Below are 57,500 nucleotides of genomic sequence, written 5' to 3'. Positions count from 1 at the left end.
GGTATCGAGCGTTACGAAGAAATTCAATTTTTGCGTCGTGAAGGTATTGAATACGGTCAGGGTTACGCACTTGGAAGGCCAGACACCGTATTAAAGCCGTCTCCCTTATCTTTTCCCAAGGGTAATTAAAGATTTAAAAAAGTAGATGGTATAGCTATGCATAGAGGAGGCGAATGGTATATTTACGCAAATAGGTGAGATAGCCGATACGATTCCTGTAGTAGCGCCAGAAACAAAATGTGATATCGTCTATAATCTTTTTAAGTCCAATCCCAATCTGGAAGGTGTCGCGATTATGGGAGAACAGGGCGTGTCATTAATGATGCGAGCTCGTTTCTTCCAGCAGATTGGGACACAATACGGCTATAATTTGTACATGGGACGCCCGGTGGAACTGGTTATGAACGTTCGGGCACTGGTCGTCGATTACGCTGAACAGATTACGGATGTAAGCGTGCTGGCAATGAATCGATCTGAAGAAGAACTATACGATCTGGTGCTTATAACGGCTGAAGGCGTTTTGTATGGAGCGGTTAGTATCCGACGTTTGCTGCTTGCAGTTGCGGATGTTCGAGCCGAGATGGCGATTTTCATGAATCCCTTGACAGGGCTTCCGGGTAACCGAATCATAGATGAACGATTAGATCAGTTACTCCAGCTTGATTATTTTAGTGTTCTATACATAGATTTGGATCACTTTAAATCCTACAATGATAGCTATGGGTTCAAAATGGGGGATCAGCTTATTCAAGCTACTGCTAATCTGCTCCGGAAGCTTTTTGTTTTTCCAGAAGCTTTTCTGGGCCATATCGGCGGCGACGATTTTATTGGAATATTAAATCATCATGACTTTAGAGATGTTTGTGAAGAGGTGATAGCAGGTTTTGAGAAGATCAGGCGAATGTTCTACAATCAGGATGACTTGGATAATGAATATGTTTTGGGCGAAGGACGTTCTGGACTGAATCGACCTATACCACTCGTGTCGGTATCAATCGCTGTGGTTACGAACCGTGGACAACAGTATGAAAATATTGATCAAATTGTGAGTGAGGCGACCCGGATTAAAAAAGTATGTAAATCGGTGAATGGCAGCATCATTTGCGGAAATGAGGAAGCTGTATAACGATAATTGTGGGAGAGATTCATCGGATGTGGAAAAACCGTTATTTATCAGGGGAAATTGACCTGTAAATAACGGTTTTTTACTGAAAATACAATCCTTATATGTAATTGGTTAAACCCGAATGTCAAGTGAAACATAGGAAGGGGCAGAGGATGCATTTGATTGCGTTTCTTGAATTTTTCCTAGGTCTTTATCATTCTGTGTACCATTGGAAATCTTCGATTTATTTTCTGCCTTATTTTCTTTATTCACTTCCTGAACTTCATTTGCATGAGATGGTGGAATCGAATCGGCAACTTCTGTTGGTACCGGTTGGTTTATTTCTTTTAATTTTTCTCCAATTGACTCATCAACCTTGCGAATTTGAGAATCAATCTCTTGGACCATTTCACGCTTCATTTGAAAAACAGTTTGTTCTGCGTTTTCCAACATCATTGACTTGCCCATGTCATTTCCCGAGTCGCTATCGAGAACGATCCGATCGAATCTGGTTTCACCCTCTAATGTTTGAATAGACCCGTGCATGCGATCACGCAAACCGACAAGTTTACCTAACTGATCATAAGTCTGGCTATTTTTGATTAGATGACCCATTGCCGGAGCGTGATTTTCGTCGGTGACCTCAGACGGTTGAGGCTGTTGTTGCTTAGGTTGATCAGACTGTTTTAATTTATTTTTTTCTTGAAGCTCCTCGCTTTTGATTTGGGCAATTTGATTATCGACCTGTTGGATGAAACTCGTTATAGATTTAACTCGTTCAGCCTTAATTTTGGAGTCCAATTGATCATTGGATTTGACAGATTGCAGTTCTTCATTAAGCCTGATTTTTTGTTTCATAAGTCCTTGAATTTCCTTATCTCTGCTGGAGACTTGGCTACCGGAGGTGGAGCTGCTTTTGGCGGCAGGTGAAATTGAGTTCATGATCTTTTCCCCTTCTTCGTTATATCGTGGATCTACTTACATATATCGGATGTTACAAGAAGCAAATGAAGATACGCTGGCTAATAAGTTCGCTTTCACTTGTGTGTTGCTTACTTACTGATAATAATTGATAATGGTTATCAATGAGTGAGGAATAGTTTCGTCACAATCTATTTAGACGGGGTTGGGTTAGTGAAATGTGGAATAATTATTACATACTCTGGAACTATGCTGCTGTGAGTATTGCGGATATACGTTATATGGAGTTAAGCCCCTATGAGGAGCTAACATATACATTTCCTGCGAGCACGTTTGTATTCACCATCCAGGGTAAGGCCTATGTGACAATGAATGACCAGAAGCATGAGGTGAGTCGTTTTTATGTTCTCCATGGTGGAAAAGGAAGTATGCTGCATATTGAGGCTGGACAATCTGGATTGGACCTGTTTTACCTTATGTACAGAGCAAGCTTGCCAAGTGGAGGAAGAACCGATCTGGGGAAAATGATGGAGCACATGAATCCATTTCAGCTAACTTATGGTTATGCTCCAAAGTCACCAGCTGTGCTTTATGAGCAAGTGAAACAGATGCACTCTTTGTGGGATCAAAAGAACCCTATTCATCATTTCCAGGCAAAAAGCCTGTTCTATCCCTTCGTAGAACAAATATCAGCACATATTCCGCAATCTGCGAATCGCTATTCATATACGAATCAAGTCAGCCATGTCATTGAAATTGTGGAATCCTCCTATGCCGAGCCTCTAACGCTGCACGTTTTGGCAGAGAAGATCGGCAGCAGTTCCAGAAGTCTGTCTCGCAAGTTCAAGCAAGCGACGGGTTATAGTCCAATCGACTACTTGACCCAGTTTCGCTTGTTCAAGGCCAAGGAGATGCTGCTGCACACCGACGCTACTTTGGATGAGATTGCAGCTGGCATCGGTTATCCGGACGGATATTATCTGGGACGCATGTTCAAAAAACATACAGGCGTTTCTCCCCTTCAATACAAGGAAAAGACGTCTGGACCGCTAAAATGGCCTGATCTGACATCGGCCCTGGCGCGAAATGACATTTCCAGCGGCAGAGCCGAAAGGTATGTTTATAACGATGATGATAATCATTATCAATATAAACACGGAGGGTCAATGTACATGAATAGACAGACAAGAACGGGAATGCTGCTTACTATTTTATTAAGTCTTACTCTACTGCTTAGTGCCTGCTCGCCAGGGACAACTAGTCATTCTGGGGGAGAAGCAGCTGGAGGCAAAGGGACTTCGAGTGCCACCAGCACAGTAACGGCAGATAGCCAATCGAACACTTCCGAGCCTCGTACCATCGCGACGGTCAAGGGAGATATCACGGTCCCGGCTGAACCCAAACGAATTGTGGTTGATTTATATTTGGGCAGCCTGATTGCTTTGGGCATCAAGCCAGTAGGTACACCGGAGATGAACCTGAAGAATCCCTACTTTATCGAATCACTTGAGGGCGTAGAGAATATTGGGGAATACGAAACGATTTCTCTTGAAAAGGTGTTGGAACTGCAACCAGATCTGATTGTCACCGGTGATCCGGATTTGTTTGATTCTTTTAGCAAAATTGCTCCGACTCTGGTTGTTCCTTATGGAGAGTTGAAAAATACCCATGAGGAGATTGCTTATTTTGGTAAAGCACTGAATAAAGAAAAGGAGGCTGAGGCATGGTTAGCCAACTATGACTCACGAATTGCAGACGCAAAGAAGCAAGTTCATGATGCCATTGATGTGGATGCAGAAGTTTCGATCATGCAGTTTTATGATAAAGGACCCTTGGCTTTTGGTGATAATTTTGGTCGGGGAGGTCAGGCCGTATACAGTGCACTTGGATTGAATCCCCCGGCAGATAAAAAAGAGCTATTAATGAAGGATCAGCTTGTTGAAGTGTCTTCCGAGGCGATTCCTGAATTTGCTGGGGATTACATTATTCTGACAGCAGATAATCTAACTGTGGATGAGTTGAAAACAAAACCGGTGTGGAGTTCGCTTGAGGCTGTCAAGAATGATCGAGTGTATATATGGAGTCCAGATCGTTCATGGTACTTTGACCCGATTGCAACGTTGGATCAGACCGAAGAATTGGCAGCTTGGTTCACAAAAATTTCGAATAAAAAATAATGGATCGATGTGGATTGTAATTTGGCGAAATCTAATCCTGGTTAAAAACCAGTTGATAATGAAAATTATTATCATCTATAATGAAGGCATAATAGTGAACCTCTGCTAACGCTTTGGTTAGAGGATGGTTTACATTTACAGAACGATGGCCTGTACATGGTCTTTGTTCCGGGTGAGACTGGGATTGGAGAGTAATCGATGCAATTAAATGAACAGATGCAATGCTGGAATCAAGCGGCTGTTAAAATTCTGGATATACGCCGGATCGTCATGGAGGCAGGGGAAATACAGGAGTCATATTTGCTTCCGGCAAACGCTTTTATATACAGCGTTCGTGGTGCAGCTCTACTTAAATTGGATGGAAAAACACAAGAAGCACAGCGATTCTGTATTCTGCATGGTGGTAAAGGTTCATCACTGGATATTCGGGTGAGCGAAAAGTTTGAATATTATTTGCTGTTCTACAGGGCATTCCTTGTGTTTCCAAGTCATCGTAAAACATGGCGGTTGTCACAACCGCAGGTTGCTCCGTTTTCTTTGCAATACGGATTTACGCCGAGTGATCCTCTTACTTTAATGCGCTATATTGGTGCGCTGGAGAAAGCTTGGGATCAGGCAGACAGCCTGGACTTACTTCAAGTGAAAAGTTTGTTCTACCAATTTATTCATGAATTATCGTTTCAATTGGCACAGCAGGAGATCAGAACGGTGCTTCCAGACCCTATTGAGCAAACACTCCGCTACATACAGCAGCATTATAGGGAACAGGTCACTTTGGATTTTCTGGCTGAACAATTCAATTACAGCTCCCGTCATTTATCCATGCAATTTAAACGAAAGACAGGACACAGTCCGATTGATTATCTCATTCAAACAAGACTGGCCGCGGCCCGGAATCTGCTTATGCGATCGGATGCAACCCTGCGTGAAATCGCGGCAGAAGTGGGATACGCGGATGTGTATTATTTCAGCCGTATTTTCAAAAAACATGTAGGCCTTTCTCCCACGCTCTATCAGCGAAAAATAAGAGATCAGAGTCTGGCAGAGGATCGTCCATTACAATTCTCCGAATCGTCCATTGGCTGGAGATGGATGCGAGGATATATTGATTATGAGAATCATTATCAATATATAGACGGAGGGTCTACATTAATGAAAAGAAGAAAAACAAGCTCCAGCATGATTATGGTTGCACTTTTGAGCATCACATTGCTTTTATCAGCCTGTTCAGCAGGTTCCGCAACAACGCCGACAACGGGAGAAGGCACCAATGCGAACTCATCCAGCAGCACAGCGGCATCCTCGTCATCAGAATCAGGTAGCCAAACGAATAATGAAAATGGAACGCGCACGGTTCCCACGGTTAAGGGTGATGTTGTTGTTCCGGCAAATCCTAAACGGGTTGTTGTACTCTATCTCCAGGGAGACGTCGTTGCACTTGGAATTAAGCCCATTGCTACATCGGACGTATACGACGGGGCTGCATATAAGAATGAGCTTGAAGGTGTAAATTCACTGGGCACCTGGTTTGAACCAAATCCTGAAGCTGTCATTGATCTGGACCCAGATTTGATTATTGTTCCTTCAGAAGAGACTTACACGTTATTAAAAGATATTGCACCAACGGTGTATGTCCCATATGAGAAAATGACAACAGAAGAAAGACTCCACAGTATAGCTAGCATTTTTGGCAAAGAGCAGGAAGCTGACGTTTTAATTAATAATCTCAACAGCAAAGTAGAGGAAAGCAAACAAAAGCTGGCAGATGCTGGCATATTGGACAAAACGGTTTCCATTGTCGAGGGTGGTCTCAAAAGCATGTCGATTGCAGAAAGCAAGCAATATGGACGAGGCTCACAAGCCATTTATGAGTACTTGGAAATGAAAGCACCCGAAAAGGTTCAACAAAAAATAGATAAAGTATCAGAAGCTGCAGCTTCAACGGTATCCATGGAAGTTCTTCCCCAATACTTGGGCGACTACGTGTTTCGTTCGGTATATGAAGGGGCGGACAATCTGACGGATAACCCGGTATGGAGCAGTGTACCTGCTGTCAAAGAAGGTCGTTTAATTGAAATTGATTTTGATTTTTTCTATTATTCGGATGTATATTCAATCAACAAACAGCTCGATTTTGTCGTCGAACATTTACTGGCAGCTCCCAAAGTGAAATAGCGGGCCAACGGGATGGCAGTTTTGTATAAGAAATGTTTGAATTTTAGCCATTGTAATTTGATAAGTTTCCCATTAGACTAGAAAAATAGTGATAATGAGAATCGATATCAAATAGTCGAGCGCTTTGGATCGAACTGATGGAGGTAACGAAATGGATCAGCATTTGGAATTATATGATGTAACCATTATCGGCGGGGGACCTGCCGGCATGTATTCTGCATTTTACAGCGGGATGCGTGATATGAAGACCAAATTGATTGAGGCGCGGGATAAATTGGGTGGTCGCATGCTCTTTTATCCAGAGAAAATGATCTGGGATGTTGGCGGTGTTACTCCCATTCTGTGTGAAAATTTGATCAAACAGCTGGAAGAACAGGCGAGAACATTTGAGCCAACGATTGTGTTTGAACAGCAAATTGAAGGATTTGAGCGTCAGCCAGATGGCACGATTCTGCTGACATCGGCTACAGGAGAACAACACTGGACACGTACCGTCATATTGGCGATCGGGTATGGTATATATAAAATGGCCAAGCTGGAGCTTGAAGGCGCTGACCGTTATGAGGTTACCAATCTTTACTATACGGTACAGGAGCTGGAACCCTTCCGTGGCAAACGTGTGCTGATTTCTGGTGGAGGTGACTCCGCTGTGGATTGGGCGAATGAGCTTGAAGCACTGGCAGAACAAGTAACGGTTGTGCATCGTCGTGACCGCTTTGGCGGATTGGAGCGCAATGTACTGCGGATGAGAGAATCCTCAGTGGATATTCGTACACCGTATGCCGTTGATACTTTGCACAGTCAAAGTGGTGAAAGCATCGAACAAGTGACAATATCCCATGTGGAGACAGGTGATAGCGAAATTCTTGATGTGGATGCGATTATCGTCAACCATGGCATGAAGAGTGATTTTGGTCCGATCCGTGATTGGGGACTTGATCTTGGTGAATGGCATGTCAGCACAACAGAGAAGCTGCAAACGAATATCCCAGGTGTCTTCGCCGCAGGAGACTTTGTCGATTACGGAAGTAAACTGTATCTGATAGCCGGTACTTTCACGGATGCAGCACTCGCGGTAAACAGCGCCAAACTGTATATGGATCCTGAAGCGGAGAAAGTTGCTTATGTGTCTTCCCATAACAGCCGTTTTAAGGAGAAAAATAAAGCGCTTGGTGTTGTGGAAGAATAGAATTTCTTCATACTAAGTTTAACTCAAACGAAGTAGTTTCGGCTAATGCCGGAACTGCTTTTTTTAGCATCGGTTCGGGTATGAACTTCCCCTAATAGCACAACATAGAATAGGCACCGGAATTGAACACGTATCATCAACTGTCTATAATAAGCCATAGAAGTGAGAAAAAAACATCAAAAAATGTAAAACAGATTAGAGTGGAGTGCAGAATATGAAAAAAGAATTTCAACGTATATTCACATTGATTCATCGTTGGTTCAAAGATCCTGAGAAAAAACGAATCAAATGGTCTGAAATTTATCTCGCTGTTGCTGGGAAAATGCACCGACTGTTAGTCGAAGGACGTCGCACACGTTCAGCGGCGAGAAGGATGCATCAGGATTTGCCAATTACCGCTTTGGGCCAAATGAAGCTGGAGCCGGGGGATATTGTGTATACGCCAAGTTCGGAATCGACCTATTACGCCGGGCATATGGGGATTATTGGACTCGATGGTAAAGTGTATCACGTTCACCCTTACGGGCCTGTATTTGCCGATTCGATGGACTGGTACATTACCCGCTTTTATGAAGGGGATCGTTTTATTGTATTTCGCTCCAGATTGAATCAGGCGGGGGTAAAGGCTGCGGAGTGGGTACAGGAACATTACAAACAGGTGAAATACTACCGTCTGCAGACGAATCTGCATAGTATTGAACGCAATTATTGTTCCAAGTTTGTCTATCAGGCGTACCAATTTACATCTGGACTTGACCTGTGGAGTCGCAAGTTTGCCAAGCTGAATCTGGGATATATCTATCCATTTCGAATCGAGCGTTCCCCTGAGCTTGAAGTTCTTGGGACGTTTTATAAATAAAGTTCCACCGATGAGGCCTGCTCTATTCTTTATTAAGAAGCTGGAGCAGGTTCTGTCGTTTTTTTTTATATGCCTAGTGATTAAAAACAGGAAAAAGGCTCAAAACGTCGAATAGATTATGAGATAGACATGCAACTTGGAATCGTATACATAACCCATTGTAGGATCAATTATTGCCCAAGCATAAGCAGTTCTCCCCTTAGAAGGCAATCAAGGAAGAGAGAGAAAGAGATGAAATGGCTGAACTTCGTGCGTAGATTCAAATCAAACTCAAATGTAGTAAAACTATCCGATTATACTCCCAAGAAGGAAAGGAGGTACCATTGTTCCATTTGTAATAAAAAAGTGAAGTCCATCGTGCATTATGCGACTTCCCAGGGAAATGTTACAGGTGTATGCAGTTCTTGTAAATCATTGGCGGAACATCGAGGAATGTTACCCATTTAATAAGGAAGAGATACGCTCAGGAAATAACATTGCTTTGATTTATGAGCGTTTTTGTAGTACATTAGCAAATGTATTCGAAGGAGGATTCTAATGTACTCAGGTAGACAAGACGATACTTTATACATCATGACCTACACCTTAAACAGCGGTATCAAGGGTACGGTTCCACTGTCAAATAAGCAGATCATTGAGTGGCTGGATTGCTACAGAAATGAGAAGCGCTTCGTGACCGAAATCGGCAAGGAGTTTTTTGGATTGAATGCAGGATTGGTAGCAGATTTTAAAGTTCAGAATCATTTATCGGATTATCAGCAGACGATTATGCCTACACAGCAGCAGGATAACATGGAACGCTTGTCTAGTGCATATAAATCAACCGAGTTATTAATGAAGATTGATTGCAAATGTGGCACGGCATATGTTACGGAATCTCCATATAAGCGCACCAAATGGTACTGCACCAAGTGCAAAGAAATTGTATTTTTGGATGCCAAAAAAGGAATGGTAGAAACGTCGCGTGGCGACGCTTACTACATGACCAACAAATATTTTGTTTCCCGGGACTAGCGGGAGATGACGGATGGGAAGCATCGCTGCGAGGCGGTGCTTTTTTGTGTTCAGAAAGAATTAACAATCGAGATAAGTAGAGGTATATTAAGGGTATGCTGGTAAAATAGGAGCAATAGCAAAAAAAGCCCTTAGGGGCTTTTTTAAAATCTCAAGGAAAACTGTAGCAGCAAATACCGCTGATCAGAATCTATAGACGAATCATTGTAAGCTAAATCTGCTCAGCATTCAACTTTGTGAGGAGGGATGAAGCAGCAGCGGCAGCGTGGCTCGTAAGCCTCTGAATCGCCAATCATGACAACCGGGCCAAGCGTCACAGGCTCTCCATTAACGATACGCTGGGTAAAAGCCGCATCCGGGCTTCCACATACGGCACAGAATGCCGACAGCTTCTCGATGTCATCTGCCATGGCGAGTAAACCGCCCACATATCCGAATTCCTTGCCACGGTAATCCATATTCAGTCCATCCACGATGACATGTTTGCCACAGTAAGCAAGCTCGGAGACCAGTTCCATGATAGCACTGCTGAAAAATTGCACTTCATCAAATGCGACAACATCAGCATCTTTGGTCTGAGTCAGGATCATCTCCACAGATTCCGGGGTCAATTGCCGGGGAATGGAATGGGCAGGCAGACGATAGCCGATACGGCTAACGATCTCGTCTTGGGCAAATCGATCATCTTCAGCAGGTTTGTAGGCAACGACCTTTTTACGGCCAAATTGAATTAATTTTTGACAACGGCGAATGAGTTCACCGGATTTTTCACTAAACATAGGTCCTGTAATTACGGTAATTCGTCCTGTTTGCACAGTTCTGCTACTCCTCTCACATACGGGATTCAACAAAAAAAAGCGACCATTACAGAGTACCACAAAATCTTTAGTAAGAGCCAGAACTAATCTGAGCAGCTTTGTGTTACTATATGGATTGTTAAGCTGTTGGTTACGGCAGTGTAGTGCATGAACCAGGAGCGATTGAAAAGAGGTGTTAACGATGAGTGAAGCATTATCCGAATTGCAGGAGCGATATGAACGTTTGAAAGGGCAGTCGGCCCTTGACGAAGCTGCGCAGACGTTGTTTGCAGATTTATTCGCTGAAGCGGAGCGGCTGCAAGCCAGTAATCTGACGTTGCGCAGAACGATTCTGAAGTCCTCTTCCAAAGAGTCACGCATGTCCACCAAGCTGCGGGATGCATTATACGAATAACCCGGAGACTGCTCCGGGTTCTCTTCTGTCTGCAATTTACGGGGAAATAGAATACCTGCTGTAATTTTGGAAATCATGGCGAAGGTAAGGTGCAGAAGTAGAGGGCATCCATCCAGTGCAGCCCTTCAATATGGGTGTGAAGTAAGATGCCCGAAAGCAGTGGCATGCATAGTTAATTTAATACAAAGAACCGGAAAAAATGACAAAAAGCCCGGACTCAGGAAGTCGTACCGGGCGTATCTGCTTTATCGGCTGCGGGTGCGCTTTTGGACCGAAAACGGGGTCCTACATAATTACGCTTGCGGTCACGGAATAGAATCCAGCCTCCCAGAAAGCTCATGCCTGCGGCAAACAGGACAAGTCCTCCACCGAAGGAGAGCCATTGAAAACCTGGGGAGATCTGCTCGTTCCCATGCTCGGCATAATACAGGAAAAGGGCGTCTTTCATCATCAGAAATCCCTTCATGGCCATTAACCCGGGAATGACCAGAACAAGAATCGCCACAAAGCGTGCAAAGACAAGTCTAGTATTCATCACCATTAAACTCCTTCTGGTTGAAGTTGACGTAAAATAAAGGTTGCGCTTACAGGTCATACCTGATTCCATCATAGCTTGGTTTCCAGAAGCTGTCCATGCGTTTCAGAGTCAAATTTTGAGTTGGCTGCTCAAGGGGAGTACAATGGAATACAGATCATGTCTATGAAACAGAGAATCATCCGAATCATCATCTTACAAATTCATCGAAATTATAGGAGAACATAAGAGATGCCAATTACATGTGATGTTGCCATTCTTGGAGGAGGAACCGGAGGGTACGTTGCTGCCATCCGTGCTGCACAGTTAGGGAAACAGGTCGTTATTATCGAGAAGGATAAGCTGGGGGGCACCTGTCTGCATCGTGGCTGTATTCCGAGCAAGGCATTGCTGCGAAGTGCGGAAGTGTATGCGGAGATTCAAGAGAGTGAAGCTTACGGTATTGAGACAGCTGGGGCAACACTTGTATTTCCGAAAGTGCAGGCGCGCAAGGATGCGATTGTAGAGCAGCTTCATCAAGGTGTGCAGTATTTAATGAAAAAAAATAAAATTCAGGTCGTTCACGCCAATGGGCGCGTCATCGGACCTTCCATTTTCTCTCCTCAGAGCGGTGCAGTGGCTGTCGAGTTTGAAGATGGCGAGATGGATACAGTGGTGCCAACCAATCTCATTATTGCTACTGGTTCTCGCCCGCGGGTGCTGCCAGGTCTTGAGCCAGACGGCAGGTACATCATGAGCAGTGATGAGGCTCTTCGAATGGACGAACTTCCTGCATCTCTGATCATTGTAGGTGGTGGTGTGATTGGTCTCGAATGGGCCTCCATGCTGAATGATTTTGGGGTTGAAGTTACAGTTGTTGAAGCCGCCGCTCATGTATTGCCAGCAGAGGATGAAGATGTAGCGAAGGAAATGCAGAGACTGCTTGGCAAACGCGGTGTTCATTTCCTGACAGGGGCCAGCGTCCTGACGGAGACATATAGCGTGGAGAAAGACGGTATTCAGATTGATATCAAGCTGGGAGACGAGAAGCAAGAGACCCTGAGAGCAGACAAGATGCTGGTGTCAGTTGGTCGTCAGGCCAATGTCGAAAATATCGGACTCGAAAATACGGATATCAAGCTTGACCGTGGCTTCATTGCTGTGAACAACCATTTGCAAACCGGTGAGGGACATATTTATGCCATCGGCGATGTCATCGGCGGATTACAGCTTGCACATGCAGCGAGTCATGAAGGTATTCTGGCTGTGAATCATCTGGCGGGTGAAACGGTACATGCTGTCGAATCGCATCGAATCCCGCGTTGTGTTTATACACGTCCGGAAGCAGCGAGTATCGGATTCACGGAGCGTGAAGCCAAAGAGCGCGGTTATGAAGTCAAAACAGGCAAGTTCCCGTTCCAGGCGATTGGAAAATCCTTGGTTCATGGAAGCCGGGATGGATTCGTGAAGGTAATCGCCGATGCCAAGACGAATGATATATTGGGTGTACATATGATCGGTACCCATGTGACGGAACTGATCGCTGAGGCCTCTCTGGCTCAGATGCTGGATGCCACACCTTGGGAAGTGGGACAGACGATTCATCCTCACCCTTCTTTATCGGAAATCATGGGTGAAGCTATGTTGGCAGTTGACGGAAAAGCGATTGGAATGTAAGCCTGACAGGCTTATGAGAAAGGTCCTTTCCTTTTTTGGGCAAATGGGATTATAATAAGGTTAAGCCAAGTCTTAGTACCAGGTTATAAGATCGGGTAGTAAGACGGGCACAGGCTCTGATTAAAAGGAGGTACCTCATATGAGTTCACAAGGTACTGCAGACGCGGTCCATCGGCATGAACAGCTGGGACTTAGCGATGGTGAAGTATTGGATATGTACAAATACATGCTGCTCGCACGTAAGTTTGACGAGCGCTGCTTGCTCTTGCAACGGGCCGGCAAAATTAACTTTCACGTGTCCGGTGTAGGACAGGAAGCTGCGCAAGTAGGGGCTGCCTTCGGTCTTGACCGGGATCACGATTATTATTTACCATATTACCGGGATTATGGCTTTGTACTGGCAGTGGGCATGACTCCACGTGAGCTGATGCTGTCTGCTTTTGCAAAGGCGGAAGATCCGAATAGTGGCGGACGGCAAATGCCGGGTCACTTTGGGCACAAAAAGCTGCGGATTGTTACGGGCTCCAGCCCGGTTACCACACAGGTTCCGCACGCTGTAGGGTTTGCACTTGCTGCCAAAATGAAGAAGAAAGAATTCGTTTCTTTTGTAACGTTTGGCGAAGGGTCAAGCAACCAGGGCGATTTCCACGAAGGTGCCAATTTCGCAGGGGTTCATAAACTTCCTGTGATTATTATGTGTGAGAACAATCAGTATGCCATCTCGGTTCCGATCCACAAGCAGCTTAGTGGTAAAATATCGGATCGTGCACTTGGCTACGGGTTCCCCGGACTTCGTGTAGACGGAAACGATGCGCTGGAAGTATACGGTGCAGTCAAAGAAGCTCGCCGACGCGCAATCGCTGGTGAAGGACCTACGCTTATTGAAGCGATGATGTATCGTTTGTCTCCGCATTCCACTTCCGACAATGATCTGGCTTACCGGACGAAGGAAGAGGTTGAAGAGAACTGGAAGAAGGACGGCGTCCTTCGCATGAAGAACTATCTGATCGACTGCGGCATCTGGGACGAAGCCCGGGATGCGGATCTGGCTTCCCAGCTTGCGTTGGAAATGAAAGAAGCGACTGAATATGCAGACAACGCGCCATATCCAAAACCTGAGGACACTCTGACGCACGTTTATGCGGACAGCGAAGAAGGGGGACGGTAAGCATGGCGGTTATGGAATATATTGATGCAATCCGTCTCGCGATGAAAGAAGAGATGGAGCGGGATGAAAATGTCTTTATCCTTGGTGAGGATGTAGGGGTCAAAGGCGGCGTTTTCACTACAACCAAAGGGTTACAGGATCAGTTTGGTGAAATGCGTGTCATGGACACACCTTTGTCCGAATCAGCCATTGCAGGTGTAGCCATTGGTGCTGCGATGTATGGCATGAAACCTATTGCTGAAATGCAATATTCGGATTTCATGCTGCCTGCAACGAATCAGATTATTAGTGAAGCGGCCAAAATCCGCTATCGCTCCAACAATGACTGGAGTTGTCCGATCGTTATTCGTGCGCCGATTGGCGGCGGTATTTTCGGTGGGTTGTATCATTCCCAATGTCCGGAATCGATCTTCTTTGGCACACCGGGTCTGAAAATTATAGCTCCTTACTCGGCATACGATGCGAAGGGACTGCTCAAGGCAGCTATTCGCGACCCGGATCCGGTACTCTTTTTTGAGAACAAAAAATGCTACAAGCTGATCAAGGAAGATGTGCCTGAGGATGATTACATCGTTCCGATTGGTAAAGCCAACGTGCTTCGTGAAGGAGCAGATATTACAGTTATCGGTTACAGCCAGCCACTTCATTTTGTCATGCAGGCTGCCGAGGAGCTGGAGCGTGAAGAAGGCATTACTGCTCACGTTCTGGATCTGCGCACATTACAGCCGCTTGATCGCGAAGCCATCATTGCATCCGCTCGTCTGACAGGCAAAGTGTTGATTGTGCACGAAGATAATAAAACAGGTGGTGTAGGAGCTGAAGTGGCAGCTATCATTAGTGAAGAATGCCTGTTCGAACTGGATGCGCCGATTCAGCGTCTCTGCGGACCGGATGTACCGGCAATGCCGATTAGCCCAACATTGGAGAAATTTTATATGCTGAGCAAGGATAAAGCCAAGGAAGCGATGCGTACGCTTGCCGAGTATTAATTCGTGTAGTGAGATCGTTTAAAAGCAAAGTTTGGAGTGATAAAACCAATGAGTATGAAATGGATCGAGGTCATTATGCCGCAGCTGGCGGAATCGCTGGTCTCGGCTACCATTGCCAAATGGTTGAAAAAACCGGGTGACCGGGTTGAACAATACGAGCCAATCTGTGAAGTCATTACGGATAAAGTCAACGCAGAAATTCCGTCAACCGTGGATGGAATTATGGGTGACCTGTTGGTCGAAGAAGGCACGACCATTGCTGTTGGAGAAGCGATCTGCCGTATGCAGGTTGCTGCTTCCGATGAGGAAGCCTCGGAGCAGGTAACACCAACCACGCAGCAACATAATGAGGCCCAAGGCCATGTACAACAACGTGCGAGTTACACACCTGCGGCAGGTGCAGCGAGTACGGCAGTTCATGATCCCAATCAGCCAATGCGTAACCGGTATTCCCCTGCGGTGCAGACACTCGCAGCCGAACATGGCTTGAACTTGCAGAATATTCAGGGTTCTGGAGCAGGTGGTCGGATTACCCGTAAGGATGTGCTGGCTTACGTTGCACAAGGAGGTAACACAAGTGCTGTGCCTGCAGAGTCTGCTGTTTCAGGACAGCATGCACCTTCAGGAGCGCCTTCTTCTTCACCATTCAGCGGCCTGAACCGGAGCGTCGGAGAAACCGGCACATCTCCGGCGGAGTCTATCCCTGCAGCTGATGCAGGCGTCCCTGTAAGACATTCCGGCATACATCTGACTGAAAGTCCGAAAATCCCGCAAATCGAAGTCGAGGGTGGCGGACAGGGAAGATCCGAATATTTCATCGACGTTACCCCTGTTCGCAATGCTATTGCACGTAATATGCGTCAAAGCGTATCGGAAATTCCGCACGCATGGACGATGATTGAAGTGGACGTGACCAATCTGGTAATGCTGCGCAACAAACTCAAAGATGAGTTTAAGCGTAAGGAAGGCATTAACCTGACGTATCTGTCCTTCATGATGAAGGGCGTCGTCAACGCCATTAAAGACTATCCAATCATGAACTCCGTTTGGGCTGTCGACAAAATTATTGTGAAACGGGATATCAACCTGTCCATGGCAGTCGGTACAGAAGATTCTGTACTGACACCTGTAATCAAACACGCGGATCAGCGCAATATTGCAGGTTTGGCCCGGGAAGTGGATGAGCTGGCACGTAAAACACGTGAAGGTACTTTGAAGCTGGACCATATGCAGGGCGGTACGTTCACGGTGAATAATACGGGATCATTTGGTTCGATTCTGTCGCAACCTATTATTAACTACCCGCAGGCGGCGATTCTTACATTTGAGTCCATCGTGAAGAAACCTGTGGTCATCAATGACATGATTGCTGTCCGTTCCATGGCGAACCTTTGTCTTTCCCTGGATCATCGTATTTTGGATGGGGTCATCAGCGGACGTTTCCTGCAACGTGTAAAAGAGAATCTTGAGGGATACACGATGGAATCGAAAGTGTATTAAGAGAGAGCGTATGCATCATTTCAATGACTTACTAATGATGCCCCGGCGCTGAATAGATGGATATTGGGAAAGTGTATGTGCCAAAGGCCGTGCACTTTTCCCGTTTTCTTCAATAATGCTCATCAGGCAATGAACATTGAAACAGAAGGGTGTGGAGAAATCATGAGCAAGCCGCTGGATGTTGTATACATACCGATGCTTGATTATGAAGAGGCTTGGAACCGCCAGAAAGCGATTGTGCAGCAACTGGATGAGGGAGAAGGAGCGGAACAGATGCTGTTGCTCCAGCATCCACCGACGTATACGATCGGTTCACAGAATCACCCGGAGCACCTGCTTCTCAGTGAAGATGAACTGCGGGAGCAAGGCATCTCCTTGTTTCAAATTGACCGCGGCGGTGATATTACTTATCATGGCCCTGGCCAATTGGTAGGTTACCCGCTGCTTGTTCTTGGACGGGATGAAGCTTTGGATTTACATGGCTATTTACGCTGTCTGGAACAGATGATTATTGATTATCTGGCTGATCAGGGTATTGAAGCGGGACGCAAAGAGGGTTACACGGGTGTATGGATCGGAGATCTGAAAATTGCCGCCATCGGCGTGAAGTTCAATCGGTGTAAACATCGGCGTGGCTTCGTAACGAGTCACGGATTTGCTTTTAATATCACCTCCGGCATTCAGCACGCAGGTTTCCAGGGAATTATTCCTTGCGGCATTGAGCAGTATGGTGTGACCTCGCTCGAGGATATTACAGGCAAAACCTACACTGTGGAACAGGTTGCGCAGGATATCGTTCCATACTTTAACCGGATTTTCCCGTATGAGATTACCTCGATCACAGAAAAAGAAGCCCTTCTCCGTCTGTAAGTCAGACAGTCAAAAGGCTTCAGGTTTCTATCCGAACAATAAAGGTTCGAGCGCAATGAAAAGGGTGGACCCAATCATGGCGAGCAGCATGAGATAGATAATGATGCGGAACCATTTCTTTTTTTGCATGATGAGAGAACTCCTTTCAACAAATGAATAAACAGACCATAGTAATTGTATTGTAACGTATTGACGAAAGGTAGGAAAGTCCTATGATAAAACAGCAGCGCGTTATTGATCAGTTTATGGAACTGGTGCAGATTGATAGTGAGACAACCCATGAACAGAATATATCCAAAGTGTTAAAAGAACAATTTACCCAGCTTGGCCTCAGCGTATATGAGGACGACACGATGGAGAAAACCGGACATGGCGCGGGTAATCTCGTGATTACCTGGGAAGCCGAGGGTGCGGAAGAAGCAGCGCCCATCTTTTTCACCTGTCATATGGATACCGTAACTCCTGGACAGGGAATTAAACCTGAGCTGGGTGAAGACGGCTGGATTCGCAGTGATGGCACGACCATTCTGGGTGCAGATGACAAGGCGGGAATTGCCGCTTTATTTGAAGCGATTCGAGCCATTCAAGAGAACAACATCCCTCACGGGAAAATTCAATTCGTAATTACTGTCGGTGAAGAATCGGGTCTGGTTGGTGCACGTGCAATGAATCCGAAGGATATTGAAGCCGAGTTCGGTTATGCCCTGGATTCCAACGGAGCTGTGGGTACAATTTGTGTGGCTGCTCCAGCCAGAGCGGAAATTCAAATGAACATCTATGGGAAATCCGCTCATGCGGGCGTGAATCCGGAAGACGGCATCAGTGCCATTCAAGTGGCCGCCAAAGCAATTGCGGCGATGAAGCTGGGACGGATTGATGATGAGACTACGGCGAACATTGGCAAATTCCAGGGCGGTTCAGCACTGAACGTTGTCTGTGATTTTGTGCAGATCGAGGCTGAGGCACGCAGTATTGTGCAGGAGAAGGTAGAACTGCAAGTAGCTCAGATGCGTGAAGCTCTGGAAACGACATGCCGCAAATATGGTGCAACCGCTGAATTCCGAAGTGAGATTCTGTATCCTGCATTTGGCTTCCATGATGAACACGAGGTTGTTCAGCTTGCACAGCGTGCTATTCGAAGCCTGGGGCTGGAGACCAGCACGTTTGCATCCGGAGGCGGCAGTGATGCCAACATCTTCAATGGGTTCAATATACCTACGGTCAACCTGGCTGTAGGCTATGAAGATATCCATACGACGAAAGAACGCATCCGCGCCGAGGATATTGTGAAGCTGGCCCAAGTGGTTGTGGCTATTATTCAGGAAACGGCTGCAAGTAATAAGTAATTCAAGGAGACGGGGCTTAAACTCCCCGTCCTTCAACCAAAAAGTCCGAATCCGGTACAAACCGAGTTCGGACTTTTTGGCAAAACCATGTTATATTTCATGGGTACGACAGACCCTGAACAGAATCATTTGCGTCCAGCGAGCATATCGATTAATTTGGCTTCGGGACCCCACTCACGAACCCATTGTTTGAGGATGAGCTGGACTTGTCTGGCTTGTCCGACCACGTGTACGGATTGCGGTGTTAAATAACTGTTCATTGGTTGTCCCCCTGATTCGTTATATTGGCTTGAAATGGCTATAAGCTCACCATATGCCAAAAAACAGAGGTTTATACGTATAAAGAGAACCAAAATTTGAAGAAGTGGAGTTGAAGATCAGATGAACTCAACCAATCCTAAGCACCTGGCCAATCCAAAACTTGATGAAGAGACGATATCCACAGAGCCCATTTTCAAGGGTAAAGTCATTTCGCTACAGGTTGACACCGTGAAGCTGCCCAACGGCCAAACCGCTACCCGTGAGATTATCCGTCATCCTGGAGCAGTCGCAGTGCTCGCCCTGAATGGCGATCGCATGTTGGTGGTAGATCAGTATCGTCAAGCCATGGGACGTACCGAAGTGGAAATTCCGGCAGGCAAGCTGGACCCGGGAGAAGAACCTGAAGTGGCAGCAGCACGCGAATTGCGTGAAGAGACTGGTTATGTAGCCAAATCACTGCGGCACCTGCGTTCATTTTATACGTCACCCGGATTTGCGGATGAGATCATCCATTTGTACATCGCCGAAGAGCTGGAAGCAGGAGACATGGCTTTGGACGAAGATGAATTTCTCGAAGTGTCCGAGATTACGATTGAAGAGGCATACGAGTTGATGGATCAGAATCGGATTAGTGATGCCAAAACGATGATGGCTGTGTATGCCTGGGATCTTTACAGAACGACAGGACGGTTTTAACGATGAATGAGCAACGGGCAGCGTCTGCGGGTTGGGATCCCTGTTATGCAGACCTCCACATTCACATTGGCCGAACCTCACGTGGTGAAGCTGTCAAAATCAGCGGCAGCCGGGATCTGACATTTGAGAACATTGCCAGGGAAGCCTCGGATCGCAAAGGAATTCATTTACTCGGTGTCATTGATTGCCACTCTCCGGTTGTGCAAATGGACATCGAACAGCTGCTGGAGAATGGCACGATGTCCGAACTTGAGGGAGGGGGCATTGCTTATCAGGATACAACCATCCTGCTGGGTACGGAATTGGAGCTGCGTGAACCGGGGATGCGGGAGTTTCATATGCTGGCCTACTTCCGTGATCTGAAAACGATGAAGTCCTTCACGGACTGGATGAAACGTTATATGAAAAATGTGAACCTGAGCTCTCAGCGGGTGTATGTCCCTGCGCTTGAGATGCAAGCCGAGATTAAAGCGCGGGGTGGTCTTGTTGTGCCAGCGCATGCTTTTACTCCGCATAAAGGCATATATGGCAGCACAGCCCCTCGTATGGCTGATGTGCTGGACCCAAGCCTGATCGATGCCGTCGAGCTTGGACTCAGCTCCGATTCATCCATGGCCAGCTACATTCGGGAGCTGGATCAAGTTCCTTTTCTGACCAACTCGGATGCTCATTCTCTGGGCAAGATTGGACGAGAGTATAACGAGTTGCAACTCGCAAAGCCTTCCTTTGACGAATTCAACATGGCACTCAAGGGACAGGAAGGCAGAAACATTACGGCCAACTATGGCTTGGATCCGAGACTTGGCAAATATCATCGTACCTATTGTGCAGCCTGTGGAAGCATTATGGATGAGCAAGCGATGTCGGCTGAACGCTGTCCACACTGTGGCAGTGTGAAGCTAGTGCAGGGTGTACTTGATCGCATATTGGCCATCGCTGATCGGGAGAGTCCGCATGTTCCAGCAAACCGGCCTGCTTATCACTATCAGGTGCCGTTGGAATTCATTCCAGGTTTGGGGAAAGCCAAGCTGCGCCAGCTGCTGGACCGCTTTGGTACGGAAATGAACGTATTGCATCGTACAAGTGAGGTTGAACTTGCAGAGGTCGTTGGACCTGTTCTCGCAGGCCTCATCGTGGCGGCACGGAATGGTCAACTGGAATTGTCATCCGGAGGCGGAGGCACGTACGGAAAGGTGTCTAACAAGGAAAGATCAGAGTAGAGAAATTTGTAGTAGGCTCATAAAGTGATTTAGCAAATGGGGTGTTGAAACGACATTGGTCTTGAAGAAGGAAGATGAATCTTGGACAAGAGTCATACGTGTGCATTCCGGTTCATAAGAATGACTATGAGGATTACATTCGAAATCCTTGCAGCATGATAACCGGAAAGGGGACTCGCACCTGTATGCGCTCTGCCTACTTCACATTCAAAGGCCAAACCTCGTTATATGTATTCGTGGCTGTTTTGTTTCTGGTGGGTGTCATTTTTGGCGCCCTGATGGTCAACGCCCTGTCCCTTGAACAACGCCAGGATCTTGAAGGATATCTGGGCAATTTTTTTATGACGGTACAGCATAGCGGACAAGTCGTTGAAACCGGGACCTATTGGGACATTGCCATGCTTCATCTAAAATGGGTAGGTCTGATCTTCATTCTGGGTTTATCGGTCATCGGCCTGCCGGGCATACTGGTTTTGGACTTTCTGAAAGGTGTGCTTATTGGATTTACAGTGGGTTACCTTGTCGGACAGTATTCCTGGAAAGGGTTATTGTTTGCTCTGGTTTCCGTTGCACCTCATAATTTATTTGTGATTCCGGTACTGCTGATTTGCAGTGTGTCGGCCATGACCTTTTCCTTATATATTATTCGGAACCGTGTTCTGATGCAGCGGACGCCAGGCCGTCAGAAACCTTTTGCTTCTTACATGGTGTTGACTCTCGTTATGGCAGCGCTGCTGTTAGGGGTTGCGTCATTTGAAACATGGGTCACACCTGCGATGATGCGTTGGGTCACGCCGATGTTACTACCTGCTTAGCTTGCGCTGTGAACGTGTAAAATGTTGACTTTAATTATGTACTCCCCCTATAATGAAAGAAGTGGGTTAAGTTGCAGTGTGCAGTGATTTCCTAGGGGGAGGGAGAAAATGGAAGCACGGATCGATAAAATTAAGCAGCAACTACAGTCCCAAGGATATAAATTAACGCCCCAGCGGGAAGCCACCGTAAGAGTACTTCTTGAGAATGAAGAAGATCATCTGAGCGCAGAAGACGTATTCATGCTCGTGAAAGAAAAGGCTCCCGAAATCGGTCTGGCAACCGTGTACCGTACCCTCGAACTGCTGAGTGAGCTGCATGTTGTAGAGAAAATCAACTTCGGCGACGGTGTAGCGCGTTATGATCTACGCGGAGATACATCCAAGCATCACCATCATCACTTAATCTGTGTTCAATGCGGAAGTATGGATGAAATACGTGAAGACTGGCTTGGACCGCTTGAAGAGCGACTGGAGCGGGAGTTTAACTTTTCGGTAGTAGATCACCGACTGGATTTCCATGGGATTTGTTACCGTTGCAAAGCTAAAAATGACCAGAAGCCCAAAGATGAAGAATAACATAGCATATCTTCAAGCTCTCACCGGCGGTTTTGACGGGAGAGCTTTTTTGGTCCAGCGTGTGATGTAAGGTTTACCCTGAATGTCATATTCCTGTGTTTGCGGACATACCCTGATTCTAGACGAATCAGTTCGAACCAGGAGGGGGTACAACCCATGATTATATCGCTGCGGAGAGGGCTCCGTTTTATTCGATTTATCGTATTTTTTGCTGCATTAGTTTATCTGTTCTATCATGTCTTGGATTTGTTCAACGGCTGGATCTCACCTGTGGACCAATATCAGATGCCAACAGGAAATGCGGTTAAAGTATTTCAGGAAACGGTTTGGCCTAGTAACGGGGAAGGACGTCCTACGATGGCAGAGCGTCTCCGTTTATTCTATTGGTACGGAGAGTAGCTGGACAGCCAGGGATGCAAATACGGAAGCAGGTTGCCCGTGTGGCAGTCCTGTCAGATGAGGAGCGTTGTGCATGAAGCAGACGATACACGCCTATGCCTTATACTTGGAAGAGGATAAAGGGATGTCGAGCAGCACGCTGGAATCGTATCTTCGGGACGTGGACAAGTTCATCGAATTTGCGGATAAAGAATACGGTATCCGGGAAGCGGAGCAGGTGCGACGGACGCATGTGATCCTGTTTATAGGTCAGCTGAAACAGGCAGGTCGTGCGAATGCTACCATTGCTCGCAGTGTCGTATCCCTGCGCTCCTATTTTCATTTTTTGATGCGGCGTGGTGAGATATTACAGGACCCCACGTTTGATGTGGAGGCTCCAAAAGCAGACAAGACACCACCACAGGTGTTAACCATCCAAGAGATCGAATTGCTGCTCGCATCCCCCGATACTCGTTCACCGCAGGGGGTTCGTGACCGGGCCATGCTGGAACTATTGTATGCAACAGGCATTCGCGTCTCCGAACTGATTGCGCTGGACGTTCGGGATGTACAGCCAGGTATGCGCTTTATCCGCTGTGGAGGTGCCGGCAAAGAACGAATTTTGCCCATAGGTGCGCCCGCCGCTCAATGGGCGAGTGTTTATGTGAATGAGTATCGCAACCTGTTAATCAAAAATGAGGCGGACGAGCAGGCTCTCTTTGTCAACGTGTCAGGCAGAAGATTAACCCGTCAGGGCTTCTGGAAGCTGCTCAAAAAAGCAGCGGTGGATGCGGGAATCTCAGGCGAAATTACGCCGCATACGCTGCGTCACTCCTTTGCTGCTCATCTGATTGCCAGTGGGGCAGATACACGTGCGGTGCAGGACATGCTCGGTCATGTGGAGCAGCCTGGGCAGCAGTATGGACATCATGGTCGCAAAACGATGAAAGAGATATATGAATCTCATCATCCGCGGGCAAAATAGTTTTTATATGGTTACAAATCTGCAAAAAAAAGCGGAACAATAGTCCAATTTAGGATAAAATAAATTGAACACACGTAAACGCCGTTATACATAAGCAAATGCATCAATTCAGTGTGTATGTTTCGATTGTTGCATTTGCGGATACAGACGGAACGTTTCAACTCAAGGGGGAACATCTTATGACAGCATTAAACCAACAGATGATTTTGGAAGCGGCATCTTACATCCAAAACAAAAGTTCCATTAAGCCGGAAGTCGGTTTGATTTTAGGTTCAGGACTTGGCATTTTGGCAGAACTGATTGAAGATGGCGTCAGCATCGCCTATCAGGATATTCCGCATTTTCCGGTGTCCACAGTCGAGGGACATGAAGGCGAATTACTGGTTGGAACCATTAAAGGCCGTCCGGTCGTCATGATGAAAGGTCGTTTCCACATGTACGAAGGATATGGCCCTGAACTGACAGCCTTCCCGGTACGTGTTATGAAAGAACTGGGTGTGACTTCCTTGCTCGTAACGAACGCAGCAGGTGGTGTGAATACCTCATATGAAGCCGGTGACCTGATGCTGATCTCGGATCATCTGAATCTCACAGGCAAGAATCCGTTAATCGGACCGAATGACTCCGCGCTTGGAGTGCGTTTCCCGGACCTGTCCGAAGCCTATAGCCGCCGTTTACGCGCGCTGGCGAAGGACACGGCCGCTTCACAAGGTTTTGATGTACGTGAAGGTGTATACGCAGGTATGCTCGGTCCGAACTACGAGACACCAGCTGAGATCGTGATGCTGCGTACACTGGGTGCAGATGCTGTGGGGATGTCGACGGTTTCCGAAGTCATCGTGGCACGCCACGCCGGCCTGGAAGTGCTCGGTATCTCCTGCATCAGCAACATGGCTGCCGGCATTCTGGACCAGCCGTTATCGCATGATGAGGTTATGGAGACGACAGAGCGTGTTCGTGAATCTTTCTTGGCCCTTGTTCTGGCTGTTATTCCACAAATGTAAGTTGTAATATAGAGAAGCAATCTTCCCTCGTGAGAATCATTGGGGCAGATTGCTTTTTTTATTTCTTTGCTGTAACAAGCTGCTCATCAACGAAGTGAGTGAAGGCGCTTTTTTTTGTGTTTCACACCGATTACATAAAAAGTTCGGGAAATCATTCTTTACATGGAATAATTTAGTCCAAACGGGCCGACAATGATTAGCAGTACATGCATGGAACATGCAGTAAGCAAGTCATTTGAGGAGGTAACCCTAGTGAAGAAACGAATAATGGCATTGTTCATGACCCTTTGTATTCTGCTGCCCCTGGTGGCATCAACAGCGCTGGCTGAAGAAAAACCGAAAGCTGCGGGAGGAGCAGATCTGGCCCCGTCGGCACGCTCCGCCATTTTGATGGATGCGGATACGGGCACGGTTATTTTTGAAAAAAACAGTCATGATCAGCTGCCTCCGGCGAGCATTACGAAGATTATGACCATGCTGCTCACCATTGAAGCGGTCGACTCGGGCAAGCTAAAGATGACGGATAAAGTGAGAACGAGTGAATATGCGGCATCCATGGGTGGATCACAGATTTTTCTGGAGCCTGGAGAAGAGATGACGGTCGATGATATGTTAAAAGGCATTGCCATGGCGTCCGGTAATGATGCCTCTGTAGCGATGGCCGAAAAAATTGCCGGCTCAGAGGAAGCCTTTGTGCAGCAAATGAATGAGCGCGCGAAGGAGCTCGGCATGAAGGATACTCATTTTTCTAACTGTAACGGCTTACCGGTAGAGAACCACTATTCTTCCGCCCATGACATTGCGGTCATGAGTCGTGAACTGCTGAAGCATCCTGGGATCACGAAATATACAGGAGCATACCAGGACTACCTTCGTAAAGATAGCGAGAAGCCATTTTGGCTGGTAAATACCAACAAGTTAGTTCGTTTCTACTCCGGTGCCGACGGATTGAAGACAGGATATACATCCGAAGCCAAGTTCTGTCTTTCGGCTACAGCGATGAAGGACGGGCTGCGTACCATCGCGGTTGTACTTGGAGAACCCAATACCAAAACACGGAACAGTGAAGTGTCCTCGATGTTTGACTATGCTTTTGGGCAATACACGATGAAAGCTCTGTACAAATCAGGGGACCTGCTGGGCAGCCTGAAAATTGAAAAAGGTGAAGTGTCCGAATTGCCGCTGAATGCAACGCAAAATTATAGTGTGCTGATGCGCAAAGGTGCGAAATCGGATGAGATCCGTCATGAATTGCTGATGGCAAAAGAATTAAAAGCTCCGGTTAAAGCAGGTCAGAGTGTAGGTAAGCTTGTCGTCTACCAGGGCAACGAGGTAATTAAGGAATTCGACATTCAGGCTCCTCAGGATGTGAACAAGGCTGGCTGGTGGAAGCTGTTTAAACGCACAACCTCCAAGTTGTTCGATTAAGTGGCGATTGATGCAGGGTACGTACATCCTTTGAACATATTTTGTAGTTAAATAGGGGTTTTCTTCTAGTTTTGTCGGGGGGCAGGAAAAGCCTTCGGAAACGTAGAAATCTTTGTTCAAGACAGGGAGGAGAGTGAGCAAACGTGAACTTGCATGTGGAAATGGAACATCACCGCGGGATTCTGATTGTGCGATTATCCGGGGAGCTGGATCACCATACAGCTGACATGATACGGATGCAGATGGATGAAGCTATTCAGCGCAGACAATGCGAGCATCTGGTACTCAGCCTGAAAGATCTGCAATTTATGGACAGTTCGGGTCTGGGTGTCATTTTGGGAAGATACAAGCTCATTAAGAATAAAGGCGGCAAGATGGTTGTCTGTGATGTTAATCCGCCGGTGTATCGTTTGCTGGAAATGTCGGGATTGTTCAAGATTATGCCGATTTACGAAAATGAGGGAACTGCTCTCTCAGGTCTGGAGGTCGTCTCATGAATGAAGGAACGGGGGCAAATTTCATGAATCTGCAATTCGCGGCCAAGTCGGAGAACGAATCGTTCGCCCGGGTGACGGTTGCTGCCTTCATCTCCCAGCTTGATCCTACGATGGACGAGCTCAGTGATCTGAAGACGGTCATCTCGGAAGCCGTAACGAACAGCATCATCCACGGTTACAATAACAATCCGGAAGGTGTCGTGTCCATTCAAGCCGAGATTCGCGATGACATGATTACCATTATTGTGGAAGACCGAGGTGAAGGCATCGAAGATCTTGAACTGGCCAAACAGCCGCTCTATACGTCCAAACCCGAACTTGAGCGCTCGGGCATGGGTTTCACCATTATGGAAAACTTCATGGATGAATTCGAAGTCAGCAGTGAGCCCGGCAGAGGCACCTCCATCAAGATGAAGAAGAGGATCGAATCCAAGAAAGCATTGTATAATTAGGGGTTGGTGTTCTTATGGATGCTGAAGTGAAACAGTCTTCACAGACCTATTTGGACGATGCCGAGGTCAAACGGCTGATTGCGCTCAGTCAGTCGGGTGACAATGTCGCGCGGGATACGCTGGTGAACTGCAACATCAGACTCGTCTGGTCCGTCGTACAACGTTTTATGAACAGGGGATATGAGCCGGAAGATCTATTCCAGATTGGTTGTATCGGGCTGCTCAAATCGGTGGATAAATTCGATCTCAGTTATGATGTGAAATTTTCCACCTATGCTGTCCCGATGATTATCGGAGAAATTCAGCGTTTCCTGCGGGATGACGGTACGCTTAAAGTCAGTCGTTCACTCAAGGAAATGGCGAATAAAGTCCGTAAAAAAAGGGACGAACTGTCCAAACACCTCGATCGTCTGCCAACGATTAAGGAAGTAGCCGCAGAACTGGGGGTAACTCCGGAGGAAGTGGTATTTGCCCAGGAAGCCAACAAACCGCCGACATCCATTCATGAGACAGTGTTTGAGAATGACGGCGATCCGATTACATTGATGGACCAGATTGCCGACGAGTCTCAGGAACGATGGTTTGACAAACTGGCGCTAAACGAAGCGATTGGCGGTCTCAGTGAACGGGAACGGCTGATTGTATACCTCCGGTATTATCGGGATCAGACCCAGTCCGAGGTCGCCAGCAGGCTGGGCATATCCCAGGTGCAGGTGTCACGGCTGGAGAAAAAAATACTTCAATCCATCCGCGACCAGATCGCACAGTGATTTTGGATTGCAGACAACAATATTGGTGTTAAACCAGCAATATACGACAACTAACAACCTTCTATCGCACATTTATACGCGAAGAAGGTTATTTGTCGTTGACCTGGATGGGTTTGGGTTTGGAGCGATTTGACTGCAACAGTACGATCAATCCAATGATACATGCAGTCCCCAGCCATTGAAATAAACCAAAAGGTTCATGCAACCAGATCACTGTCGTGCCAACGGCAGCAAGAGGTTCAGCGCTTCCCATTAGACTTGTTTCTTTCGCTGTTAGGCTTTTTAAACTTTCGATATAGAACCAGAATGCAATCATCGTTCCAAAAATAATGGTAAATGCCAAGTATCCGTAGGTTTCCATACGCAAGCTGACAAAGTTCATTTTCCACGGTGGGTGGATGAGACTCAGTGCAGTCCCTCCGATAATCATTGCCCAGCCTACCACAACCAGTGAATCAAACTTTTCAATCAGTTTCACAGCATAGAGGGTATAGAAGGCAGCAGCAACTCCGGATAAAAGTCCCCACAATACTGCGGGTAACGCCACAGACAATTGGGAGAGAGAACCATTGGTCAGCAGAAGAAAGCACCCGCTTAGTGCCAGAATCGCCGCCGTAACATCCTTTCTGGTCAGAGCAGCCTGTCTTCGCCAGATCATATAGATCATGATCATGACAGGTGACAAATATTGAAGGAGTGTGGCTACTGCGGAGTTACCATGTTGAATGGACGCCATGTACGTATACTGAACAGCCAGCATCCCGAATAAACCGAAAATGATTAGCTGCAAGGCTGTTTTTCTGCTTTTCCACATATCAAAAATTTGCGAGCGCCGTGGTGTTAAGGATTGCACACCGAGAAGCAGTATGCCGGCAATCAGCAGTCGTACCGTTACAAACCAGTTGACTTCGATTCCGTATTGTTGAAACAGCTTTTGAGAAACTGTTCCGCCAATGCCCCAGCATATCGCTCCTGTAAGAACGAAGAAGATGCCTGTTTTTCTAGATCTTTGAATAGGTATTTTCATGGATACTGCCCTCACCTTAATATAAGAATAGTGATATCTTAAGATGAAATAGGCTATAATAATATCAATATCGCACAGATAAATATAAATATATTGAGATGAGAGAATATGCTTAAGACAGAATTCAGGATTGATCAAAACGGGAGGGAGCTGACGGAGCATCGTACGGTTACACTGCCTGTGGCGTGTTATAAAACCACAATTGTACGCAATGTTCACGGTCATATCCCTTTGCACTGGCATGATGAATTGCAGTTTATATTGGTTATTCAGGGAGAAGCTCTTTTCCATGTGAATGATCAAAAGATCGTTGTGCCGCAAGGTGACGGGGTGTTTATCAACAGTGGTTCCATGCATATGGCAGAAGACAACCGTAAGAACGATAATTGTATTTATCTCTGTTTGAACCTGTCTCCCTATTTTGTCGTCCCTTCTGAGTTATATGTGCAGTATGTTCATCCTTACATCTCAGCCACGAATTTACCTTATCTTCTGATCAAAGGGGAACTACCTTGGGGAGCTCAAATCCTAGACGCCATCCGTGATATTAAAAAGAATCTGGATGAGCAGCCTCCATTGTACGAAATAAATGTAGCTTCACACCTCTTGACGATGTGGAAACATCTGATTACGAGTGGCTATGCGCTGGAATATGATCCATCAGAAATCATCAAAAGCAGGCGAATGAAGGACATGGTCGAATGGGTTCACATGCACTTTGCTGATTCCATCAAATTGGAGGATATAGCAAGGGCGGGTCAGTTAAGCCGTTCGGAGACATGCCGTTATTTCAAGCAAATGTTGAAGACGACACCCATGCAATATGTTATCGATTATCGCATCCGAAAGAGCGTGGAGCTGTTACAAATCCCAGACTATAGCATTACTCAGATTGCTTATGAAGTCGGTTTTAATAGCACGAGTTATTTTATCAACCAATTTCGCAAAAGCATGCAAATCACCCCGTTAAAGTTCAGAAGGGAATTGGAGTTGAGGAATAAGGAGGGGATTAGACATTGAACAAAAAAAGCCCGATCCCCAAGTTTCTTACCAGTCTATCCATAAGATTTTCTCTTCTCAATAAGTCGCTATATTAGCGGCTTTTTTTAATCTGAAAAAAGGATTCTAACAAAAAAATATAGCCTTAATTCCCAGGTTATAAAATCTCCTACTACCACTCCCCAGCATATTTATTGCAGACCTTTGGAAAAAGGGGAACCCGTGCAGCGGAGGGATGGAATCGGACAAAGGAGCGAAGCCCCGAGGTGGTTTCTAATACACTAGCAACGTAAGCAGCAGAATAAACCTGAAGAAGCGAAGCGTTCGCCTTTGTCTCCGAATTTATACACTAGTAGAAATCAATCAAGAAAATTTGGAGACAACAGCGATCGGAAGGTTGGTCTGCTGCTGGAGTGCCCGCGTGTTTTTCCTCATACCTCACCCCTGAAAGTTTATTGCAGACCTTTGGAAAAAAAGGGACCCGTGCAGCGGAGGGATGGAATGGGACAAAGGAGCGAAGCGTTCGCCTTTAGCACCGGATTTCCTCCTTGGTAAAGGAGATTCAAGAAATCCGGGGATAACAGCGACCGTGGCCGATCCATCCCGAAGCGCCCGCAGGGCCCACACAACCTTTTTCCAACAGAATGTAATAAATTTGCACATTCTTCAAATACTAACCTAAATTACGCAGTAAAGGAGTGTTTCGGATGTCACTGACACCCACTCCAACGGTCTATGTTCGTTTGCGCAGCCGTATTCGCATCCAGAGGGGCCGAAGCGTCAAGCTTGGAGATGTCGCTCACTTGCTCACCTCTCCCGAAGAACAGGAAAGAAGGCTGCTTGAGCTCGAATTGCTGCGCCCCGGACCGGAGGACGGCAATCTAATCCTCATTGATATATTGCAGATCATTCCTCAGATCCGTCGGGTCTTGCCAGATGTCACCGTTGAATTAATAGGATCGGGGCACACACTTGTTGAGGTGGTTGTGGGAAGTGGCAAGCCTTCCAAATCTTTGTTTATCTTGGTGTGGCTGCTGCTTTTCTTTGGATCAGCATTGACTATTATGAATTTTCATGCGGACGTCAACATGCAGGAAGTTCAGATTCGAATTGTAGAGATGATTACAGGCCGCCGGGATGAGCATCCGTATCTGTTTCAGGTGGCGTATTCCATCGGGATCGGGTTTGGTATGGCCGTGTTCTTCAATCATTTATTCAAGAAAAAGTGGAATGAAGAACCTACCCCTTTGGAAGTAGAAATGTTCCTATATCAGCAAAATGTAGACAAGTATGTAGTGATTGAAGAAACCGAACGTATGCATGAAGAGGAACGCAGGGAGATGAATGCGGATGAGCGTTCTTAACGGAGCAATCAGCATTGTGCTGGGAATTGCGGGGGGAATCGCCGTAGGAAGTGGTGTAATTGCGCTGATTCTCGTGCTCGATATGATCCCCAGATTGGCGCAGCTTACGCGTACTTACGATAAAACCCATTGGTATGAAGGGGCCTTGATCGGAGGTTCGCTGCTCGGTACCGTTGCGGATTTTTGGCACTGGAAAGTACATGGCGTACTGCTGCTCAGCCCGATCATCGGACTATTTTGCGGTGTGTTCATTGGTCTGCTTGCTGCGGCACTCACGGAAGTGCTTAATGTACTTCCTGTACTGGCGAAACGACTGGGCATGAAATCTTATTTGTTTGGATTGCTGCTTGCCATGATTTTGGGGAAGATGACAGGCTCCCTGTTTGACTTTTTTGTATACCAGCGTTAGAACGTTAGGCCAAAGGAGGATGGGAAATGGACGTACGATCGGGCAAAGACGGACAGGACTCCAACGAAGTAGCATCCGAAGAGAAGATGCCTAAATCTAATTATCAGATTCAGGAGGAAGAAGAAAAGAAGGCTCACGAAAAGAAGAAGCAAAATGAAATGTCTGACAGTATTGAGGAATCGGTGAAATATTGGCAGGAAAACGACGATATCTCCCCTCGCATGAGTGATAACAAATACACGCTTCAGCAAGTGTTGGGACTTGGAGAGTCCTTTGATGTGAATATGAGGGAAATGGTCTTGGGCGGCAAACGCGTTGGATTGTTGCTGCTGACTGGATTTGCGAAAGATGAGATTTTGCTCGAGGTATTAAAAAGGTTAACCTATCTTACACCGGAGCAAGTGTCCGGACATGCGTTAAAGTCGTATTTCGAATGTTACATTCCTCATATTCAAGTTGAGCGAGTGGAGAAAATGAGTGCCGTCATCAACAAGGTCCTCACAGGCATGAGTGCCATGTTTGTTGAAGGGGATCGTTCCGTCATCATTATGGATACGCGCAGCTATCCAGTACGTTCACCAGAGGAACCTTCGCTGGAGAGAGTGGTGCGTGGTTCAAGAGACGGGTTCACGGAGACACTTCTGACCAACGTGGCGTTAGTGCGTCGAAGAATACGGGACCCTGGATTAAAATTTGAAATTATGCAGGTTGGGCGGAGATCTCAAACGGATGTCTGTGTTGTATATATTGACGATATCGTGGACAAGGTTCAAGTGGATTCCGTTCGTGAAAAGATCAAACGTGTGAATATCGACGGCATCCCCGCTGCCGATAAGCAGCTTGAAGAGGCGATTATTAACAAGGGATGGCACCCGTATCCGTTGGTTCGCTATTCGGAACGACCGGATGTGACGGCTTCCCATCTGATGGACGGACGGGTTGTTATTTTTGTAGATACATCACCCAGTGTGATGATTCTGCCGACGACTTTTTTTGACTTATGCGAGCATGCGGAAGAGAACAGACAGACAGCGTTTATGGGAACATATCTGCGCTGGGTACGATTTGGAGGTATTCTGATTTCGCTTTTCCTGCTGCCGTTATGGTTGTTAATGGTTATTGACCCTGCCATCAAACCAACAGGAATGGAGTTCATCGGTCCTCACGAGAATGCAAAATTGCCGCTGATTTTGCAGTTCCTGCTTATTGAATTCGGGGTGGATTTATTACGGATGGCAGCAGTACATACCCCTACGCCACTCGCTTCGGCCATGGGTTTGATTGCGGCCATTTTGGTCGGGGATATCGCTGTGAAAACGGGTTATTTTGTGAATGAAGTTGTACTGTATATGGCTATCGCCGCGATCGGCATGTTTGCAACCCCCAGTTATGAGCTTGGTTTGGCAAACCGGTTGGTCAGGTTGTTCTTGTTGGTGGCTGTGGCGATGTTCAAGGTTCCTGGATTCGTTGCCGGGACGACGTTTATAATCGTAGCTCTCACCTTGCATCGCTCGTACAACTCTTCGTATCTCTGGCCGTTCATACCGTTTAATGCAAAGGCTTTGGGTAACTTTTTGTTCCGTTTACCGCTGTTGGAGAATAAAAAACGTCCTTCAATCAATAAAACGCGTGACAATACCAAAATGGACAATGATCCAGACGGGAAACTGGAAAAAAGTAAAAAACACAAATGATCAGCCGAAAAATCCATTCTTCTCATTTTCTAATTTGATATACTGGTGTAAAATCATTGGAATAACAGCTGTTCCAGTATATAAAAAAGTGAGGAATGCAGAATATGTATTTACATGGTACAAGTAAAATAAATGCACAGGGGCATCTGGAAATTGGCGGAGTCGATGCAACTGACCTGAAAGAACAATTTGGAACTCCTCTGTATGTTGTGGACGAGCAATTGGTTCGCGAGCGCTGCAGAGAGTACATGGAAGCATTCCGAGCTTCAGGCCTGGGCTTCCAGGTGGCTTATGCAAGTAAAGCATTCTGCGTAATGGCTATGTGTGCTCTTGCTGCGGAAGAAGGACTTTCCCTGGATGTTGTATCCGATGGGGAATTGTTTACGGCATTGCAAGCTGGCTTCCCGGCTGAGCGCATTCACTTCCACGGTAACAACAAAACGCTGGAAGAGATCGAAATGGCGCTTGATGCAGAGATTGGCTGCTTCGTTGTGGATAACTTCAATGAACTGCACTTGCTGCAAGCTGTAGCCGCAGACAAAAATCGCAAGGTGAACATCTTGCTGCGTGTGACGCCTGGTGTTGAAGCGCATACGCATGAATATATCTCGACAGGACAAACGGATTCCAAATTTGGATTCGATATCGGAAACGGAACGGCATTTGAAGCTATTGAATTGGCTTCCAAGCAGTCTAATCTGGTATTGCTCGGAGTGCATTCACACATCGGATCTCAAATTTTTGAGGTTGAAGGCTTCCAAATGGCTGTTCAGCGCGTTGCTGAGTTTGCAGCAGATGTGTATGAGCGTCTTAACGTTGCTTTCAAAGTGGTTAACCTGGGCGGTGGCTTCGGTATCCGTTATATCGATGGAGATACGCCACTTGAAGTTTCACAGTACGTAAAAGCCATCACGGATGCAGTGAAAAATCATTTTGCCCAAATCGGCTATGCTGTGCCTGAGATCTGGGTTGAACCAGGCCGCAGTATCGTGGGTGAAGCTGGAACAACGCTTTACACCGTTGGAACGAGCAAAGATATTCCGGGGGTTCGTAAATACGTGGCAGTGGATGGTGGGATGACCGATAATCCACGTCCAGCACTGTATGAGTCCAAATATGAAGCTGTATTGGCTAACCGTGCAAATGAAGCTGCCCAGGAGACCGTATCTGTTGCAGGTAAATGCTGTGAGAGCGGCGATATGTTGATCTGGGATCTGGACCTGCCTAAAGTGCAAAGCGGAGATTTGCTCGCAGTAGCTTGCACAGGCGCGTACAACTATTCCATGGCCAGCAACTATAACCGGATCCGTCGTCCGGCAGTGGTGTTTGTCAAAGATGGTCAAGGGGATGTTGTCGTACGCCGTGAGACGTATCAGGACATCATTCAGAATGATCTGGTACCTGAGCGCATTGCCAAACAGCCAGTTATCCGTTAATTGAAGTGTAAATAGTGGAGCATTATATGAAGAAGACAAAAAAGGACAATCCTTTTTTGTCTTCTTTTGCAATCTTTAGGCCAGGATTTCGAAAAAATCTTGCTGATTATTTTGCGATCAATCGAATTTCGGTGTACACTAAGAAAAGTGCTATAAAGCTTGGCCCAGGGTCATGCGTTCTGGCACCATTAACGATGGTCAATACGAAAGGAGTCATTTACATATGGCGAAACAAGCGAAAATCAAAATGGCAAACGGCGGAGAAGTTGTAATCGATCTGTTCGATCAAGAAGCTCCAAACACAGTGGCAAACTTTGAGAAACTGGCTAACTCCGGTTTCTACAACGGTCTTGTATTCCACCGTGTTATTCCGGGCTTTGTAGCTCAAGGCGGCTGCCCTAACGGTAGCGGTGCAGGCGGTCCAGGTTACACAATCAACTGTGAAATCAACCCGAACAAACATGAGCGCGGAACATTGGCTATGGCACATGCAGGCCGTAACACAGGCGGAAGCCAGTTCTACATCTGCTACCAACCGCAACCACATTTGGATGGACAACATACTGTATTTGGTAAAGTAACCAAGGGTATGGAGTTCGTAGACGCTTTCGAAGGTCGCGACAAAATGGAAACTGTTGAAGTTGTAGAAGCTTAATCCATAAGACCGTACACAAACCGTTTCGCAATTAGCGAAGCGGTTTTTATTTACACTTAAGCTTATTAAAAGTTAGTATGTGACAAAAAGGAACAAAAAACAATTGATTTTTTGGCGTTAAAGTGCTAACATCCAATTAATAACGCAACGAATCCTTCAGGGCAGGGTGTAATTCCCTACCGGCGGTGATGCAGTATGTGAGGATATCTATCCAGCATTGATGCAAAGTCCGTGACCCGTCTGCCTGTGGCAGATGGCTGATCTGGTGTAATTCCAGAACCGACAGTATAGTCTGGATGGGAGAAGGAGAGGGTGCTGTCCTAATGGGCCGCATTCCGCAGTAGTGTTGCTGTACAGTTTGTGACGAATTCATTCCTGTGCAGGGAGAAATCCGGTTAATTCCGGCAATCTTCATACATATGCCACATCATAGAAGCTCTTTACCTGTAATTGAAGTTCATTAAGGTATGTGTCTGCTTTCACTTGCCTGAAATGAAGCTTTGGGCGAAGTGTTGTTGGCCTGTATCCATACTACTGCTGGTGACACATGTCTCTCATCATCCCCATCGAACGGTTTGTTCGACGGGGATTTTTTATTGGATATGGAACATGCCTCTCTGTTGGAAGGGAGGTCTATAACTGAGATTTTAACCGTGGGGTGAACGGACTTGGAAATGATTAATGATGAATTTTATATGGCGTTGGCACTGGATATGGCAGAACGGGCACAAGGACAGACCGGAATCAATCCGGTAGTAGGTTGTGTCGTTGTAAAAGAAGGACGTATCGTGGGCCTCGGAAGTCATCTCAAACGGGGGACGGGCCATGCAGAGGTTCATGCATTGAACATGGCGGGCAATGATGCAGAAGGCAGTACAGTGTACGTTACACTTGAACCTTGTAGTCATTATGGCAAGACTCCACCATGCAGCGAACGCCTTATTCATGAAAAAGTGAAACGTGTCGTCGTATGCTGCGAAGATCCGAATCCGCAAGTATCCGGCAGAGGCATCAGCATGCTGCGTCAACAAGGGATTGAAGTCGAAGTTGGTGTACTGCGTGAGCGCGGCAGACGCATGAATGAGAAATTCATTAAATACATTACAACAGGTCTCCCCTTTGTGACTTTAAAAACGGCCTCTACACTGGATGGCAAAATTGCAACTCGTAGTGGGGACAGCAAATGGATCTCCAACGAGTCGGCTCGGGAAATCGTGCATGCCCTTCGTCATCGACATCAGGGCATTATGGTTGGTGTTGAAACCGTGATTGCAGACAATCCGGAGCTCACGACAAGATTACAAGTGGAAGGCATCAGCCCGGTGCGAATCGTAGTAGATTCCAAGCTGCGTCTACCTGTAGGCTCCAAAATCGTCAAGGATGGACTTGTACCGACATGGGTGCTTACAACGGATGAGGCGAGTCCTGAAGCGGCTGAGCGGTTGGAAGCCTACGGTGTGGAGATTATCCGCTGTGGTCCTGGACCACGTGTAGATCTACTAAATGCACTCAGCAAGCTCGGTGAGCGTGAGATCGGATCGATTCTGCTTGAAGGCGGGGGCACACTGAATGGGGCCATGCTGGAAGCGCGATTGGTAGATCGACTGCTTATGTTCATTGCTCCGAAAATTGTCGGAGGATACGATACGCCAGGCAGTTTCCGCTTCGAGGGAGTTGAGCGCATGAGCCAGGCGATTCAATTACATCAGCTGGAAATTGAGCAAGTTGGAGATAATATTAGCATTGGCGGAATTCCGGTTTGGCCTGAATAAATGAGCTTGTTATAACGAAATAAATAAAGGAGGTGGCAGCATGTTTACCGGTTTGGTGGAAGAAGTCGGTCAGATCCGGCGTATTGGTCGGAAAGGCGAAGCGATGGTCCTGAATATCGGAGCTTCCGCCATCATGAACGACTTGAAGATTGGCGATAGCGTAGCTGTAAACGGGGTATGCTTAACTGCGACAACTCTGGAGGGTGATGGTTTTACTGCCGATGTGATGCCTGAAACTTATCGACACACCAATCTCAGTCAATTGCAATCCGGCAGCAAAGTCAATTTGGAGCGAGCCATGCTCTCAGGTGGTCGTTTTGGCGGGCATATTGTTCAGGGCCATGTCGATGGTACCGGAGTCATTGGCAGCATTACTCGTGACCAGAATGCGATTGTTTTCGAGATTAAACCTGATGATACGCAGTTGTTTAAATATTTAATACCCAAGGGGTCTGTAACCCTGGATGGAATCAGTCTAACGGTTGTGCAAACTTCACAGACTGCATTCACAGTATCCATTATTCCACATACGATTGGTGAGACTGTATTAAATGTCAAAAAGACAGGAGATACCATCAATATCGAGTGTGATATTCTGGGTAAATATGTGGATCATCTGCTCCACTATGGTAAGGGACATCAGGAGAACGGTGCAGGTAAGCCGCGAAGTATCAGTGAGGATTTTCTCGCTAATCACGGATTTGCTTAATTCATCCGTTAAATACAAATATATTGAAATGGAAACTGGAGGGGGACCTATGTCAGAGCAGTCCATTCTGAATTCTATAGAGGAAGCTATCTACGATCTCATGCGGGGAAAACCCGTCATCGTGGTGGATGATGAAGATCGGGAGAATGAAGGCGACTTTATCGCTTTGGCCGAAAAGGCTACACCTGAAGTGATCAATTTCATGATTACCGAAGGCAGAGGTCTGGTATGTGTTCCCATTACGCAGCAACGTGCTGACGAACTCAACCTGAAACCCATGGTTCAGCAAAATACAGATTTTCATGGGACGGCGTTCACCGTCTCTGTAGATCATAAAGACACCACAACGGGCATCTCGGCACATGAACGCTCCATTACCGTGAAAGGTCTAATTGATCCCGAAGCGAAAAGTGGAGACTTCCGCAAGCCGGGCCACATGTTCCCACTTATCGCCAAAGATGGCGGTGTACTGCGGCGCGCCGGACATACGGAAGCGGCTGTAGATCTCGCCATTATGTGTGGTTCCTATCCGGCAGGTGTAATTTGTGAAGTGATCAAGGAAGATGGCACGATGGCCAGACTTCCGGATCTGCAGGAGATCGCTCGCAAGCATGATCTGAAGTTGATCAGCATTCAGGACATGATTCGTTATCGGAATGAAAAGGAACAGCTGGTTCAACGCGAAGTGGCTGTACGCATGCCAACGGACTTCGGTGAATTCCAGGCGGTTGCTTATACAAATGCGGTGGACAACAAAGAGCATATCGCTTTGGTTAAAGGCGAAATTGACGGTTCCAAGCCTGTTTTGGTCCGAGTACACTCCGAATGTCTCACAGGAGATGTGTTCCATTCTCATCGCTGCGACTGTGGTCCGCAATTCGATGCAGCATTAAAACAGATTCACGACGAAGGCAACGGCGTTCTGCTTTATATGAGACAGGAAGGCCGCGGTATTGGACTGATCAACAAGCTCAAAGCCTACAAGTTGCAAGAGGAAGGTCTGGACACGGTGGATGCCAACCTGAAGCTTGGATTTGCCGCCGATCTTCGTGATTATGGCATTGGAGCCCAAATTCTCAAGGATCTTGGCGTTCGTCAAATTCGGTTGTTAACCAACAATCCGCGCAAAATTAAAGGACTTGAAGGTTACGGGCTTGAAGTGGTGGAGCGAGTTTCGATTCAGATGGAAGAGAACGAGGATAATACGGTCTACTTGCACACGAAGCAGGCGAAGCTTGGTCATATGTTGAAGTTCGACGATATCGAGCAGAATGAAGAAAAAAACTGAGCAGCTTTTCTGATGGTAAAAAAGAGTTGAAATATTTTGCCCGAAGTTCAGCAGTGTACATCATAAAAAATAATTAGGGAGATGACTTGAATGCCACACTTTTTTGAAGGACATTTGGTATCGGAAGGATTAAAATATGGAGTGGTCGTAGGACGTTTTAACGAGTTCATTACTAGCAAATTGCTTAGCGGAGCGCTGGATGCGTTCAAACGTCACGGTGTTCAAGATGATGAAGTGGATGTAGCCTGGGTTCCGGGTGCCTTCGAAATCCCGTTGATTGCACAAAAAATGGCCGAAAGTGGCAAATACGATGCAGTCATTACGTTGGGAACGGTGATCCGCGGTTCAACGACACATTATGATTATGTGTGTAATGAGATGGCTAAGGGTGTAGCCGCAATTAACCTGAAAACAGGCGTGCCAACCATCTTCGGTTTGGTTACGACTGAGAATATCGAACAGGCCATCGAGCGTGCCGGAACAAAGGCAGGAAACAAAGGCTGGGATGCAGCTACTGCCGCTATTGAAATGGCGAACTTGACGAAACAGTTAAAATAGTGCTTATTTAATATAGTGCCCTGCTCTGCGCAGACGAAAACGGGAGACCGGATTCGGCGGCTTAGCGGGGGTTTTTATTTTTCTGGCGGGAGGATTCGTCTAGTGACGGTAGTTACATACAAACTGGAGACTTTTGAAGGGCCTTTGGATCTGCTGCTTCATCTGATCGATAAGGCAGAGATTCATATCCAGGATATTCCCATCAGCGATATTACCGATCAATATATGGCGTATCTGCATTCGATGCAGGAGCTGGAGCTGGATATTACGAGTGAATTTCTGGTAATGGCGGCGACACTTCTGTCGATCAAGAGCAAACTATTACTGCCCAAACCACCGGTAATCGAGGACTTTGAGGATTATGCATATATGGAAGATGAAGATTATGATCCACGTGCAGAACTGATTGCACGTCTGATTGAATATCGCAAATACAAGGGAATTGCGCGTCACTTGCACGAACGGGAGTGGGAACGCAGCCTTATTTTCTCCAAAGAGCCCGAGGATTTGCGACCGTATATGCCTGTAGAAGCACAATCGAATCCGGTCGAGGGTTTGCATACCTCGGATCTGATTGCAGCCTTCCAGAAGGCGCTGCGCAAAGCGGAGAAGCGTACAACCGTAACTCGCATCCAACGGGATGAGATTTCGGTTAAGGATCGCATTCGCGATGTCATCGGTGCGTTGGAAAGTATGGGACCGGGAGGCAGGCTGTTATTCTCCAAGCTGCTGGATAACCAAATTTATCGGCATGAGATTGTCGTGACCTTTTTGGCGGTGCTGGAGCTGATGAAGATGAAGCAGATTGTCTGTTATCAGGAGCGGATGTTTGAGGATATCGTTATGGAGTGGAGAGGGGAAACAAAGAATCATGGATTTTCCGAAATTGAAATCGATTATTGAAGGCCTGCTGTTTTTGTCCGGAGAAGAAGGTCTGAGTATCAAACAAATCGCCGAAATCGTGGATCAACGTACCGAACTGGTGTCGGATGCGATAGAGGAAATGATCGCTGAATTTGCCAATCAGGGACGTGGTGTACAAATTCTTAAAATTGCAGGGGTAGTCCAACTAGGTACGTTACCGGAACATGCGGCTTATTTTGAGAAATTGGCCTATTCTCCATCACGTACCTCTTTATCCCAGGCAGCTTTGGAGACACTCGCTATTGTGGCGTATCGTCAACCTATCACGCGGGTAGAGATTGAGGAAATCCGTGGTGTGAAATCCGAACGCGCCATCCATACGCTTGTGAACAAGGATCTCATTCAGGAAGTGGGACGAGCTGAAGCGATTGGACGCCCGATTCTATACGGCACTACCAAGTCTTTCCTGGATTACTTTGGTTTGGCTTCGCTCAAAGATCTGCCTGAGCCAGGATTGTTTGAAGATTCCGAAAATCTGGAGGAAGAAACTCAGCTGCTCTTTGAAAAATTGGATGTGCAGCATGTGGATCTGGACCTGGACAGTTCGAGTCTGGAAGACGATGCAAATACAATCGATATAACTAATCAAGATGATCCTATGGATTCATAACGTTGAAGCTGGATCGATCCAAAACCGGTACCCTGTCGGGGTGCCGGTTTTTTTGACGTGTTATCGGAATGGCTTGCAAGGTGATGTTTCAAAGAATAAATGGAATTTTCAGGTCGGACGTGAATTTTTTCCTATATAGAGTGTCATACTAGACGAGAAAAGAATTGAGGGCTTGGAGGTAAGGCCTGTGTGGATTTGGCTTGGAGGAATCGGCTTGTTGATCGCACTGCTTCTTGTCGCAGTCCTCATCTCGTATGTTCATGTGCATTTTACATTCAGGAAACATAATCATGATGATTATGCCAAGATTACGGTTCGTCTGCTATATGGCATTGTGCGTATTAACTATGAAATTCCCAGCATCGTCTTTCGTAATATGAAGGAAGGTTTTCTGGTGAAGACGGAGCAGCGAATGAGTCATTCGAGGGAAGCCCAGAGCCACGAGCGTGTTAACAAACGTAAAGTAAAAAAGTGGGCTAAGGATGTAAAAGTCATGCTCAGGGCAACGGAAGCATTGAAGCTCTGGATCAAGCAAACACTTTCTCGTGTACATATGACTGATTTGTCCTGGTCTACCCGCGTTGGCATCGGCGATGCAGCGTATACGGCTGTTCTCATAGGTTGGGTGTGGAGTATCAAGTCCATCATCATTGGATACCTCTCTTATCAAATCCATTTTGAACAAACGCCAAAGTTACAGGTTGTGCCTGTGTGGGAAGATGAAATGGAGTTCCAAACCCAGCTGGATTGGAAGCTGAAAATTCGGATTACAGCAGTCCTAATCGCAGGAATTACGTTGTTAACCCGGGTGCTCCAGGTTGAGGGAGGATGGCGTATGTGGTTAAAACTTTTAAAAGAGCAGCGGCGCAGACGCAAGCTAAAGCTCAAGAGACAACACAGCAAAGCGCACACATAAGTATGTGAATTAGCGGATATTTTCCACAGTTTGTTCCAACTGGCGGGTTTTATTTTAACGAGTCAGCAGTTTCAAGTTTAGAGGTTTTGTTAAATGGCTGGCTTACATAAGTCCCTTCAACTTTGGGGATGATATGTTTAGATCAAACCTAGCTTAAATTGAAACTGGAGGGAATTTAAATGTCAGATCATCCAATTCAAGGCTTAATGGAAACCGCAATGGAAAATATCAAGGCCATGGTGGATGTCAATACAATCGTGGGTGATGCGGTTGAAACACCTGACGGTACAGTAATCCTGCCAATTAGTAAAGTGGGATTCGGATTTGCTGCCGGTGGCAGTGATTTTCATGTGAATGAAGGAAGCAGCAAAGGGGGAAGCGGGGGAAGCAGTACGACTGAACATGCCAGCTCCGCTTCGGTGGCCTCACCATTTGGAGGCGGAAGCGGGGGCGGCGTATCCATTCGTCCTATCGCGTTCCTGGTGGTTGGCAAACAGGGCGTTCACATCGTTCCGCTTGACAATTCAACTCACCTGTTCGAGAAACTGATCGATTCCACCCCATATGTGATGGATAGAATTCAGGACATGTTCCGCAGTCGGAATACAGCACAAACTCCAGAGTCAGGCATTCCTGTCACACCTGATCCTTCTACGTACAGCTAATGATTCAGCGAAGATCCCTTCCGCAGCGCATATGCGAAAGGGATTTTTGCTGTTCACTTAGTGGAATGCTGAGGAGAATAAACAAAGGCAACAACATCTCATGAGACTTATCCCCTTGTTCCGCCTAACCTAAACATGAAAAAGATATTGAAGGGGGAAGGCGATTTGCAAAGAGATACGATCTTTACGGTTTTATGTGGATGGCTGTTGTCTGCCATGGTGTACTTGGTTGGAGGGATGGATCACCTGTTTATTGCAGTAACGATTTTTGTGGGGTTGGATTACATGACAGGTGTGTTATCTGCTTGGTACAAAAAGGAACTTTCCAGCAGGGTTGGATGGTGGGGACTTGCTCGCAAGTCACTGACATTTGTATTCGTCATTATTGCTCATCAACTGGATATAGTTTCGGGCAATTCCAACGACTTTATGAGAGATGCCATGCTGATGTTCATCATCGGTACTGAAGGAATAAGTATTCTCGAGAACATGGGAAAATTAGGACTTCCTGTACCGAAATTTATCACTTCTGCTCTTTTCAAGCTTCGGGGTGAGGAAGATCAATCTGAAGGGAAGGAGAAGATGTAATGATTCCGATTACCAAGGACTACATACCTGTTAATAAATATAGTCGAGCGGGAATGAAACTGAAGGCTAAACGAGGAATTGTTATGCATTATACGGCTTCTCCAGGAGCATCGGCAAGAAACATTAGTACATATTTTGCGAGCTTAGCACAGCAAATTGGGAAAGGTCGTTATGCAAGTGCACATTACTCTGTAGATCGAACTTCCATCTATAATAGCCTTCCAGATGATGAACTTGCATACCATTGCGGGAGTGAGACGTATACAAAGGAAGCTTTATCCCATCTTGGAACATATCCAAACAATAGCACAGTGGGAATTGAAATGTGTATTGAGAAGGACGGCAGCATTCATGAGGATACATTTAATAACGTTGTAGACCTTGCAGTATATTTGATTAGTGAACGTGGCTTTCCCAATGTGTTCTTTACACATAAAGAAGTTGTTGGGTGGAAGGAATGTCCATTACCTTGGATCAAAAAACCTGAGGAATATGAAAGATTTAAGCAAGTAGTCAATTCTAAATTAAGTCCACTTAAGGAAGAAGTGGCTACGGAGGATGATGATATGAATAAAGTGCTGGATTATGCTCAATGGACATGGAATGAACTTGATAAATACGTAGGAGATGCCTATAACGACAAAATCATTGACGAATGGGCATGGGTGGAGAAAGTACGCAAGAAGAAGCTCACCTACGGGGAATTGCTCATGTTGAAGGTTTTGATTGATGAACGCAGACGCCAAAAAGCTTGAGAGGACGATAAGGTAAAGAGAGGATTATTCGCAACGTTCATTTAACCAATCATTAAAATGAGCTGCGTCTTTCAAAAAATAATAATTTTGTATGATCACAATTTTGGTAGGATGTTCATGCTCATATTGTGAGTGAAACAAGGTTGAATCCACCACTCCAATTACAGAGTGATTTAAATGGTCTGTAACATGTTCTAAACCTGCTTGGTTCATATAACCATCCTTTCGTTAAATAGGTCATGTTGAAGAAGGAGATATCTGTGATGTCTCCTACATGTTCTATACGAGTTCAGAGGATGGATGTTAAGCCGTCTAATGTAAATTAGAAAAAAGTAGAGCCCCAAGTCCAATGACTTGAGGCTCTACTTTTTTGGCTTCGTTTTCCAAAAAAAATATATATCCGGTCAATTCTAAATACTGAAACTGTGTAGCTAATCTTGTAAAAAAGCGGAAAGGGCTTCATCTGCAAAATCGAGTTCTGCAAAGGCTCTGCACACTTTCTGGAAGGATCTAATGGTATTGGTTTCGTATAAAATGTTAATGGGATCGAAACCTAGCATAACTAGCGAATCAACAAGTTCTGTCTGGTCCACTTCGATATGGTGCAGTGCTTCAAGCATGGTTTCAATGACTGCTAAAAATAGAATTGCTTTATTTACTTGATCCATACGTGTTGCTCCCTTCGTTAATTCCTTTTCTCCTGTCATTCTGCCAAGGTCTATTCTTAGAATAAGCAGGGTGAGATGGAAAATAACGCGAAGCACATAAGCAAGCCAATATAAACTAAATAAATCTGAAATGAGGGGAGAACAAAAAAACAAAATAAAAATAAAAGGTCAGATGGATTTCAATGAATCTCCCCTAGTATGTAAGATTAGGCGTTCTCGTTGACCTCATTGATGATTGAATCAATTAACTCATCATCAACCAATGTACTGGCTTTTTCAAGTGCTGATAAAATGCCTTGCGGATTATCAAAAAAAACATTAAACAGAATGGGAGCGACGTCGTCTATGTTAATTTTCTGAGCTTTAACCATACTAATCAGAGCAACAACGATTTCGTGCCCCTCAACATTGCCTTCCATGAATCTATTTCTTAAGTGAGTTGCCACTGCTTCGGTCTTTGACTGCGAGTACGCCATTACATTCCCTCCAACGATTGAATAGTCTAAGTAGTGCTCCTCTTTTATGCAAGTCTAAACCAGGTTAGATTAGGAGTTATCTTAACAATAATAAGTCAGTTAGTTCAATTTATCAATAACTACTACAGCAATGAAATTTCACATGAATCCTGTCTATATACAACAAAAAAGACCCTAGAAGGGTCTTTTTTTTGGTCTTCCTTCCCAATAATCGGGAAATCCTTCGTAGTCCCAAGCGTACAGATTTTCGCTGTCTGCCTGAATGGCAACATCTGCTCCTGAACCGAAATCAACACCTACAGAGCCAAGTTCTTTTGCTTTAATGGCTAATACTTTGCCAGGTGCCCCTGCACATACAAGAGCCAGTTTCCAAGGTGTTTTTTTATGGATGTTTTCCATTTCTTTAGAGGCTGCGCTCACATGAGACCAAGAGGGACAGTCCACTGTTGCAACGATGCCTGTCCAACCGTAACGGCGTTCCAGAACTTCTTTGTATTGTTCGGCCTTGGCTCCACAGATGAGTATGGGCATGGTTTTGAACGTTTCATAGAACAGCTTAAACCGGGCGATGTAATTATTTTCAAACGCATAAAATGTCTTCTTGGGCTTAATCTTGTAATACGCTAGACACATATCAAACAAGGGTCTGAAATACCAGTGATCCGTCTGAGTCAAGTGACCAACATAATCGGCTTCTCTCAGGCAATGTACAATGATCTCTCTCGCTCCTGCATTGGGTAGCGTAATGCCACAGTATGTGGGATCATTCACCCACCCGTAATGGGATTGGATGAAATCCATGGTTAGGACAGTTCCATGGGCCAGAATAGTATTGGAAGCATCCCCGAATCGAACGGAAGCATGAGGTTCTCCATCCGAAGCCTTTTGGAACCAGTTATGAATTAATTCAACGCTCCCAAGCACGCTCTTCACCCTCTTTCGGATTGAAATGATTCAAGTCCTTGTTGTACATCTCCATCATCTCCTTCTTTTATAGAATAGAAGAAACAGATCATTCTCTCTCCTCTTTCGTGTGAAAAGTCTTTTTTGTTGGATACGCTGAAGATTGGCGAAGAACAGTCTACACTATGTGAAAGGGGAGGGATGAACGGTGGCTGACGTATTCATAGGTGCTCCTGTGAGAAACCGGGCATGGATTATGGAGCGGCACTTGCAGTCGCTCAAGCAACAGACAGTAAACAAGCGATTTTTTTACATTGTGAATGATAGTGAAGATCAGACAGAACAAATTTTAAATGATCATCAAATCTCGTATATGACTTATAACTTGGGCAAGACATGCGGTCATTTGCGCGGTCAATACTCCTATCACCATCTGGCGCAACTAAGAAATATACTTTTGGATGAGTTTCTGAAATCGGATTGTGATTATCTGTTTTCCATTGATACAGATATCATTATTCCTGAACAGAGCCTGGAGCGCTTACTCGAAAATGAGAAGGACATCTGTGCCATGCTGATTCGAAATCACCCAAGATTAAAGGCTCATAATGCAATGATTGGTGGAAAGCACGTACAAAAATTCAGCGAGGGCGTAATCCCCGTTGATTTGACAGGTGCCGTGTATCTGATTAAACGCGAAGTTATTGAAGCGGGAGTTCGATATGGTTCACATCCGATTGGTGAGGATGCTCCTTTCTGTGAGCAGGCTCAGCAGCTTGGTTATGGACTATATGTGGATACACGGCTTCGTCCGGTTCATGCCTATGAGGAAGGAGTGGAGTTGGTTGCTGAATTGGCTGGTACATAGAAGTAGGCAAAAAAACGCATGTATTGAAAGCATTGAAATGACGATCATATATCCACCTGCACTCGATTGGAATCTGTTGTTTCAACGTCCACAGCAATTAATGACCGCATTCTCCAAGATTCCAGGGGTGCGTGCTATTTTTATTAATGAAGAAACGTATAAGAAACAGAGCCGTCCGATTGAAAAATTGAATGACGACCTCTTCCTTGTGCAAAAGGGTATTAACTATGACCATCTAGTCAAAGGAAAAAAGGTACTCTGGTTCTCCAGTCCAGGTCAGTATAACTATGGGGATGGTCGTAATTTTGATTTTACCGTATTTGACTACTTGGACAATTCAGCCGATGAATTTGCGGTGTGGAAGGATTACATTCCGAAATGTTTTGAACGAGCAGATCTTATTGCTACAACGGCTAAGGTGATGTACGAAGCTCATAAAAATGACGGCAAACCGATCTTTATGTGCCCGAATGGGGCGGATTATGAGCATTTTAAGAAAGCGCGTGTATCACTCCCAATACCGGCAGACTTCCCCGAAGTTAAGGAGAGACAAAAGGTTGTGGGATTCCATGGGGCTATGGCTTCATGGGTGGACTATTCACTTATTACCGACATTGCAGACAAGGGATATCATGTAGTTCTGATAGGAAACAATGCTCTGTATCAAAAGAACATTGTGCATCCGAATATAACTTGTCTTCCACATAAGGATTACAGAGTTCTTCCCGCCTATATTGCCCAATTTGATGTTTGTATTGTGCCATTCAAACTGACAGAAATGATCCGTGGATGTGACCCGATTAAATATTACGAATATTTGTCTGCGGGCAAGCCTGTTATAACGACTCGTATGGAGGAAATCGTCAATAAATACAGTGATGTAACCTACTTTATGGATCGCCATAATTGTGGGCAGATGCTTCAGAAAGCAATTAGTGAGAACAGCGAGGCCAAAATCGCGGCCCGTGCAAAGGTGGCAAGAGCTAATGGCTGGGACAGCAGGGCTATGGAAGCTGTCAAAATGATAAATCAGGTGATAGGAGGCAACGCGGATGAAACAGATGTTCAAACGAATTTTCGGTAGCCAGGCGGCTAAGCCGCCAATTGAAGTTGAAAAAATAGAGGTTCAAATGAGTGAGTTCAATTTTGAAAAATATGTGCCCCAAACCAATACAACCATTGTATATCTGCCTGCTATAGATTTTCACAGTGAACGATTTGGGCGTCGGCCACAACGACTGTTAAGAGAACTTGCGGCGATTGGTTATCATGTGATTTATATAAATTCCAGTGATGAGTTTTATCAGGTGGATGCATTGGAGTATCCTCACCCTGAGCTTCCGAATTTTGTCGTGGCTCGTGTTGGTCAGAATGTTCGTCCGTTGTTTCAGGGTGAAAGAGTCATCTATTGGGTGAATGACAGCCGCTTGGCAAGTTCGGTCGAGACATCATATCCTAATCTGGTTGTATTCGATTCACTTACGGATCCCGACCGATTTGAAAAAGACAAGCACAAGATGGAAGCTGTTGCTGACGTAGTGTTTATTACACCAGAGCGAATTTATGAGCATGGAAAATACTGCTCTCATGTTCATCTGATTACTGCCGATGAATTCGAAATCAAGGAGCGAGCAGAACAGATTGCTCAAATTATAGATGAATTGCCCAATAGACCGGCCCCTCTTATGTAGGGGTCTTTTCTGTTTATTTGATCTTAATAGAAGCTGTTCAGCTTACAGAGAAATCCCGTTTAAACTTTCGTTCAACGTATTCAGTGATATGTGTTAGGGAATGAGATTAGCGTTCTACACTATGAAAAGCAGAGACAGCCACCAGCCAAACTGCTTGGAGGAATGAAATTCTGATCTTTTCAATCCTTCGACCAGCCGCAGGCTCATGTAAGTCTCGGTAGCTAAATAATGATATTACAAATCTAAGGAGTGGACTGTTCAATGGCTAAAAAAATGATTATCAAAGGTGTAGGTACATTCATGGCGAAGCGTTATCCTACAGACCCGCTGGGTGCAATTGAAGTAATTACACTGGGTACCCTGCAAGATCTGAAAATTGACCTCAATGTAGAGCTGGAGGACATCTTTGGGGGTGATGGCCTGTTCGCCATCGACGTACTGGTGAAGTCGAAGTCCATTGAAGTATCTGCTACAGATGCTAAGTTCGATCTGGATGCGATTCAGCTGATGATGGGTTCAACCGTACAGGAACAAGTGAAGTCCTACGTATGGGTTTTGAATGAGCAGGATACTGTAACTACTGGCGCAAATAATTCCGGATTTGTTGAAGTCAAACCCAAATATGCAAGTTCAATTTATGAAAATAACGGAGATATTACGGTTCGTCTCAAAGACTCTAACAAGTTGCTGAAACAACTCAGTTCAAAGGCTGCAGCTGTGGCACCGGATGAATTCTTCTATGATGAAGCAAATGATGTTGTAGTTCTGAACGCTGCGCATATCAGTAAAGAAATTGTGCTCAACTACAAACGCGAAGAAGTGGTAGACATGGTTGATTTGCTGGTTGACGAAGTGCCTTTCCCAATCTCTGTGATTCATCATGGTACATTCCAGCAAAAAGATGGCTCTTTTGCAGGAGTTGAAACCGAACTGTACATGTGCCGTGCCAAAGGTACATTCAGCATCAATGCTCAGCGCGCTGCAGCATCGGCGTCTGCGATTTCCTTGCAGATTCTTGATCCTGAACGTGCAGACGGCAAATTGGGAAGCATCAAACGCTTTAGCGCAACAAGCAAAATCTAAGATCTCATACGATGTTCCATTGCTCCTGGCAAGGTATTTTACGGTGTCTGTGTCCTCCCCTGCACAGACCCTTGCCTTGCCAGGTTCTTTATTTTACAGGGGAGAGTATGTTCAGGGGAGGTTCTAATGATGGTGGAAACAGAACAGGAAAAGGCTGAGCGTGAGCTGGCGGAACAATTGAACGAGGAAGCTGCCGAACGAATCAAAAATGATCCGGCGAATAAACGGGTAACCCCCGAGGAAGCCGAAGCTGCTGAACGGGCATTCTTCGAAGATGATGAGATTATAACACTGCGTGATCGGCGGAAGTACCGCATCCCGCCATGTAACCTGAAGGATGCACGTCGTCTGATGAAACTGCTGAAAACGGTGAACATCGACGCCATTATTCTTAACTTTATTCCAACAGAGAATGATGAACTGGATGCAAAACGACAACAGGACTTATTTGATGTGTTGGCTATGGCGTTTAAAAACTATCCGCACATTGTGACCAAAGATGAACAGGGTGAGTATGTCATTAATCGAGAATATCTGGATGAGTACCTTGATTTAAATACGGCTCGAAAAGTCATTGATATGCTTATTGGTCTAAATGGTCTAAAAAAGTAGAACGCGCCGAGGGTGAGCCTCTGGAGGGAACCGAAATCCGTGATGAGGAAACGCAAGAGCCAATTCACTGGGGAGAAATCTTCTTTACCCTTCACAAGCACTGTGGGCTGAACAAGTGGGAGATCTGGGAGTACACACTCCCTCAGGTCGCGGAGCTGTGCAAGTCAGCCGAGAAATATATTCAATTTGAGGTTGAATTAATGACGGCACCTCTTCGCATGTTCGGTGGCGGCAGAGGGGAAGAGGAAGTTGGGGAAGATGGAAGTATTAGACGTAAACGGACCTTTGATGACGCGGACTACACAGAAATATCCGAGGATGACATCGGTTTGCTTGCACAAGCACTTGGAGGATAAGTGAGAGACGTCCCGTTTGCCTACACTAAGGTAGAACGGGATTTATGTATAAAGGTGGTGATGAATTTGGCTAATACAGAAGAACAAAAACACTCTTTAACCCAAGAGATATTAACGGATGTGGAACAGTCTGATATCCGAACCGCAGACCTGAAAGATGGAAATCGATCAGGCATTCAATCCCTTGTTCAGCGTGTTGAAGAGATGAGGGACGATATGCAGTCCCAAATGATTGCAACGTTAACCAAGGATTTGGAGACATTTTATCGTGGGGCTTTCAATGAAATGAAAGATCTGCCGGAAGCTGGTTCACAGGAGCTATTGAACTCCATGGGCAACATGATGAAATATATCTCCTCAGGCAAAGCCATAGGGTACTCACCCACTATGCTGAAGGAATCACTTGAGTCGTCACGTCAAATGGATGACCAGATGACCAAGGCCAATCAAAATTTCGAGATCAGATCATCAGGTCAGACAGGTCAAACAGACGGGATCGTCAAGGACCTGCAACGGATTGCACTGCAGCATGGCATGGATCAGGAGGATGTGGGTCTCGCATATCGCATTGGTTCCCGTTCCTATGATAATCCTGAGGAAGCCACAGCCTTTGCTAAAGAAGTCGCCAAGTTGAATTCGTTTGACAATGTGGATGTAGAGAAGACTGCTACGGGCTTGGAAGGTATTTCCACTGCTTGGGAACTGAGTGGTTATGATCTATCCAAAGTGACGGACATGATGCTTAAGGCTGCAACTATCTCACAGATAAACATCCAGGATCTGATCAAGGCCATGCAACAAACGGTGCCTGCATCGGGTGAACGTGATGGTGAAGTAACAAAAGAAGATGCTCTTGCCCGTTTCATGGCTACGTCTTCATTGTCTCTTCAGGAGAAAGGCCATTCAACGAGTGGTGGTTTAGCCCAGGATCAAGCATCAGTTGGCGCTCTTGAGGAGCAACTTAAGGCAGTTGACGAGAATAAAGCTTCCATGGTTCCGCGGACAGAGACAAGAGATAACTTGCAATTTCGTCAAAGCCAGTTCCGTACTGCATTCCAAATCTCTACATATGAAGCCATGAAGGGGTTGAAAGAGGATTTTTCTGGGCTCCAGACCTATCTTATTTCGTTCTTGCGATTAATTGGAGACCAAGCCAGCGGTATTTCAGATCATATGGAACTGATTAATCGGATTATGGAAGAAGCAGGTGTTCAAGTGGCCTGGGACAAGTTCGCCGATGTGATGAACAAAGGAGAACAGACACGTTATGGTATGGGTGATACAGGTACAGTGAAGAGCGAAAGCTCAGGAGGCAACACATCCTACCCAATCGGAGTTGCTGATGTGCACCGTGCGGGTGTAACGCAGGAAAGGGCAAGACAGCAAAACCGTCTTCGTGCTCAAGGTACCCGTAAAGCGGAGATACAGACAAGGGCAACTGCCAAGCAAGAAGAAGTGTTCAAGCTACATACTAGACGAGATGAACAACAATCACTCTATGAGCAGGCAATCCAGAATGGGAATTCAGCAGCTTCTACCTTTCACGCAGGGGAACGTGACCAAGCGGAGAAGGAAGCCAAGGCCAAAAGCAGGGAACTTCGTCTGTTGCGTGAGGAATTGAATTCACTCGATGAACAGATCGCGAAGACAAAACGGAGTCTTGAATTTCTAAGCCGTGAGTTGGATGAAAACGGAAAAGCGATTATTCAGCTTGAACATCAAGCGAGAATGCTGATGTTGGCGATGGATGATATGGATCTGGATGCTGTGGAGCTTCGAAATAAGTTGTATTTCCTGAATGCCGAGTTCCTTTATGGCTCAACCGATGTTCAGCGTTACGAATCCGAGATCCAGAAACTGCGCAAACAATCGATTCTGTTAAATGATGTGCTATCCAAATTAAGAAGTGAAGTGAATGCCCTGAATGCCTCATTCAGACAGGGATCAATGGATGCTGCGGCATATATCTCCAAATTGAAGGAGCTTGAGCAGGCTCAATTGGCAGCGATGATGAACTCTTCTGGAGGAATACTGGTCGTTCCGGGTACGGGAAGTGCAGGTGCCGGATCAGCTGCAAAAGATGATAAAGATGAAGCGAAGAATAAAACCTTTGTGGCTCGACATGAAGACCTGATTAAGGATGTCATGAAAGATGCGATAATGGATGAATTCAATCCGGGGGGCGATTCCAAAAAGGAAAATCAAAAGACCAAAAAAAGGGGCCTACTTTCCAGATTTAAGGACATGAAAGAGACAGGCAATCGTAAAGCATTTTTTGACAGCAATGCTCCGACTCGTGATGAAGGTGGAAATATTCTTCGAGATAGACAAGGTAATTTGATTACTCAGCGTGCTATCAATGCGGAGCGTGCTGCACGTGGGATTAAAACACCGGGAAAACTTTCGAAATTAGTGAAAACCGGCTCAAGGTTCTTAAGACCTTTAAAAGCCGTACCAGGGCTTGGTGTTGCAATGGGGGCCATGGATGTAATTACAGGCCTTGTTGATCCGCTTAGCAATATGGGCAAGTCTGAAGCGGAGAAGCAGAATATTCGGGCTACAAACAAGGAAGAGTTGGCAAAACAATTCAAAGATGTGGAGCAGTCATCTTTTATAGGGAAAGTATGGAAGGGACTTAACCTGGGGATGGATGCCGCTATATCCGGGACAATGAGTACGGTATTTGGAGACAATGCTACCAATAACAAGTTTGGCGATTATGTGGATGGATTCAAAGCTTTGTGGACTGAAAATGGCGGAGATGCGGTCGAGAAAAAGTTGGCCAAAGAGTATAACTACGAGCAAGAGAAAAAAGAGTCGCAGCTTCAAATGGACAAGGAGTCCGGCAAGGCGCCTGAGCAGAACACTCAACCACAATATGTGCAGCCTCAGATTCAGTACATTCCTGCTGCTGGCGGAATGGGTACCATTGCTAACGGGTATACACCTCAGCCGCAAAGCAATGGCATTGATGAAATGATCGCCAAGATCAATCGTCAGCTCAACAAGTCAACAAGTGACAACGAAACGAATTATCAAGTTGCTCGATCCCGTCTGTTAATTAGCGGTGTCCGCGAGGATTCTGGCCAGATGCGCGCTCTGATGGAGAAATATTTGCAAGAAAATATCAAGTTTTTTGATAAGGCGATTGCTAGTTTGCAGAAGACGTATGACAAGATGGCTGAGGGCAAGGAAAAAGACGAACTCGGTCTGGAGATTAATGAGAAGAAACAGCAAAAGGCACAATCAGAGCTTGAACTGAACGGTGTTAAAAACAGTAAAATTGATGAACTCAGACGCAAGATGAATGATCAGCTTGAGCTGACACAGTTGGATTATGACAAACGAATGTACGATCTTTTGGCGGCCAATGGGGGTAAGGAAGATGCACCAGAATTGATTGCATTGAACAAATCTCGTGCATCTGAGCTGAACTCACAAATGAGTTCGATCAAGCAAGAATGGCAGAATTTGCTGAAAAGTGGCGTGTTTAAACCGGGCTCGGATGAATATATGGAAATTTTTAAACAAATCCAATCATTGGGTGTAGAACAGTCCAAGAATCTGGCCGAAATCAGCAAAAAAATGGATAAACCTATATCTACATTCAACATTCCAGCAGGACTTAAAGTCATGGATTACTTTGATTATATGACGACAAACAATACACATAAAAGTGTGATGGTTGGGGCGGGCGATGTCACGGTGCATGTGAATATCGACAATATGACTGGCAGTACAAAAGATGTGGAGAAACTGACGTCTTCACTGGATAAGACACTACGGCAGAACAACCCGGGTCTTGTAAACAGGATGGCTAGTAATGTCGGTGCAAGAATGGGGAGCAATTATCCCGTATCTTTTATTAGGTAAGGAGGGCATCTGATATGTCACAGCAAGACCCGTTTGGCTTAGTTAATGACCGGTATAAAAGAAAGCTGTATGTCGATACAGGGATGAAGTTCGAACCTGTGATGGGTCGGATTATTGATCCGTACTCTTCGCCGTCGCCCAATCCGCAAGTGAGGGAAATTAAAATGATTAATGCTCCCTCGCATTTCCATCAGATGGGTGTGTCTTCGTACAAGTCCATCATTAACATCCTGTTTAAAGACAAGCAGTCCTATCATGACTACGCCATGTACGTAGGCTGGACGCACAAATTTTATGATGAAAAGGGCAATATTTATGTTGGTGTTGTAGAGTCCATCAAAGTCGACCCTATCTTCTATCATCAGGATACGATGGATAAAGATCAGAAAGGGTACAAGGTCGAACTGACCATGACCCTGATCAAAAAAGATGGATATGACCGCAAGAGTGCGGTTCAGTTTCAGGATTTACAGACGACGGAAGGTAAGAATCACTGGGCAAGACATTCCATTGAACGCATGGCTGATTTGGGGCTGACTGTTGTAACAGAATTGGACGGCACACCCATTCTATACTTCAGGCCGGAAGATTTTATAACCAGAGCAGAATTTGTTACTTTCCTGATGCGCACCAAGCGTCTGTTGGAACGAACAATTCGAGAGTAGGGTGACCTACTCTCTTTTCTGTCTATTCTAAAGATAGGGGGTGTTTATCATACGAAAATGGGTTGATGTAAACGAAGGGGACTGGTTCTATAACGATGTTATGGAAGCCACGAATATGGTTTTGGAAGATGGTGAAGTCTTTGTTGCGGGGATCAACTATAACAAGTTTGAGGAAGGCAAGCCTTTTGTATATGAGGAAATCAAGGGACAAGCGGGGGAAACCTCATTTAGTCTGCCTGTTCTGATCAAGCCGACAGATAACAATCCACTGTATGTGTTTATTGATGGTGTTCAAACGATCTACCAAACGGCTGAAACCAATAGCAAGGGTTTAACGGATGTAGAGTTGTATACCGGTGTGAAAGCAGGTCAGGTGGTGTCCTTCTGTAGTTATGGAGAACCGTTGCTGGACAGTGATTGGAAGAGGCCACCCGTGTCCTGGACTGGAGATCTGCCCAGAGCTGCACTTAGTGCAGCGACGACATATTTCTACGATCCATTCAGTCGTAATCATCAGGAATATTTGTATGCAGCAGGGCAGCCGCTTCGCAGACTCAGTATTCCTTCCGAGGTATGGGCAGATACCATGGGGGATGCAGCGGCAGTAACCAAAATTGCAACAAAGGCAATCGGTTATCGAACAGATGTCTATTGTGTCAGTCCTGGGGGATCAGTGTTTCTTCCCTTTAATCTGAATGGTGTCACTTGTAAGTTCAACTATTGGACGAAGAATAGCGGTGGCGCATTCAAATTCAAGAGTGAAGACATTAAAGCGACAACCCTCAAGCCGGCATACAATAACTGTTTCTTTCCTAAAGCGATTATACAGCGGGGAGAAGCCTTTCATCTGATTAACAAGCTACGCAAGGTATTCTATGCCAGATTTACGGACAAGGAAGCACCAACGACGGGTATAAATGAGCCTATTACGGCATTTCAGGGACAACGGGTGTTTAGACTTAACGGCAATTATCCAGCAGGCAAAAAGAAACTTAAAGTTACAGTGAAATTCAAAGAAGAAAAAAAAGATAAAGTCCAAGAAACTCCGGCTTATTCGGAAATTGACAACCATACGGTTGTCTTCAATCAACCTTTCTCAGAAGGCGACGAAGTGACTTTCTATTATCTCAAGGATGTGAGCGAAAGGTTCGCAGACGTCGGAAAAGATTCGGCCATTTACTATCAGAACAAAGATGAGCGAGTCGTACAGAACAAGGATGCATTCTGGAAAATGGCTGTCTCTGAAATGGAAGACGAAACATTTGCCAATAATGATCCGCTGATTGCAGGCATCAATATCAAGAAAAAGGTGGATGGTGCAGCAGTGGTAACGAATATGGGCAGGCCTGTAGGTGGTACGGAACCGGATGAGACATGGTTTTTGGGTAACTCTGCTATGACACGGGCTGAAGCCGTGGCCTTCCTGGACCGATTCATGAAGTGGACCATTGAGCGATTCAAGTAAGGGGAGATAATATATGATTCCAATTTCGGATGAGGTTATGAATGTGCTGTCCCAGCGTCTGAAGCTGGGGGAAGGAGCACTTCCCAATATCCGGGTTGAAGTGGACAGGCTGGCATTTATCCCGGGACGGACAGAAGAGTTCAGGCATATGGTTTCTGAGCTAGTACCTGTCATCAGTACACAATCCGTTTGGGTGGATGAGTCGAGTAACGGGATTTATAATGGCTCGACCGAAGCTACCGCCCAGGATATTTGTTTTCCGATCAAGGGTAAAACGCTGATTACCACCGAGGTTACAGATGAATTTGGTGCTCCTCGTAAAAGCGCGTCAAAAATTCACCGAGGCATCGATTTATGGGAGCAGATCGGAACGCCAATTCTGGCTGCATGGGCGGGAAAAGTAGTCCGCATATCCCGGAATAAAACAGAAGGTGCCGGTAATGCCGTGAATATAAGACATGATAATGGTATTATTACCAAATATTTTCATTTGAAAGAAATTCTCTGTTCGGTGGATGATGAAGTAGCTCAAGGGGCGGTCATTGGAACACTAGGCAATACGGGTGGCGTATATACCAATGGCCATAAGGTTTCTGCTGCTGAACGTGCAGCGGGTAAAGGGAGACATCTACATTTTGAAATTTGGGAAGGGGTTAATCCAACAACGAAAACC

General features: G+C 45.8%; 61 protein-coding genes and 1 riboswitch (2 of these 62 running past the window's edge). Of the genes, 51 read left to right on the top strand and 10 right to left on the bottom strand.

The genetic code is table 11. From position 1 onward, the window contains the following. On the top strand, positions 1-129 hold the 3' portion of the coding sequence (locus Q0V21_RS03860; protein ID WP_024630981.1) for an EAL domain-containing protein. 738 nt of this gene lie to the left of the window's left edge; the window shows 129 of its 867 coding nt (coding positions 739-867); the start codon falls outside the window, past its left edge; it ends in the stop codon at positions 127-129. A gap of 190 nt (positions 130-319) precedes the next feature. After that, a complete protein-coding gene (locus Q0V21_RS03855; protein ID WP_301878397.1) occupies positions 320-1,126 on the top strand; it encodes a GGDEF domain-containing protein in 807 nt (268 codons plus the stop codon). 111 nt (positions 1,127-1,237) lie between these two features. On the opposite strand, the gene Q0V21_RS03850 is transcribed toward Q0V21_RS03855, so the two are convergent. Next, complete coding sequence (locus tag Q0V21_RS03850) at positions 1,238-2,047, bottom strand: FlxA-like family protein (protein WP_079349468.1); 810 nt, start codon at positions 2,045-2,047, stop codon at positions 1,238-1,240. Positions 2,048-2,244: 197 nt separating this feature from the next. Between Q0V21_RS03850 and Q0V21_RS03845 the strand changes: the two genes are divergently transcribed. The 5 genes from Q0V21_RS03845 to Q0V21_RS03825 all read left to right on the top strand — a co-directional run bounded on the left by Q0V21_RS03845 (position 2,245) and on the right by Q0V21_RS03825 (position 9,440). Beyond that, the gene (locus Q0V21_RS03845; RefSeq protein WP_301877680.1) at positions 2,245-4,203 is read left to right on the top strand and encodes an AraC family transcriptional regulator; all 1,959 of its coding nucleotides are present in this window, start codon (positions 2,245-2,247) and stop codon (positions 4,201-4,203) included. A gap of 198 nt (positions 4,204-4,401) precedes the next feature. Further along, a complete protein-coding gene (locus Q0V21_RS03840) occupies positions 4,402-6,378 on the top strand; it encodes an AraC family transcriptional regulator (RefSeq protein ID WP_079349466.1) in 1,977 nt (658 codons plus the stop codon). Positions 6,379-6,529: 151 nt separating this feature from the next. Beyond that, positions 6,530-7,567 carry an NAD(P)/FAD-dependent oxidoreductase gene (locus Q0V21_RS03835; RefSeq protein WP_079349465.1) on the top strand — a complete coding sequence of 346 codons (1,038 nt, stop codon included), beginning with the start codon at positions 6,530-6,532 and terminating at the stop codon, positions 7,565-7,567. A 214-nt stretch (positions 7,568-7,781) separates the two neighbouring features. Continuing rightward, a complete protein-coding gene (locus Q0V21_RS03830) occupies positions 7,782-8,426 on the top strand; it encodes a hypothetical protein (RefSeq protein ID WP_079349464.1) in 645 nt (214 codons plus the stop codon). A gap of 537 nt (positions 8,427-8,963) precedes the next feature. Beyond that, complete coding sequence (locus tag Q0V21_RS03825; protein ID WP_024630975.1) at positions 8,964-9,440, top strand: hypothetical protein; 477 nt, start codon at positions 8,964-8,966, stop codon at positions 9,438-9,440. Positions 9,441-9,661: 221 nt separating this feature from the next. Here Q0V21_RS03825 and Q0V21_RS03820 read toward each other — a convergent pair whose 3' ends face one another. Then, a complete protein-coding gene (locus tag Q0V21_RS03820) occupies positions 9,662-10,255 on the bottom strand; it encodes a thymidine kinase (protein ID WP_024630974.1) in 594 nt (197 codons plus the stop codon). Positions 10,256-10,439: 184 nt separating this feature from the next. On the opposite strand from Q0V21_RS03820, the gene Q0V21_RS03815 reads away from it, so the two are divergent. Further along, positions 10,440-10,652, top strand: coding sequence for a hypothetical protein (locus tag Q0V21_RS03815; protein WP_079349463.1), 213 nt, complete (start codon positions 10,440-10,442; stop codon positions 10,650-10,652). Positions 10,653-10,869: 217 nt separating this feature from the next. Here Q0V21_RS03815 and Q0V21_RS03810 read toward each other — a convergent pair whose 3' ends face one another. Continuing rightward, entirely contained in the window at positions 10,870-11,193 is a 324-nt protein-coding gene (locus Q0V21_RS03810; protein WP_029881018.1) for a DUF2627 domain-containing protein, read from the bottom strand. 225 nt (positions 11,194-11,418) lie between these two features. Here Q0V21_RS03810 and lpdA point away from each other — a divergent pair, with 225 nt between their 5' ends. The 5 genes from lpdA to lipB all read left to right on the top strand — a co-directional run bounded on the left by lpdA (position 11,419) and on the right by lipB (position 17,370). Further along, positions 11,419-12,843, top strand: coding sequence for a dihydrolipoyl dehydrogenase (gene lpdA, locus Q0V21_RS03805; RefSeq protein ID WP_079349462.1), 1,425 nt, complete (start codon positions 11,419-11,421; stop codon positions 12,841-12,843). A gap of 139 nt (positions 12,844-12,982) precedes the next feature. Continuing rightward, positions 12,983-14,011 (top strand): thiamine pyrophosphate-dependent dehydrogenase E1 component subunit alpha, encoded by a 1,029-nt coding sequence (locus Q0V21_RS03800; protein WP_024630969.1) that lies wholly within the window; start codon positions 12,983-12,985, stop codon positions 14,009-14,011. A gap of 2 nt (positions 14,012-14,013) precedes the next feature. After that, complete coding sequence (locus tag Q0V21_RS03795) at positions 14,014-15,000, top strand: alpha-ketoacid dehydrogenase subunit beta (protein ID WP_024630968.1); 987 nt, start codon at positions 14,014-14,016, stop codon at positions 14,998-15,000. 48 nt (positions 15,001-15,048) lie between these two features. Continuing rightward, positions 15,049-16,500: a dihydrolipoamide acetyltransferase family protein gene (locus Q0V21_RS03790; RefSeq protein ID WP_301877676.1), complete on the top strand. Its 1,452-nt coding sequence runs from the start codon at positions 15,049-15,051 to the stop codon at positions 16,498-16,500. 162 nt (positions 16,501-16,662) lie between these two features. After that, positions 16,663-17,370, top strand: coding sequence for a lipoyl(octanoyl) transferase LipB (lipB, locus tag Q0V21_RS03785; protein WP_301877675.1), 708 nt, complete (start codon positions 16,663-16,665; stop codon positions 17,368-17,370). A 27-nt stretch (positions 17,371-17,397) separates the two neighbouring features. Here lipB and prli42 read toward each other — a convergent pair whose 3' ends face one another. Then, the gene (gene prli42, locus Q0V21_RS03780; RefSeq protein ID WP_090810668.1) at positions 17,398-17,499 is read right to left on the bottom strand and encodes a stressosome-associated protein Prli42; all 102 of its coding nucleotides are present in this window, start codon (positions 17,497-17,499) and stop codon (positions 17,398-17,400) included. 83 nt (positions 17,500-17,582) lie between these two features. Here prli42 and Q0V21_RS03775 point away from each other — a divergent pair, with 83 nt between their 5' ends. Next, positions 17,583-18,716 (top strand): M20/M25/M40 family metallo-hydrolase, encoded by a 1,134-nt coding sequence (locus Q0V21_RS03775; RefSeq protein ID WP_301877673.1) that lies wholly within the window; start codon positions 17,583-17,585, stop codon positions 18,714-18,716. Between the two features lie 125 nt (positions 18,717-18,841). On the opposite strand, the gene Q0V21_RS03770 is transcribed toward Q0V21_RS03775, so the two are convergent. Continuing rightward, complete coding sequence (locus tag Q0V21_RS03770) at positions 18,842-18,976, bottom strand: Z-ring formation inhibitor MciZ (RefSeq protein ID WP_143805505.1); 135 nt, start codon at positions 18,974-18,976, stop codon at positions 18,842-18,844. Positions 18,977-19,097: 121 nt separating this feature from the next. Between Q0V21_RS03770 and Q0V21_RS03765 the strand changes: the two genes are divergently transcribed. The 11 genes from Q0V21_RS03765 (at position 19,098) to sigF (ending at position 27,798) form a co-directional block, all read left to right on the top strand. After that, positions 19,098-19,673, top strand: a complete 576-nt coding sequence (locus Q0V21_RS03765; RefSeq protein WP_024630964.1) for an NUDIX domain-containing protein — start codon at positions 19,098-19,100, stop codon at positions 19,671-19,673. A gap of 2 nt (positions 19,674-19,675) precedes the next feature. Next, positions 19,676-20,893 carry an endonuclease Q family protein gene (locus Q0V21_RS03760; RefSeq protein ID WP_301877672.1) on the top strand — a complete coding sequence of 406 codons (1,218 nt, stop codon included), beginning with the start codon at positions 19,676-19,678 and terminating at the stop codon, positions 20,891-20,893. Positions 20,894-21,078: 185 nt separating this feature from the next. Continuing rightward, on the top strand, positions 21,079-21,708 hold the full coding sequence (gene spoIIM / locus Q0V21_RS03755; protein WP_053784440.1) for a stage II sporulation protein M: 630 nt from the start codon (positions 21,079-21,081) through the stop codon (positions 21,706-21,708). Positions 21,709-21,816: 108 nt separating this feature from the next. Then, positions 21,817-22,284: a ferric iron uptake transcriptional regulator gene (fur, locus tag Q0V21_RS03750; protein WP_024630961.1), complete on the top strand. Its 468-nt coding sequence runs from the start codon at positions 21,817-21,819 to the stop codon at positions 22,282-22,284. Positions 22,285-22,440: 156 nt separating this feature from the next. Next, on the top strand, positions 22,441-22,683 hold the full coding sequence (locus Q0V21_RS03745) for a DUF4227 family protein (RefSeq protein ID WP_024630960.1): 243 nt from the start codon (positions 22,441-22,443) through the stop codon (positions 22,681-22,683). A 73-nt stretch (positions 22,684-22,756) separates the two neighbouring features. Further along, positions 22,757-23,647 carry a tyrosine recombinase gene (locus Q0V21_RS03740; protein WP_079349456.1) on the top strand — a complete coding sequence of 297 codons (891 nt, stop codon included), beginning with the start codon at positions 22,757-22,759 and terminating at the stop codon, positions 23,645-23,647. Positions 23,648-23,826: 179 nt separating this feature from the next. Next, entirely contained in the window at positions 23,827-24,651 is an 825-nt protein-coding gene (locus Q0V21_RS03735) for a purine-nucleoside phosphorylase (protein WP_301877671.1), read from the top strand. Between the two features lie 279 nt (positions 24,652-24,930). Then, positions 24,931-26,079 (top strand): D-alanyl-D-alanine carboxypeptidase family protein, encoded by a 1,149-nt coding sequence (locus tag Q0V21_RS03730; RefSeq protein WP_443146374.1) that lies wholly within the window; start codon positions 24,931-24,933, stop codon positions 26,077-26,079. 143 nt (positions 26,080-26,222) lie between these two features. Beyond that, positions 26,223-26,576: an anti-sigma F factor antagonist gene (spoIIAA, locus tag Q0V21_RS03725; protein WP_301877669.1), complete on the top strand. Its 354-nt coding sequence runs from the start codon at positions 26,223-26,225 to the stop codon at positions 26,574-26,576. After that, positions 26,573-27,028, top strand: coding sequence for an anti-sigma F factor (spoIIAB, locus tag Q0V21_RS03720; RefSeq protein ID WP_024630955.1), 456 nt, complete (start codon positions 26,573-26,575; stop codon positions 27,026-27,028). The genes spoIIAA and spoIIAB overlap by 4 nt, the downstream gene beginning before the upstream one ends. 14 nt (positions 27,029-27,042) lie before the next feature. Further along, positions 27,043-27,798 (top strand): RNA polymerase sporulation sigma factor SigF, encoded by a 756-nt coding sequence (gene sigF / locus Q0V21_RS03715; RefSeq protein WP_079349454.1) that lies wholly within the window; start codon positions 27,043-27,045, stop codon positions 27,796-27,798. A gap of 88 nt (positions 27,799-27,886) precedes the next feature. On the opposite strand, the gene Q0V21_RS03710 is transcribed toward sigF, so the two are convergent. Beyond that, the gene (locus tag Q0V21_RS03710) at positions 27,887-28,825 is read right to left on the bottom strand and encodes an EamA family transporter (protein WP_301877667.1); all 939 of its coding nucleotides are present in this window, start codon (positions 28,823-28,825) and stop codon (positions 27,887-27,889) included. A gap of 108 nt (positions 28,826-28,933) precedes the next feature. Between Q0V21_RS03710 and Q0V21_RS03705 the strand changes: the two genes are divergently transcribed. The 16 genes from Q0V21_RS03705 (at position 28,934) to Q0V21_RS03630 (ending at position 44,167) form a co-directional block, all read left to right on the top strand. Next, complete coding sequence (locus Q0V21_RS03705; protein WP_301877666.1) at positions 28,934-29,845, top strand: AraC family transcriptional regulator; 912 nt, start codon at positions 28,934-28,936, stop codon at positions 29,843-29,845. 686 nt (positions 29,846-30,531) lie between these two features. After that, positions 30,532-31,188, top strand: a complete 657-nt coding sequence (locus Q0V21_RS03700) for a stage V sporulation protein AA (protein WP_079349451.1) — start codon at positions 30,532-30,534, stop codon at positions 31,186-31,188. After that, positions 31,175-31,597 carry a stage V sporulation protein AB gene (locus Q0V21_RS03695; RefSeq protein WP_024630950.1) on the top strand — a complete coding sequence of 141 codons (423 nt, stop codon included), beginning with the start codon at positions 31,175-31,177 and terminating at the stop codon, positions 31,595-31,597. The genes Q0V21_RS03700 and Q0V21_RS03695 overlap by 14 nt, the downstream gene beginning before the upstream one ends. An 86-nt stretch (positions 31,598-31,683) precedes the next feature. Next, entirely contained in the window at positions 31,684-33,291 is a 1,608-nt protein-coding gene (locus Q0V21_RS03690; RefSeq protein WP_443146375.1) for a spore germination protein, read from the top strand. A 104-nt stretch (positions 33,292-33,395) separates the two neighbouring features. After that, a complete protein-coding gene (lysA, locus tag Q0V21_RS03685) occupies positions 33,396-34,727 on the top strand; it encodes a diaminopimelate decarboxylase (RefSeq protein WP_079349449.1) in 1,332 nt (443 codons plus the stop codon). A gap of 223 nt (positions 34,728-34,950) precedes the next feature. Beyond that, positions 34,951-35,382 carry a peptidylprolyl isomerase gene (locus Q0V21_RS03680; RefSeq protein ID WP_024630947.1) on the top strand — a complete coding sequence of 144 codons (432 nt, stop codon included), beginning with the start codon at positions 34,951-34,953 and terminating at the stop codon, positions 35,380-35,382. A 148-nt stretch (positions 35,383-35,530) separates the two neighbouring features. Next, positions 35,531-35,694: riboswitch (FMN riboswitch) on the top strand. 356 nt (positions 35,695-36,050) lie between these two features. After that, positions 36,051-37,154, top strand: coding sequence for a bifunctional diaminohydroxyphosphoribosylaminopyrimidine deaminase/5-amino-6-(5-phosphoribosylamino)uracil reductase RibD (ribD, locus tag Q0V21_RS03675; protein WP_179132806.1), 1,104 nt, complete (start codon positions 36,051-36,053; stop codon positions 37,152-37,154). 40 nt (positions 37,155-37,194) lie between these two features. Further along, positions 37,195-37,863: a riboflavin synthase gene (ribE, locus tag Q0V21_RS03670; RefSeq protein WP_079349448.1), complete on the top strand. Its 669-nt coding sequence runs from the start codon at positions 37,195-37,197 to the stop codon at positions 37,861-37,863. A gap of 49 nt (positions 37,864-37,912) precedes the next feature. Next, complete coding sequence (locus Q0V21_RS03665; protein ID WP_024630944.1) at positions 37,913-39,151, top strand: bifunctional 3,4-dihydroxy-2-butanone-4-phosphate synthase/GTP cyclohydrolase II; 1,239 nt, start codon at positions 37,913-37,915, stop codon at positions 39,149-39,151. 90 nt (positions 39,152-39,241) lie between these two features. Beyond that, positions 39,242-39,709: a 6,7-dimethyl-8-ribityllumazine synthase gene (gene ribH, locus Q0V21_RS03660; RefSeq protein WP_024630943.1), complete on the top strand. Its 468-nt coding sequence runs from the start codon at positions 39,242-39,244 to the stop codon at positions 39,707-39,709. A gap of 102 nt (positions 39,710-39,811) precedes the next feature. After that, complete coding sequence (locus Q0V21_RS03655; protein ID WP_024630942.1) at positions 39,812-40,612, top strand: segregation and condensation protein A; 801 nt, start codon at positions 39,812-39,814, stop codon at positions 40,610-40,612. Next, positions 40,581-41,243, top strand: a complete 663-nt coding sequence (scpB, locus tag Q0V21_RS03650) for an SMC-Scp complex subunit ScpB (RefSeq protein WP_094936940.1) — start codon at positions 40,581-40,583, stop codon at positions 41,241-41,243. The genes Q0V21_RS03655 and scpB overlap by 32 nt, the downstream gene beginning before the upstream one ends. 187 nt (positions 41,244-41,430) lie before the next feature. Further along, complete coding sequence (locus tag Q0V21_RS03645; protein WP_301877661.1) at positions 41,431-42,159, top strand: DUF2953 domain-containing protein; 729 nt, start codon at positions 41,431-41,433, stop codon at positions 42,157-42,159. 179 nt (positions 42,160-42,338) lie between these two features. Further along, a complete protein-coding gene (gene ytfJ / locus Q0V21_RS03640; RefSeq protein ID WP_079349444.1) occupies positions 42,339-42,824 on the top strand; it encodes a GerW family sporulation protein in 486 nt (161 codons plus the stop codon). A gap of 165 nt (positions 42,825-42,989) precedes the next feature. After that, positions 42,990-43,412, top strand: coding sequence for a phage holin family protein (locus Q0V21_RS03635; RefSeq protein ID WP_024630938.1), 423 nt, complete (start codon positions 42,990-42,992; stop codon positions 43,410-43,412). After that, positions 43,412-44,167 carry a peptidoglycan recognition protein family protein gene (locus tag Q0V21_RS03630; protein ID WP_301877657.1) on the top strand — a complete coding sequence of 252 codons (756 nt, stop codon included), beginning with the start codon at positions 43,412-43,414 and terminating at the stop codon, positions 44,165-44,167. Before Q0V21_RS03635 ends, Q0V21_RS03630 begins: the two co-directional genes overlap by 1 nt. Before the next feature lie 24 nt (positions 44,168-44,191). Here Q0V21_RS03630 and Q0V21_RS03625 read toward each other — a convergent pair whose 3' ends face one another. From Q0V21_RS03625 to Q0V21_RS03610, 4 genes are all read right to left on the bottom strand, one after another. Further along, positions 44,192-44,380 (bottom strand): hypothetical protein, encoded by a 189-nt coding sequence (locus Q0V21_RS03625; RefSeq protein ID WP_301877655.1) that lies wholly within the window; start codon positions 44,378-44,380, stop codon positions 44,192-44,194. Between the two features lie 218 nt (positions 44,381-44,598). Next, positions 44,599-44,835 (bottom strand): hypothetical protein, encoded by a 237-nt coding sequence (locus Q0V21_RS03620; RefSeq protein WP_285078672.1) that lies wholly within the window; start codon positions 44,833-44,835, stop codon positions 44,599-44,601. Positions 44,836-45,041: 206 nt separating this feature from the next. Next, positions 45,042-45,311: a hypothetical protein gene (locus Q0V21_RS03615; protein WP_094936936.1), complete on the bottom strand. Its 270-nt coding sequence runs from the start codon at positions 45,309-45,311 to the stop codon at positions 45,042-45,044. 174 nt (positions 45,312-45,485) lie between these two features. Next, positions 45,486-46,235, bottom strand: a complete 750-nt coding sequence (locus tag Q0V21_RS03610; RefSeq protein WP_024634029.1) for a GT-D fold domain-containing protein — start codon at positions 46,233-46,235, stop codon at positions 45,486-45,488. 187 nt (positions 46,236-46,422) lie between these two features. Between Q0V21_RS03610 and Q0V21_RS03605 the strand changes: the two genes are divergently transcribed. From Q0V21_RS03605 to Q0V21_RS03560, 10 genes are all read left to right on the top strand, one after another. Beyond that, positions 46,423-47,082 carry a glycosyltransferase family 2 protein gene (locus tag Q0V21_RS03605; RefSeq protein ID WP_301877651.1) on the top strand — a complete coding sequence of 220 codons (660 nt, stop codon included), beginning with the start codon at positions 46,423-46,425 and terminating at the stop codon, positions 47,080-47,082. Continuing rightward, positions 47,060-48,166, top strand: coding sequence for a glycosyltransferase (locus Q0V21_RS03600; protein ID WP_301877650.1), 1,107 nt, complete (start codon positions 47,060-47,062; stop codon positions 48,164-48,166). The genes Q0V21_RS03605 and Q0V21_RS03600 overlap by 23 nt, the downstream gene beginning before the upstream one ends. Beyond that, a complete protein-coding gene (locus Q0V21_RS03595) occupies positions 48,135-48,773 on the top strand; it encodes a hypothetical protein (protein ID WP_094936933.1) in 639 nt (212 codons plus the stop codon). The genes Q0V21_RS03600 and Q0V21_RS03595 overlap by 32 nt, the downstream gene beginning before the upstream one ends. Before the next feature lie 261 nt (positions 48,774-49,034). Next, the gene (locus Q0V21_RS03590; RefSeq protein WP_094936932.1) at positions 49,035-49,856 is read left to right on the top strand and encodes a hypothetical protein; all 822 of its coding nucleotides are present in this window, start codon (positions 49,035-49,037) and stop codon (positions 49,854-49,856) included. 126 nt (positions 49,857-49,982) lie between these two features. Continuing rightward, positions 49,983-50,468 (top strand): hypothetical protein, encoded by a 486-nt coding sequence (locus Q0V21_RS03585; protein WP_285078678.1) that lies wholly within the window; start codon positions 49,983-49,985, stop codon positions 50,466-50,468. 200 nt (positions 50,469-50,668) lie between these two features. Continuing rightward, positions 50,669-50,824: a hypothetical protein gene (locus tag Q0V21_RS03580; RefSeq protein ID WP_236703702.1), complete on the top strand. Its 156-nt coding sequence runs from the start codon at positions 50,669-50,671 to the stop codon at positions 50,822-50,824. 66 nt (positions 50,825-50,890) lie between these two features. Further along, complete coding sequence (locus Q0V21_RS03575; RefSeq protein WP_301877647.1) at positions 50,891-54,697, top strand: phage tail tape measure protein; 3,807 nt, start codon at positions 50,891-50,893, stop codon at positions 54,695-54,697. A gap of 14 nt (positions 54,698-54,711) precedes the next feature. Further along, on the top strand, positions 54,712-55,362 hold the full coding sequence (locus Q0V21_RS03570; protein WP_053784469.1) for an S-layer homology domain-containing protein: 651 nt from the start codon (positions 54,712-54,714) through the stop codon (positions 55,360-55,362). A gap of 115 nt (positions 55,363-55,477) precedes the next feature. Continuing rightward, on the top strand, positions 55,478-56,827 hold the full coding sequence (locus Q0V21_RS03565; protein WP_301877646.1) for a hypothetical protein: 1,350 nt from the start codon (positions 55,478-55,480) through the stop codon (positions 56,825-56,827). 13 nt (positions 56,828-56,840) lie between these two features. Next, on the top strand, positions 56,841-57,500 hold the 5' portion of the coding sequence (locus Q0V21_RS03560) for a M23 family metallopeptidase (protein ID WP_301877645.1). The gene runs 2,466 nt beyond the window's last position; the window shows 660 of its 3,126 coding nt (coding positions 1-660); it begins with the start codon at positions 56,841-56,843; its stop codon lies beyond the right edge, outside the window.

The sequence above is a fragment of the Paenibacillus sp. 11B genome, assembly GCF_030487755.1.
Lineage (GTDB): Bacteria > Bacillota > Bacilli > Paenibacillales > Paenibacillaceae > Paenibacillus > Paenibacillus vandeheii.
This window is presented reverse-complemented; position numbering and strand designations above follow the sequence as displayed.

What these genes read in the sequence shown, in the direction of transcription:
- Q0V21_RS03840 (WP_079349466.1), top strand. Translation starts at nt 4,402, where the DNA reads ATGCAATTAAATGAACAGATGCAATGCTGGAATCAAGCGGCTGTTAAA.
- Q0V21_RS03770 (WP_143805505.1), bottom strand. Translation starts at nt 18,976, where the DNA reads ATGAACAGTTATTTAACACCGCAATCCGTACACGTGGTCGGACAAGCC.
- lipB (WP_301877675.1), top strand. Translation starts at nt 16,663, where the DNA reads ATGAGCAAGCCGCTGGATGTTGTATACATACCGATGCTTGATTATGAA.
- Q0V21_RS03810 (WP_029881018.1), bottom strand. Translation starts at nt 11,193, where the DNA reads ATGGTGATGAATACTAGACTTGTCTTTGCACGCTTTGTGGCGATTCTT.
- Q0V21_RS03710 (WP_301877667.1), bottom strand. Translation starts at nt 28,825, where the DNA reads ATGAAAATACCTATTCAAAGATCTAGAAAAACAGGCATCTTCTTCGTT.
- Q0V21_RS03565 (WP_301877646.1), top strand. Translation starts at nt 55,478, where the DNA reads ATGGTTTTGGAAGATGGTGAAGTCTTTGTTGCGGGGATCAACTATAAC.
- ytfJ (WP_079349444.1), top strand. Translation starts at nt 42,339, where the DNA reads ATGTCAGATCATCCAATTCAAGGCTTAATGGAAACCGCAATGGAAAAT.
- Q0V21_RS03705 (WP_301877666.1), top strand. Translation starts at nt 28,934, where the DNA reads ATGCTTAAGACAGAATTCAGGATTGATCAAAACGGGAGGGAGCTGACG.
- Q0V21_RS03665 (WP_024630944.1), top strand. Translation starts at nt 37,913, where the DNA reads ATGTCAGAGCAGTCCATTCTGAATTCTATAGAGGAAGCTATCTACGAT.
- sigF (WP_079349454.1), top strand. Translation starts at nt 27,043, where the DNA reads ATGGATGCTGAAGTGAAACAGTCTTCACAGACCTATTTGGACGATGCC.
- spoIIM (WP_053784440.1), top strand. Translation starts at nt 21,079, where the DNA reads ATGCGCTCTGCCTACTTCACATTCAAAGGCCAAACCTCGTTATATGTA.
- Q0V21_RS03690 (WP_443146375.1), top strand. Translation starts at nt 31,684, where the DNA reads ATGCCTAAATCTAATTATCAGATTCAGGAGGAAGAAGAAAAGAAGGCT.
- Q0V21_RS03695 (WP_024630950.1), top strand. Translation starts at nt 31,175, where the DNA reads ATGAGCGTTCTTAACGGAGCAATCAGCATTGTGCTGGGAATTGCGGGG.
- Q0V21_RS03680 (WP_024630947.1), top strand. Translation starts at nt 34,951, where the DNA reads ATGGCGAAACAAGCGAAAATCAAAATGGCAAACGGCGGAGAAGTTGTA.
- Q0V21_RS03830 (WP_079349464.1), top strand. Translation starts at nt 7,782, where the DNA reads ATGAAAAAAGAATTTCAACGTATATTCACATTGATTCATCGTTGGTTC.
- Q0V21_RS03630 (WP_301877657.1), top strand. Translation starts at nt 43,412, where the DNA reads ATGATTCCGATTACCAAGGACTACATACCTGTTAATAAATATAGTCGA.
- Q0V21_RS03745 (WP_024630960.1), top strand. Translation starts at nt 22,441, where the DNA reads ATGATTATATCGCTGCGGAGAGGGCTCCGTTTTATTCGATTTATCGTA.
- Q0V21_RS03700 (WP_079349451.1), top strand. Translation starts at nt 30,532, where the DNA reads ATGTCACTGACACCCACTCCAACGGTCTATGTTCGTTTGCGCAGCCGT.
- Q0V21_RS03590 (WP_094936932.1), top strand. Translation starts at nt 49,035, where the DNA reads ATGGCTAAAAAAATGATTATCAAAGGTGTAGGTACATTCATGGCGAAG.
- Q0V21_RS03845 (WP_301877680.1), top strand. Translation starts at nt 2,245, where the DNA reads ATGTGGAATAATTATTACATACTCTGGAACTATGCTGCTGTGAGTATT.
- Q0V21_RS03765 (WP_024630964.1), top strand. Translation starts at nt 19,098, where the DNA reads ATGAACTCAACCAATCCTAAGCACCTGGCCAATCCAAAACTTGATGAA.
- Q0V21_RS03850 (WP_079349468.1), bottom strand. Translation starts at nt 2,047, where the DNA reads ATGAACTCAATTTCACCTGCCGCCAAAAGCAGCTCCACCTCCGGTAGC.
- lpdA (WP_079349462.1), top strand. Translation starts at nt 11,419, where the DNA reads ATGCCAATTACATGTGATGTTGCCATTCTTGGAGGAGGAACCGGAGGG.
- ribH (WP_024630943.1), top strand. Translation starts at nt 39,242, where the DNA reads ATGCCACACTTTTTTGAAGGACATTTGGTATCGGAAGGATTAAAATAT.
- Q0V21_RS03585 (WP_285078678.1), top strand. Translation starts at nt 49,983, where the DNA reads ATGATGGTGGAAACAGAACAGGAAAAGGCTGAGCGTGAGCTGGCGGAA.
- Q0V21_RS03620 (WP_285078672.1), bottom strand. Translation starts at nt 44,835, where the DNA reads ATGGATCAAGTAAATAAAGCAATTCTATTTTTAGCAGTCATTGAAACC.
- Q0V21_RS03855 (WP_301878397.1), top strand. Translation starts at nt 320, where the DNA reads ATGATGCGAGCTCGTTTCTTCCAGCAGATTGGGACACAATACGGCTAT.
- ribE (WP_079349448.1), top strand. Translation starts at nt 37,195, where the DNA reads ATGTTTACCGGTTTGGTGGAAGAAGTCGGTCAGATCCGGCGTATTGGT.
- Q0V21_RS03595 (WP_094936933.1), top strand. Translation starts at nt 48,135, where the DNA reads ATGAAACAGATGTTCAAACGAATTTTCGGTAGCCAGGCGGCTAAGCCG.
- Q0V21_RS03580 (WP_236703702.1), top strand. Translation starts at nt 50,669, where the DNA reads ATGACGGCACCTCTTCGCATGTTCGGTGGCGGCAGAGGGGAAGAGGAA.
- spoIIAB (WP_024630955.1), top strand. Translation starts at nt 26,573, where the DNA reads ATGAATGAAGGAACGGGGGCAAATTTCATGAATCTGCAATTCGCGGCC.
- Q0V21_RS03735 (WP_301877671.1), top strand. Translation starts at nt 23,827, where the DNA reads ATGACAGCATTAAACCAACAGATGATTTTGGAAGCGGCATCTTACATC.
- Q0V21_RS03615 (WP_094936936.1), bottom strand. Translation starts at nt 45,311, where the DNA reads ATGGCGTACTCGCAGTCAAAGACCGAAGCAGTGGCAACTCACTTAAGA.
- lysA (WP_079349449.1), top strand. Translation starts at nt 33,396, where the DNA reads ATGTATTTACATGGTACAAGTAAAATAAATGCACAGGGGCATCTGGAA.
- Q0V21_RS03730 (WP_443146374.1), top strand. Translation starts at nt 24,931, where the DNA reads ATGACCCTTTGTATTCTGCTGCCCCTGGTGGCATCAACAGCGCTGGCT.
- Q0V21_RS03815 (WP_079349463.1), top strand. Translation starts at nt 10,440, where the DNA reads ATGAGTGAAGCATTATCCGAATTGCAGGAGCGATATGAACGTTTGAAA.
- Q0V21_RS03740 (WP_079349456.1), top strand. Translation starts at nt 22,757, where the DNA reads ATGAAGCAGACGATACACGCCTATGCCTTATACTTGGAAGAGGATAAA.
- Q0V21_RS03835 (WP_079349465.1), top strand. Translation starts at nt 6,530, where the DNA reads ATGGATCAGCATTTGGAATTATATGATGTAACCATTATCGGCGGGGGA.
- Q0V21_RS03825 (WP_024630975.1), top strand. Translation starts at nt 8,964, where the DNA reads ATGTACTCAGGTAGACAAGACGATACTTTATACATCATGACCTACACC.
- Q0V21_RS03760 (WP_301877672.1), top strand. Translation starts at nt 19,676, where the DNA reads ATGAATGAGCAACGGGCAGCGTCTGCGGGTTGGGATCCCTGTTATGCA.
- Q0V21_RS03790 (WP_301877676.1), top strand. Translation starts at nt 15,049, where the DNA reads ATGAGTATGAAATGGATCGAGGTCATTATGCCGCAGCTGGCGGAATCG.
- Q0V21_RS03775 (WP_301877673.1), top strand. Translation starts at nt 17,583, where the DNA reads ATGATAAAACAGCAGCGCGTTATTGATCAGTTTATGGAACTGGTGCAG.
- Q0V21_RS03795 (WP_024630968.1), top strand. Translation starts at nt 14,014, where the DNA reads ATGGCGGTTATGGAATATATTGATGCAATCCGTCTCGCGATGAAAGAA.
- fur (WP_024630961.1), top strand. Translation starts at nt 21,817, where the DNA reads ATGGAAGCACGGATCGATAAAATTAAGCAGCAACTACAGTCCCAAGGA.
- prli42 (WP_090810668.1), bottom strand. Translation starts at nt 17,499, where the DNA reads ATGCAAAAAAAGAAATGGTTCCGCATCATTATCTATCTCATGCTGCTC.
- Q0V21_RS03570 (WP_053784469.1), top strand. Translation starts at nt 54,712, where the DNA reads ATGTCACAGCAAGACCCGTTTGGCTTAGTTAATGACCGGTATAAAAGA.
- Q0V21_RS03625 (WP_301877655.1), bottom strand. Translation starts at nt 44,380, where the DNA reads ATGAACCAAGCAGGTTTAGAACATGTTACAGACCATTTAAATCACTCT.
- Q0V21_RS03800 (WP_024630969.1), top strand. Translation starts at nt 12,983, where the DNA reads ATGAGTTCACAAGGTACTGCAGACGCGGTCCATCGGCATGAACAGCTG.
- scpB (WP_094936940.1), top strand. Translation starts at nt 40,581, where the DNA reads ATGGATTTTCCGAAATTGAAATCGATTATTGAAGGCCTGCTGTTTTTG.